The following is a 57,141-nucleotide window of genomic DNA, read 5'->3' as shown; positions in this document are numbered from 1 at the left end:
AGGAAGATGAGATGCTGCGCCAAGACTGGGAGGAGTTGATGGATATGATCGTACTGGGTCAGGTAGAACGCATCACCGCCCGTCACGGTGCCTGGCTGCAGATTCGCCCCAAAGCAGCAAACAGCAAAGCCTTAACGGAAGGGATCGGCGATCGCGGACAGCCCATCATGACGCTGCCACGCGGGTTTTATCTCAAGAAAAGTTTTACAGGCCCGCTTCTGGCACGCCATTTTCTGGTCTGACAGCCTTATTCTCGCGTCCCTGGCGGTATTTAAATGTGAGTTAGACAAATTTGGTGCGTATAATCTTTGTTTAATTTTCGTTTAGGATATGAGTGCAGGTATGTTCGAGTGGATTACCGATCCCAACGCCTGGCTGGCGCTGGGCACCCTGACCATTCTGGAAGTGGTTCTGGGCATTGATAACATTATCTTTCTGTCGTTAGTGGTGGCAAAACTCCCCAAACATCAGCAAGCCCGCGCACGCCGCATCGGTTTGATGGGCGCAATGCTGATGCGTCTGGGATTACTGGCCTCTATTGCCTGGGTCGCAAGACTGACTAACCCATTGTTTACCCTCATGGATCATGCTTTTTCAGCACGCGATCTCATTCTGTTGTTTGGTGGATTATTCTTGCTGTGGAAGTCCAGCATGGAGATTCATGAAACGATAGAAGGCGAAGAAGCCGAGCACAAAACCAACGTTCACTCGTTCATGGGTGCCATTGTTCAAATCATGTTGCTCGACATCATTTTTAGTCTCGACTCCGTTATTACGGCCGTGGGCCTCTCCGACCATTTGTTTATTATGATGGCGGCAGTGGTGATTGCGGTATTAATGATGATGGTCGCTGCCCGCAGTATTGGCGAGTTCGTTGATCGTCATCCATCGGTCAAAATGCTGGCTCTCTCGTTCCTGATTTTGGTGGGTTTTACCCTGATCCTGGAAAGTTTCGCGGTGCATGTACCAAAAGGTTACATTTATTTTGCCATGTTCTTCTCGATGGCCGTTGAGTGCCTTAACCTGATGCGCAGTAAGAAAAAAACGCACTAATGTTGTCAAGGGCGGCTCCGCGCCGCCCGGTTATTTTCAGATTGATACGATTAACCCAATCGGTAAAAGGATTTATTACTACACTTTTTGCAGTGGACGATTCGTGAGGATGAGCATAATGAAAGGGCTGAGTAAAATTGTATTATTGGCCGTTGCTGCGGTGACATTGGGTGGATGCAGTTCCAATTATGTTATGGCAACAAAAGATGGCCGGATGATTATGACCGAAGGGAAACCGAGCATTGATAAAGAAACGGGGCTGGTGCAATACACCGATCAGTCAGGCCATACGGTGCAGATCAACAGTGACGACGTTTCTACCATTATTGAACGTTAGATGCGAAAAGTATCGGCCTGTCGCCCCTCCCCCGCGTCGGCAGGCTATTTCTCTCTGTTATCCCCCTTTCTTAGCCGCTACGCCTCGCGCTATAGTCCCTGAAGTCATATTACTTATCCCTACAGAAAAGGAAGCCGGCAATGCACTATCACCGTATCCCCCATAGCTCGCTGGAAGTGAGCCAGCTTGGATTGGGCACCATGACGTTTGGTGAGCAAAACAGCGAAGCCGACGCCCACGCTCAACTGGATTTAGCCCTCAGTTCGGGCATCAACCTGATTGATACTGCCGAGATGTATCCTGTTCCCCCGCGGCCCGAAACTCAGGGGCTGACCGAAAAATATATTGGCAGCTGGTTAAAAAAGACCGGTAGCCGGGACAAAATCGTTCTTGCCAGTAAAGTTGCCGGCCCAACGCGCGGCAACGATGCGTCGATTCGCCCTAATATGGCGCTGGATCGCAAAAATATTCGCGAGGCGCTGGATGCCAGCCTGAAACGTTTAAACACCGACTACATCGATCTGTATCAGCTTCACTGGCCGCAGCGTCAAACCAACTTCTTTGGCAAGCTGGGCTATCAGTACAGTGAGAACAGCGTCCCTGTCACGCTGTTAGAAACGCTGGAGGCTCTGGCTGAGCAGGTGCGGGCAGGTAAGATCCGCTATATCGGCGTGTCGAATGAAACGCCGTGGGGCGTCATGCGTTATCTGCAGCTGGCAGAAAAGCATGAACTGCCGCGTATCGTCTCTATTCAAAACCCCTACAGCCTGCTAAATCGCAGTTTTGAAGTGGGCCTGGCGGAAATCAGCCAGCATGAAGGCGTGGAGCTGCTGGCCTATTCGTGCCTGGCGTTTGGTACGTTGAGCGGTAAATACCTGAATGGCGCGCAGCCCGCGGGTGCACGTAATACCCTGTTTAGCCGCTTTACCCGCTACAGCGGTGAGCAGTCTCAACTGGCGGTGGCGGAATATGTGGCGCTGGCCCAAAAACATCAGCTTGATCCTTCACAAATGGCACTGGCGTTTGTTCGTCAGCAACCTTTTGTGTCCAGCACCCTGCTGGGCGCAACCACGCTGGATCAGTTAAAGATCAATATCGACAGCGCCAACGTGACGCTCAGCAATGAGGTTCTGGAAGAACTCGAAGCGATCCATCGCCGTTACACCTATCCAGCCCCCTGACGGGCATGACCAGCCGTGCGGTGGCACGGCTGGCCTGTCCGTCATCGTCTTTCAACAGGCGCAGTAGCCTCATTCCAGCGCCAGCAGATCTTCAATGCGCTGCGCGCGGCGGATTTCTCTCGGCTCGCCGTTTTCAAACAGGATCTCAGGAATCAGTGGGCGGCTGTTGTAGTTTGAGGACATCGATGCGCCGTAAGCGCCGGTGTCGTGAAACACCAGATAATCCCCGACTTTCGCGGCCGGAATAGCCCGGGTTTCCACCTTGCCACCTTCAAGCTGGGTGAAAACATCGCCCGACTCGCACAGAGGGCCTGCAACCACGCTGTCGATCGTTGCCTGTTCATCGATCGCCCGGTTATCGCCCGCCATCACAGAGATATGATGGTAGCTGCCGTACATGGAGGGGCGCATCAGATCACTGAAGCCTGCATCCACCAGCACAAAGTGGCGGCTGCCCATCTCTTTTACTGCCCGAACCTGAGAGACCAGCACGCCTGACTCCGCGACCAGGAAACGGCCGGGTTCGATTTCCAGCTTCACGGCATGGCCCAGATGGTTCGCCACGCGCTGGCGTGCCGCGTCCCACAGGCCAAAATAGTGATCGGTATCGATCGCCTCTTCCCCGTAGTGATAGGGAATGGATAAACCGCCTCCGGCAGAGATAGCCTCAAGATCCTGGCCAAATTCCACGACCAAATCCACCATGGCATCGCAGACCTGCTGCAGGTGCGCATAGTCCACGCCTGAACCGATATGCATATGAATGCCGATCAGGCGCAGTCCATATTGTTCGATAGCCGCCTGAGCAGCGGGCAAATCGCTGGGCCAGATACCGTGCTTACTGTTTTCGCCACCGGTATTGGTTTTTTGGCTGTGCCCGTGACCAAAGCCCGGGTTAATGCGCAGCCAGACGGCATGTCCTGGCGAAACGGCACCCAGTTGATGCAGCATATCGACGGATCCGGCGTTAACCGGCACCTTAAGCTCTGCAATCCTGGCAAGCGTAGGGTTATCCAGGACATCGGCAGTGAATACGATTTCGTCACTGTCAGGCTGAAAGCCGGCCACCAGCGCACGCTCAATTTCGCCCAGGGAAACCGAATCAACCTTAACGCCCGCAGAATGCATCAGGCGCAGAATGTGGGTGTTAGAACAGGCTTTTTGCGCAAAGCGCACCACATCAAATGCGTGGAGTTGAGCAATACGCTGTTGGATAACCTGCGCATCATAAGCCCAGAACGGGCCGCTGTACTGACGTGCCAGCGGCAGTAAATTATCGACGTTCAGGGCGGTTTCGGTGGTATTAAGTGGACGAGGCATGGGTTTCTCCTGTGGCAATAAAACCATTAAGCCAGAATCGTGCCATGCCGAAAAATATCTGTTTTAATAGCATCTATGCAAAAATGATATGGAATGATGCATGGCAAAAATCAACTGGCGGCATATCGAGATTTTTCATGCTGTTATGACCAGCGGAAACCTTACGCAGGCTGCGACCCTGCTGCAGACGTCCCAGCCTACCGTCAGCCGCGAGCTGGCGCGACTGGAACGGCAGCTGAGTCTGACGCTGTTTGAGCGCGTGCGCGGCCGCTTACAGCCTACCGTACAGGGCTTACGGCTGTTCGAAGAGGTGCAACGCTCATGGTATGGGCTGGACCGCATCATTGATGCCGCAGAGGGATTACGCCAGTTTCGCCAGGGTGAGCTCTCTATCGCCTGCCTGCCGGTTTTTTCCCAGTCACTGCTGCCGCCCGTCTGCCAGACCTTTTTGCAGCGCTACCCTGATGTCAGTCTGAACATTATTCCGCAGGAATCCCCGTTACTGGAAGAGTGGTTGTCGGCTCAGCGTTACGATCTGGGCATTACGGAAACGCAGCACGCCCCCGCCGGGACCGATCGCCAGGCGCTGCTGACCTGCGATGAAGTGTGCGTGTTACCGCAGCACCATCGCCTGGCGCAGCGCGCCTTGCTGACGCCGCAGGACTTCGCCGGTGAGAACTATGTCAGCCTGTCGCGCACGGACAGCTACCGCCAGCTGCTCGACGCACTGTTTCATGAGCAAGGTGTGACACGCAGGATGGTGATGGAAACCCACAGCGCGGCGTCCGTGTGCGCGATGGTGCAGGCCGGAGTGGGGATCTCAGTGGTGAATCCGCTGACGGCGCTGGATTACGCCGACAGCGGTGTGGTGATGCGCCCTTTTAGCGTCGCTGTGCCTTTTACCGTTAGCCTCGTCAGGCCGCAGCATCGGCCGGCATCCGCGCTGGTAGAGGCGTTTGTGAACCATCTGCAGCAACAGGTGGCCCGTTTTCCTGAGCAAATTGCGGACAGACTCGCTTAGGCATGCACCCGGGCCGCAGCACCGCCGGATTTGCGGAAGGTGATCAAGCAAACCATCAGTCCAACCGCCGCCAGCGCGGCGGCGGCAACAGGAACCGCGGTCAGTCCATAGCCGCGCGCAATCACCGCGCCGCCCACCCACGCGCCAAGCGCATTGCCAACGTTAAAGGCAGAAATATTCAGGGTGGAAACCAGATTAGGTGCCGCTTTACCGTGACGCACCACATTGATCTGCAGGCCGGGAACCGTGGCAAAGGTTGCCATTGCCCACAGGAACAAGGTGATCTCCGCCAGCCAGAGCGCGTGGCTGGTCCAGCTAAACAGCAGTGAGAACAGCGTAATCAGCGAAAAACTGCCTATCAGGCTCAGGGAGACTTTGCGGTCGGCCATTTTGCCCCCCAGAATATTGCCCACGGTCAGGCCCGCGCCAATCAGAAACAACGTCCAGCTCACGCCACGATCGCTGATGCCGGTAACCTGCAGCAGCAGCGGTGCTATGTAGCTAAACAGGGCAAACATGGCGGCAGCAAAACAGACCGTCATCAGTAATGACAGCCACAGTTTGCCGTTGGCCAGCGCGCTGATTTCGCTCGCCAGATCGACCGGCTTCTCATTCTTATTTCCCGGCAGGCTGGTGATTAAGGCAATGAAGGCCAGTACGCCGATAGCCGAAACGCCCCAGAATGTCGCACGCCAGCCAAACAGCTGACCAAACCAGGTTCCCAACGGCACGCCTAATACATTGGCCAGCGTCAGACCGGTAAACATCAACGCCACGGCAGAAGCCTGACGATCGGCGGAAACCAGACTGGCCGCGACCACCGATCCAATCCCAAAGAAAGCTCCGTGACAGAGGGCGGTAATCACCCGTGCCAGCATCAGCAGGTTATAGCTGTAGGCCAGAGCACACAGCAGATTGCCGATGATAAAAATTACCATCAACAGAATCAGCGTTTTTTTACGGGGCAACTTCGCCGTTAACAGCGCCATGATCGGTGCACCGATTGCTACGCCTAATGCATAGCCGCTAATTAACCAACCTGCGGACGGAATGGACACGCGCAAATCGTTTGCGACCTCCGGCAACAGGCCCATGATCACAAACTCAGTGGTTCCGATAGCGAACGCACTCAGCGCCAGTGCAAGCAATGCAACAGGCATAACACTCTCCCAAAAATGATAATTACAACGAGACGGATGACGCATGCATCCTGATAAACGAGCTATAATTTATGATCTATATCACACTACGTATTACAGCATAGCTACCTGTCATCTGATACTCACATAACAACAACAATCTATTGCGTGTATGGCAATAATTGACACACACATCAACCAGGCTTATTAAACATACAGTTAGCGAGCATGCCGCCGCGTAACGCACCGGACGATGATAAAGGTTGCCAGCGAAGTAGCCGTTTTTTTGCTAATACCGATTTTATTTATCAATAAAGTATTAGCGTTGCCGATATAGCTCTTATGAATCGCCAGATGAAATGCAGTCCAACTGACGCGGAGAGAGAAAATGCAACGGCTTATCGTTTTGATGGTAATCAGTCTTACAGGCTGCTCAGTCGGCCACTATGAATACAGCAGGGAAGCAGAGAAGCGCGTGGATATGACCGTAACAGGCATTCCCACCGTGCTGGGGCTGGGCACGCTGGGCACGACTATTCCCCTTACCCCTGACTACAGCCTCACGGCCGCCCACGTCGCAAAATATTCGCTTTACCGCGTGAAAGCCTGGCATCCTGAGTGCGATCTCGCGGTCGTCTACCACAAGAACAGCGAAGCCAACCTGCCACCGTCCTTCCGTAACAGCCATATTGGCGACAAAGTGAATCTTTACGGCTACAGCTTCATCTCTGCAATGCCCGTGAGCTCTACCGGGAAAAACCTGGTGAACACCACGCTGGCAAATGACTGGAACAAAGCGAACTGCGTTGTCGTGGCCGCCAATGCGGGCGTGGTTAAGGGCATGTCAGGGGGCGCGGTTTATAATGCATCTGACGACACGCTGGCAGGCGTGATTGTGGGTTACAGCCAGCGCATCAACGACAACCAGAGCGGAAAAACGCTGTATAAAGATGTGGCGCTCTATGTGCCCTACTCACGCTTCCAGACCTGGCTGGATAATGCTGTGAAATCTTAAGGCTTTTCGTCCGGCAGTCCGGGATGTGTGCCCATCTGCTGTTGCGGTGGGTTAAGCCACTTGTCTTCGCGCGTGGCTTCGTAGTCGCGGTTTAGCGGATAGGTAATGCGGTTCTCCGCTTTGCTGACCTCGCCGATCACCAGAAAGCGCGCGTCGGCGTCGCTGTTATTGATAAAGGTGTGACAAATGCCGGTACCGGCCGGAAACGCCACGGCCTCTCCCGGTGACAGCGGATACAATTCGCCATTGATCCACGCGTGTGGATAACCTTCCAGCACGAAGATAAACTCCTCTTCCGCACTTTCCGCATGGGGATAAGACATGCGGCGTCCGGGCGGCAACCTTTCATGATGAATGCCCAGCCGGGTTAATCCAGACAGTTTCGCCAGTGGTGTACCAATGGACATCAGCTCATCGCTATCGGAATAATGTTCGTTGTCTTCGCCTTCCAGCGCTTGCCAGTGAAGAATACAGTCAGGACGTGGCTTCATAATGGTGGCTCCAGGTTGAGATGTTCAGCCTGGCAGAGGGGACGGGATTACTCAAGCGGACATGCCGTGGCGGGTTGCAGAGCAGAAATAAAAAAGGCCGGAATCATCCGGCCTTTACCTGCATCAGCGCGTTACTTTGCGCCTGGGCGCAACGCCGGGAACAGAATTACGTCGCGGATGGTGTGGCTGTTGGTAAACAGCATGACCATGCGGTCAATACCAATGCCTAAGCCTGCCGTTGGCGGTAAACCATGTTCCAGGGCGGTGACATAATCCTCGTCGTAGAACATCGCTTCATCATCGCCCGCATCTTTCGCATTCACCTGCTGCAGGAAACGCTCAGCCTGATCCTGCGCATCGTTAAGCTCAGAGAAACCGTTGCCGATTTCACGTCCGCCAATAAAGAACTCAAAGCGATCGGTGATCTCAGGATTTTCGTCGTTGCGACGGGCCAGCGGCGACACTTCAGCCGGATACTCGGTAATGAAGGTTGGCTGAATCAGATGTGCTTCAGCGGTTTCTTCAAAAATTTCGGTCACTACGCGCCCTAAGCCCCAGCTTTTCTCGACTTTGATGCCAATGGTCTGAGCAATCGCCACCGCTTTGTCGAAATCGTCAAGATCGGCCAGATCGGTTTCCGGACGGTACTTCTTGATCGCTTCACGCATGGTGAGTTTTTCAAACGGCTTACCAAAATCGAATTCCTGCTCACCGTAAGGCACAACCGTGCTGCCCAGGATATCCTGCGCCAGCGTACGGAACAGGCTTTCGGTCAGTTCAATCAGATCTTTGTAATCCGCATAAGCCATATAGAGTTCCATCATGGTGAACTCTGGGTTGTGACGAGGCGAAATCCCCTCGTTGCGGAAGTTACGGTTGATCTCGAACACGCGATCGAAACCGCCCACCACCAGGCGTTTCAGATACAGCTCTGGCGCAATACGCAGATACATATCGATATCCAGCGCGTTGTGATGCGTGATAAACGGACGCGCTGAAGCACCGCCCGGGATCACCTGCATCATTGGCGTTTCCACTTCCATAAAATCGCGTCCAACCATGAACTGACGAATGCCGGCCATGATCTGTGAACGGATTTTGAAGGTGTTGCGTGATTCATCGTTGGCGATCAGATCAAGATAGCGCTGACGATAGCGCGTTTCCTGATCGGCCAGACCGTGAAATTTGTCTGGCAGCGGGCGCAGGGCTTTCGTTAACAAGCGCAGCTCTGAGCAGTGAATCGACAATTCGCCGGTTTTGGTTTTGAACAGCTTACCGCGTGCGCCGAGGATATCGCCCAGGTCCCACTTTTTGAATTGCTCGTTGTAGATACCTTCAGCCAGATCGTCACGTGCCACGTACAGCTGAATGCGGCCGCCCACGTCCTGCAGGGTAATGAAAGACGCCTTGCCCATGATACGGCGCGTCATCATACGGCCAGCCACGCTGACCTCAATGCCTAAGTCTTCCAGCTCTTCGTTACTCTTCTCGTCATAGCTGGCATGCAGCCGATCGGAGGTGGTATCACGACGAAAATCGTTAGGAAACGCCACGCCGTTTTCACGCAGCACGCTCAGCTTCTCGCGACGCGTTTTCAGTTCGTTATTTAACTCAAGTGCGACGTCAGCGCTCTGCGGTTGTTGTTCAGACATGTCGGTTCCTTATAGCCCTGCTTTTAAACTTGCTTCAATGAAACGGTCCAGATCGCCATCCAGCACCGCCTGCGTGTTGCGCGTTTCCACGCCGGTACGCAGATCTTTAATACGTGAGTCGTCCAGAACATAAGAACGGATCTGGCTGCCCCAGCCAATGTCAGACTTGTTGTCTTCCAGCATCTGCTTCTCGGCATTTTTTTTCTGCATTTCAAGCTCGTACAGCTTCGCCTTCATCTGCTTCATCGCCTGATCTTTGTTTTTGTGCTGAGAGCGATCGTTTTGACACTGGGTGACCGTACCGGTTGGAACGTGGGTAATACGCACCGCCGATTCCGTACGGTTAACGTGCTGACCACCTGCACCAGAGGCGCGGTACACGTCAATACGCAGGTCAGCCGGGTTGATGTCGATATCAATATCGTCATCCACTTCCGGATAGATAAAGGCTGAACTGAAGGAGGTATGGCGGCGACCACCGGAGTCAAATGGACTCTTACGTACCAGACGATGTACACCGGTTTCGGTGCGGAGCCAGCCAAACGCGTAATCGCCAGACACGCGAATCGTCACCGACTTAATGCCCGCGACTTCACCTTCTGACTCTTCAATAATTTCTGTTTTGAACCCTTTGGCTTCTGCCCAACGCAGATACATGCGCATCAGCATGCTGGCCCAGTCCTGCGCTTCTGTTCCACCCGAACCGGCCTGCAGATCGATGTAACAGTCGGCGCTGTCGTACTCGCCAGAGAACATGCGGCGGAACTCTAGCTCGCCCAGCTTGCCTTCCAGCGCGTCCAGCTCGGCGACCGCTTCGTTGAAGGTTTCTTCGTCATCGGCTTCTACCGCCAGATCAAGCAGCCCCTGCACATCTTCCAGCCCCTGGCTCATCTGATCGAACGTATCCACGATGGCTTCCAGGGAGGAGCGTTCTTTACCCAGTGCCTGAGCGCGTTCAGGCTCGTTCCAGACGTCGGGCTGTTCCAGCTCGGCGTTTACTTCCTCAAGGCGTTCTTTCTTAGCATCGTAGTCAAAGATACCCCCGAAGAACGTCGCTGCGTTCGCTGAGGTCCTGAATACGGTATTTGACCGGGTTGATTTCAAACATGTGTTTAGCGTCTTTTTTACGTTCGATGGAATAAGAAATTTAACCTGCGAGTTTACCCGAAACCGACGGCGGTTTGTAGCGTTGAGAAAATGCGCAGAGGTTAATCTTTCGTTGAGCCAGCTGGACTGGCTCTGCCGACGCGGGCGTGGCAAGGTTAAACTGGCAACGGCGGGAATGTGAGGCCCCGCCGTCACCGCTGGCTAACTGAGCGGCCAGAGATGTTCAATGATCAGCTGGACGGAGCGATTGCCGCGATACTCATTGATATCAAGCCGATAGGCCAGTTCGACCTGGCGCACGCTGCTGTCAGGCCACAACGTGGTATCCACGTTGAACGCGATACCGTCGATCAGCGGTCCGCCTTCCAGAGGTTCAACCATGACCTTCAGGTGACGTTCACCAACGAGGCGCTGCTGCAGTAGCCTGAACCGGCCGTCGAAAGCGGGCTCAGGGAAAGACTGGCCCCATGGGCCGGCATCACGCAGCACTTCCGCCGTCTGAAGAGAAAATTCAGCGGGCTGCAGGGCACCATCCGACCAGATGACGCCCTGCAACGCTTCGCCGGCCAGCCATTCGCCCACCAGGTCCGCAAAACGCTGACGAAACTCGTCGTAGCGGGCCTCTTCCAGCGACAGTCCGGCGGCCATCGCGTGACCACCAAACTTCTGCATCAGGCCAGGATGCAACGTATCAAGACGCTCCAGCGCATCGCGCAGATGCAGACCGGCAATCGATCGTCCCGATCCCTTCAGCATGCCATCACCGGCCGGTGCGAAGGCAATAACCGGGCGATGAAAACGCTCTTTCAGGCGGGAAGCCAGAATCCCGACCACGCCCTGATGCCACTCAGGATGATAAAAGGCCAGCCCCAGCGGCAAATCGGTTTGCTCGTTCTCCAGCTTTTGGCATAACGCCAGTGCCTCGCTCTGCATCCCCTGCTCAATCTCTTTGCGCATCTGGTTAAGCGCATCCAGTTCGCTGGCTAACATGCGCGACTGGCTGAGATCGTCGGTCAGTAACAGCGCTACGCCGACAGACATATCGTCCAGCCGACCGGCAGCGTTAAGCCGGGGCCCCAAGGCAAAACCCAGGTCGCTGGCGGCCAGCTGTCGGGCATCGCGGTTGGCGATTTCCAGCAGGGCCTTGATGCCCGGACGGCACTTTCCGGCCCGAATACGACTCAGGCCCTGCCACACTAAAATGCGGTTGTTGGCATCCAGCGGCACCACATCTGCCACCGTGCCCAACGCCACCAGATCGAGCAGGTCGGCCAGATTGGGTTCCGACCGCGTGACGCCAAACCAGCCCTGAGTGCGCAAATGGGCGCGCAGGGCCATCATCAGATAGAAAGCGACGCCCACGCCCGCCAGCGAACGAGAGGGGAAATGACAGTCAGGCAGGTTGGGATTAACGATAGCATCGGCGTCAGGCAGCGTTTCGCCCGGTAAGTGGTGGTCGGTCACCAACACGGCAATGCCGTGCTGATGCGCAAGCGCCACACCCGCATGGGACGAAATGCCGTTATCGACGGTCAGAATCATCTCTGCACCGCGCGCGCGGGCCTGCTCAACCACTTCCGGACTCAGGCCGTAGCCATCTTCGAAACGATTGGGCACCAGGTACTGCACGTTGCTGCATCCCATGCTGCGCAGCGCCAGCACCGTCAGGGCGGTACTGGTGGCACCGTCAGCGTCGAAATCCCCGACGACCATAATGCAGCGGCCATCCAGCAGCGCCTGATGAAGCAGGTTAACGGCCTTGTCTATGCCGCTCAGTGCACTGAAAGGGAGCAGGTTTTTCGCGCCCCTTTCGAGCTCGGCGGCGTTGGTGACGCCACGTTGCAGATAAAGCCGACGCAGGAGCGGCGGTAAATCTGCCGGTAACCCCGGCAGATCGGCTACCGCTTCACGGCGACGTAACTCGACTTCGTGCTTTACCACGCCTTAACCACCACGCTTTTGATTATCCAGTACCTGCTTGAGCTCCTGTGGACTTTGATAGCCGGAGATCATCATGCCACTATCGGTCAGAATCGCCGGCGTGCCCTGGATACCAAACAGTACGCCAAGCTGGTACTGCTTGCCGATATCAATCGTGCAGGAGGCTGGCGCATCCATCTTCGGCACATCGCCTTTCATCGCCTCATCAAAGGCTTTGTTGCGATCGGCGCTGCACCACACGGCCTTCATGGCGCTGGCAACTTTGCCGTTCATGCCTTCACGTGGGAAAGCCAGATAGCGAACGGTGATGCCCAGCGCGTTGTAGTCAGCCATTTGTTCGTGCAGTTTGTGGCAGTAGCCACAGGTGATATCCGTAAACACTGTCACCACGTGCTGCTCTTTGGGCGCTTTATACACGATCATTTCCGGAACCAGCGCCTCAACTTTTTTATCCAGTAGCGCGTTCGTCACGTTGACCGGCTGAGCACCGCTGACATCGTAAAGCGGCCCCTGGATCATGTGTTTACCATCATCGGTAACGTACAGCACGCCGCTTTCGGTGAGCACGGTTTTAAAACCCGGCAGCGGTGCAGGTTGGATCTCAGCCTGGTGCAAACCCAGTTTCTTCAGGGAAAGCTGAATGGCGCTGTCATCAGCGTGGGTCAAACCGGAAAAAGCGCTGGCCAGCAGCGCCAGCATGGCAACATGTTTGTTCATTGTTTTCCTTACTTTCCGCCAGCTATGCGCGCGGATGATGCTGTTGATGTAACAGTCGCAGACGTTCCGTGGCGACATGCGTATAAATCTGCGTCGTCGAGAGGTCGCTGTGCCCCAGTAACATCTGTACGACACGTAGGTCAGCCCCATGGTTCAGCAAATGCGTGGCGAAAGCATGGCGTAACACGTGGGGAGAAAGCTTTTCGCTATCAATGCCCGCCAGCATGGCGTAATGCTTGATACGATGCCAGAAGGTTTGCCGCGTCATCTGCTGGGCACGGTTACTGGGGAAAAACACGTCCAGCGTCTGCCCATTGAGCAACCACGGCCGCCCGTGCTCCATATAGTATTCCAGCCAGTGAACCGCCTCTTCACCTAATGGCACCAGCCGCTCTTTATTGCCTTTACCGATCACGCGCACCACGCCCTGGCGCAGGCTGACGTCATTCAGGGTCAGTCCCACCAGTTCCGAAACCCGTAAGCCGGTGGCATATAACAATTCCAGCATGGCTTTATCGCGCAGTTCAAGCGGCACGTTAACATCGGGTGCCTGCAGCAGGCGATCCACCTGCGCCTCGCTCAGATCTTTTGGCAACCGCTGGGGCAGCTTGGGCGCGGCCAGCATCGCGCTGGGATCGTCAGTGCGCATCTTTTCGCGGTACAAATACTGAAACAGACGGCGCATGGCGCTGAGCAGGCGTGCAGAGCTGGAGGCTTTATAGCCGCCTTCCAGTCTCTCCGCGAGAAACTGTTGCAGATCGGGCGCGCTCAGGGTTGTCAGCGTTAAGCCGTGATGCGCCAGCCAGCCGGTGAGAGTTTGCAGATCCTGCCGATAGGAGGACAGGGTATTTTGCGCCAGATTGCGCTCGATCCACAGCGCATCAAGAAACTGTTCTGTCAGTTCACTATCTTGCACGTTTTCCCCACCGTTCAGTATGAAATCGTGCTCATTATGCCTGATTCAACCCTGCTTCTGATACAATTACGCCAAAGGCAGGATTAACAGAGCACTATCTGCATGAAAATAGGTCTTTTTTACGGTTCCAGTACCTGTTACACCGAAATCGTAGCGGAGAAAATTCGGGATTTTATTGGCGACGAGCTGGTGACGTTGCACAACGTGAAAGATGACGATCCGCGTCTGATGGAAGACTATGATCTGTTGATTTTGGGGATTCCCACCTGGGACTTTGGCGAGCTGCAGGAGGACTGGGAGGCTATCTGGCCCCAGTTGCCGACGCTCAATTTGCGCAACAAGATCGTGGCGCTGTACGGCATGGGCGACCAGATTGGCTACGGTGAGTGGTTTCTGGATGCTTTAGGCATGCTGCATGAACTGCTCCAGCCGATGGGGGTGCAGTTTGTGGGCTATTGGCCGCTGGACGGCTATGACTTTACCAGCCCCAAACCGCTGAGTGCCGACGGCAAGCAATTTGTCGGACTGGCGCTGGATGACGTCAATCAGTTTGAAGCCACGGATGAGCGCGTTGAGCAGTGGTGCGAGCAGATTCTGACAGAAACCGCCGAGCGTCTTTAAGCCGCGCGCTAAAACGCAATCCTGAAATCCTGGCAAAGGACGCGCCGTCGATACGCCTGTATTTGGAAAGCCTGACCTGGAAAAGCGTGTTCTGAAATCGGCACGCTTTCTCGTGATGCGCTGTTCCGGGCACGCTATTTAGCGCCTTGCGGTTTCGCTGAAACAGCATGACCGCAAGGCGCGCCACGCCTCTGGCTGCATGTTGTCCTGCATCAGCCAGAGCCGTAAGGTCTTGCCCTTGCGGTTTCGTGCGACCAGCAACACTGCGCCTGGCAACCAGTACAACGGCTGCTGCGTTTGCCAGTCTTCTCCCTGCCAGTGCCACTCACGATTGCTGTCGCGCCGTAACCGTCCATGCCGTTGACGCAAGCGGCAATCCTGTTTCCATCCTTCCCACAGCACCACCACGACCAGCCCGGGCTTTATCATCCACTCTGCCGCAGGCAGTTCCATAATGCCAACGCCTGCTATCGTTACTGACAGCGTCAGTGCGAGGATCAGGCGTGCGCGCAAAGAGGGATGAAGTTTACATTGCCACCGGACCGCGTTCACGATTACGCTGCTGAATCAGCTTCACCATGCGTTTCAGCTCGGGATCGGCAGGCTCACCGTGGTTCATCATCCAGTTGAAAAGATCGGGATCGTCACTTTTCAGCAGTGCGATAAACACCTGCTTATCGGTATCATTTAACGTGTCATATTCGTACTTAAAGAACGGCATAATAGCGACATCCAGTTCCAGCATGCCACGACGGCAGGCCCATTGAACGCGCGATTTATTATGAATATCCATGCATTCGTTTCCACATTTCACATCGTGGCAGCTAGTGTACCCTGGATTACTGCTGGCTGCAGGTTCACAAACCGACCCTGTGCAACGCGCCGCAGACTCAGGCTTTTTTTACACATCGGCACGCGTTTTGTGCGCCCTCTTTAGTAAACAGGTTGCATTGCCAGTGTGCTCTTTTACCATTGAAGACATTGTTTCGGATGAACCTTCAGACTCAGGATTTATCGATGCCAACATTTACGCTTCCCCCACGCCAACCTGCGGCCTCATCACGTCTGCCGCTCACGTTAATGTCTCTGGATGCCTGGGCACTGGTTGCCGTGGTCGGCCCTGACAGCACGTCCTATTTACAAGGCCAGTTGACCCTGGATGTGGCGGCACTGGATGCCTCTCATCACCTGCCTGCCGCCCACTGTGACGCCAAGGGCAAGATGTGGAGCAACCTGCGCCTGTTTCATCGCGCTGAGGGTTATGCCTATTTGGTGCGTCGTGAGTTGCGAGACACTCAGTTGCCGGAGTTAAAAAAATACGCCGTATTTTCTAAAGTTACCCTGACCGCGGATGATGATGTCGCACTGCTGGGCGTAGCGGGTTTCCAGGCCCGTGCGGCGCTGGCCAACGTTTTTGACACGCTGCCTGACAGCACCACCCCGGTGGTACAGCAGGGCGACACCACGCTGCTGTGGTTTGCCCATCCAGCAGAACGCTTTCTGCTGGTCACGTCGCCCGCCCAGGCCGATGCCCTGAAGCAGACGCTGGCAGACGATGCGCAGTTCAATGACAGCACCCAGTGGCTGGCCCTGGACATCGAAGCCGGAATTCCGGTTATTGACGCAGCCACCAGCGCGCAGTTTATTCCCCAGGCCGCAAACATGCAGGCGCTGGACGCGATTAGCTTTAAAAAGGGCTGCTATACCGGCCAGGAGATGGTGGCCAGAGCCAAATACCGGGGCGCGAATAAACGGGCGCTCTACTGGCTGTCAGGACAAGCCAGCCACCTGCCCGCCGCCAACGATTCCCTGGAGCTGCAGATGGGCGAGCGCTGGCGTCGCACGGGCACCGTTCTTGCTGCGGTGCAACTGGACGACGGCGTCATCTGGGTGCAGGTGGTCATGAACAACGATCTGGAGCCGGATAGCGTATTACGGGTTGAAGGCGATGAAGGCGGTAAGCTGATGATTCAGCCCTTGCCTTACTCGCTGGAAGAAAGCTGAGTTCAGGGGCGGGACCGCGTCCCGCCCTGTGACGTTACATAACGTAGAAGTAGATGGCGCAGAAATGGCAAACACAACCGCCTAAAACAAACGCGTGCCAGATAGCATGGTTAAACGGCACCCGACGCGCGACGTAAAAAATCACGCCCAGGGAATAGATAATGCCCCCCGACGCCAGCAGCCAGATGCCTCCCGCCGACAGTTTCATCGCCAGCTGATAGACCACAATCAGCGACAGCCATCCCATGCAGAGATAAGTCACCAGCGACAGTACCTTAAAGCGTTCGGCAATCGTCAGCTTAAAAATAATGCCCAACAGTGCCAGGCCCCATATTACCGCCATCAGCCCATAGGCGAGAGGCGACTGCAGACCAACCATCAGAAACGGCGTGTAGGTGCCAGCAATTAACAGGTAGATTGCGCAGTGATCCACTTTTTTCAGTACGCGCTTCGCACGTGGGTGGCTGACGGCGTGGTAAAGCGTTGAGGCCAGAAACAGCAGAATCATACTGCCGCCATAGAGGCTGGAGCTGACAATGGCGGTCAGCCCGGCATGCATGACCGATGCCTTATCGAGCAGCAGCATTAACCCTACAATGCCGAACAGACAACCCAGTCCATGACTAATACTGTTGGCAATTTCCTCTGCCAATGGATAACCCTGCGTCGGCAAACTTTTGTGACTCATAACATTCCTGCCTGAAAGTGATAACAACTGCAGATTTATCGTCCAACAGATTACCCAGAAAAACTTTCAGTGTACAAGTGTAAGCTTAAAATAATTATTGCGGTCACCTCCCCTTCGAATTCTGTTAAAATGCGGGCCAGTTAATTGCCGGGTGAGCTTTTCCATGTTCTCGCATCACGATCTTGCTACACTGAACGATCTTGAAATGCAGGTTTATCAGTACATTATCAAACATCGTGACAGCGTCAGTTACATGACCATTCGCGAGCTGGCTGAACAGGCTGCGGTATCGACCACAACGGTATTACGCTTCTGTCGCAAGATGCAGTGTGAAGGATGGTCAGAATTCCGTATCCGACTGCGTCTGGCCAGGGAACAAACCGCGCCTGCGCTGCCTGTCTCCGGTATCGCAGATATGCTGAGTTTTTTTAAAAGCATCAATAATGATGAGTTTGAGCAGGTCATCCATCGGGCTGTGGGGATGATTAATCAGGCTGAGCGGGTGTTTTTTATTGGTGTCGGCACATCGGGCAGCCTGGGGAAATACGGGGCACGTTTTTTTTCAAACGTGGGCAAATTCAGCCACGCGATCGACGATCCCTATTATCCGATCAGTCCGAGTTTATATGAAAATGCCCTGGCCATTATTCTTTCTGTCTCCGGCGAAACGGAAGAGGTGCTGCGCATTGCCAGTCAGTTCAACCTGAATCAGTGTAAAATCATCGCCATCACGAATAGTGAAACCTGCTCGCTGGCAAAAATGAGCGACTTTACGGTGTCCTATCATGTACCGGTGATACGTATGCCCGACCAGAGCGATATTACGACCCAAGTGCCTGTCATGTATATTATCGAGTCACTGGGTAGGCAACTGGGTAAATAAAACAAAGCGTTTTTTAGCTGTAACAAATCCCTTTTTCGCGGCGGTGTTATAGCGTGACATTATTAAGTGCTTTGCTACACTCACCCCAATTTAATCCTCAGGGGAGAGTGCATAATGAGCTTACCAAAAACGTTTCTGTGGGGCGGCGCGGTCGCGGCTCATCAGGTAGAGGGCGGCTGGGATCAGGGCGGTAAGGGCATCAGTATTGCTGATGTACTGACCGGCGGCGCTCATGGCGTGGACCGCGTCATCACCGACGGCGTCCAGCCAGGAAAATTCTATCCAAATCATCAGGCTGTTGAATTTTATTCTCATTACAAACAGGATATCGCGCTGTTTGCTGAGATGGGATTTAAATGCTTCCGTACCTCAATTGCCTGGACCCGTATTTTCCCTAACGGCGATGAACCGCAACCCAATGAAGCCGGCCTGCAATTCTATGACGATCTGTTTGATGAATTGCTTAAATACGGTATTGAGCCGGTTATTACCCTCTCCCATTTTGAAATGCCCTATCACCTGGTAAAAGAATACGGTGGCTGGCACAATCGTAAGGTTGTCGATTTCTTTGTGCGCTTTAGTGAAGTTGTGCTGAAGCGTTATAAGAATAAAGTGAAATACTGGATGACCTTTAACGAAATTAACAACCAGCGTAACTGGCAATATCCGCTGTTTGGTTACTGCTGCTCAGGCGTTATTTTCACGGAACATGAAAAACCTGAACAGGCGATGTATCAGGTCATGCATCATCAGTTTGTTGCCAGCGCCAAAGTCGTGAAGCTGGGCCACGAGATTAACCCGGAGTTTAAGATTGGCTGCATGATCGCCATGGTGCCGGTCTATCCCTTCTCCTGCCATCCGGATGACGTCATGCTCGCTCAGGAAGCGATGCATCAACGCTATGTCTTTAGCGACGTGCAGATGCGCGGTTACTACCCGGCTTACGCCCTGAAAGAGTGGGCGCGCAAAGGCTATCATATCGACATGGAGCCTGAAGACGCTGAAACCCTGCGCAATGGCTGTGCCGACTATGTGGGCTTCAGTTATTACATGAGTACAGCCGTTCAGACCCGCGCCAGTGGCGTTGATGATCCTATTACCGGCTTCGAAGGCACGGTGAAAAATCCGCACGTTAAAGCCTCAGACTGGGGCTGGCAGATCGATCCTGTTGGTCTGCGGTATGTTCTTAATGATGTGTATGAACGCTATCAGAAACCCCTGTTTATTGTTGAAAACGGTTTTGGCGCCATCGACAAACCGAATGCGCAGGGCGTGATAGAGGATGATTACCGCATTGATTATCTGGCCGCGCATATTGAAGAGATGAAAAAAGCCGTCATTCATGACGGGGTGGATCTCATGGGGTACACGCCCTGGGGCTGTATCGACTGCGTGTCTTTCACTACCGGTCAGTACAACAAGCGTTACGGTTTTATTCACGTGAATAAAAACGATGACGGCAGCGGAGACTTCTCGCGTTCCAGGAAAAAGAGTTTTGCCTGGTATCAACAGGTCATCGCCAGCAATGGTGAAAAGCTGTAAGTCGTTTGCCGCAGCGCCCTGCTGCGGCATCATTCTAGCGCCCGCCGGCAGCATCGATAATGCTGCCGGTAATGTAAGAGGCGGCATCGCTGGCTAACCAGACAACGGCTTCTGCGATTTCTTCGGCATAGCCGCCACGCCCCATTGGTATGCCGCTGGCCAGCCTGTCTACCCTGCCGGGTTCTCCGCCGTCAGCATGCATCTCGGTGTAAATCATCCCCGGACGTACGCCATTGACCCGAATTCCCTGCTGGGCCACTTCCAGCGACAGGCCTTTGGTCATCGTGTCTATTGCGCCTTTCGATGCCGCATAGTCGACATATTCGTTTGGCGACCCCGTACGGGCAGCTGCAGACGAGACATTGACGATGCTGCCGCCCTGACCGCCATGATGGGTGCCCATGCGCCGGACGGCTTCACGACAGCAAAGAAATGCGCCAAGCACATTCGTGGCAAAAACCTGCTGAATACGTGAGGCATCCAGCTGCTCAAGGCGACATTGTTGGAACAGAATGCCGGCGTTATTCACCAGCAGCGTGAGCGGCAGATCTTCCTGATCCAGCCGTTGAAACAGCGACATCACCTGTGTTTCATCGCTGATATCGGCCTGAACGCTAAAGGCCTCACCGCCGTTACGTACAATCTCATCTACAACCTGATGGGCTTCACTGGCACGTGAACGGAAATTGACCGCCACCCGGTAGCCTCGGGATGCCAGTAAGAGGGACGTCGCGCGACCAATGCCGCGACTGCCGCCGGTAACGAGTGCGAGCTGCATACAAACCTCCATAAAAAAAGGGCCGAAAATCGGCCCTCATAACTAAACGCGTTAAGCTGACTTACGCATAATCGCTCATCGGGACACACGAACAGAACAGGTTACGATCGCCAAAGACATCGTCCAGGCGCTTCACCGTTGGCCAGTATTTATTGTGGCTGCCAGCAGGGAACACGGCCAGTTCACGGCTGTAGGAATGAGACCATTCTCCGATGACTTCCATTTGTGTATGAGGCGCGTTAACCAGCGGGTTATCCTCAAGTGACCACTCACCCGTTTCCACCCGGCCGATTTCCATGCGAATCGCCAGCATGGCATCAATAAAGCGGTCCAGTTCAATTTTGCCTTCTGATTCTGTCGGTTCGACCATGAGTGTTCCGGCGACCGGGAACGACATGGTGGGCGCATGGAAACCGTAGTCGATGAGGCGTTTCGCGATATCCAGTTCACTGATACCGGTTTGCTCTTTTAACGGACGAATATCAAGAATACATTCGTGCGCTACGCGGCCGTCGCGCCCTGCATACAGGATGGGATAGGCCGATTTTAGCCGGCTGGCAATATAGTTAGCGTTAAGGATCGCGACCGAACTGGCCTGCTTCAGCCCTTCTGCCCCCATCATACGGATATACATCCAGCTGATAGGCAAAATAGACGCGCTGCCAAATGGCGCAGCGGAAACTGCGCCCTGCTGCGTCAGCATGCCGTCAATTTGAACAACGCTGTGGCCCGGCACAAACGGCGCCAGATGGGCTTTCACGCCGATCGGTCCCATTCCCGGCCCACCTCCGCCGTGCGGGATGCAGAAGGTTTTATGCAGGTTAAGGTGCGAAACGTCTGCGCCGATGTAGCCCGGGGTGGTAATGCCTACCTGCGCGTTCATGTTGGCGCCATCAAGATAAACCTGACCGCCGAACTGATGCACAATCTGGCACACCTCGCGAATAGTTTCCTCGTAAACGCCGTGGGTGGACGGATAGGTCACCATAATGCATGACAGCTTATCGCCAGCCTGAGCCGCTTTTTCACGCAGGTCGCCCAGATCGATGTTGCCCTGCTTGTCACAGGAGACCACCACGACATCCATGCCCGCCATCTGAGCCGAAGCCGGATTAGTACCGTGCGCCGAGCTGGGGATCAGGCAGAGATGCCGTTCACCCTCACCGCGGCTTTCGTGATAACGACGAATCGCTAACAGACCGGCATATTCACCCTGCGCACCCGAGTTAGGCTGCATGCAGAGTGCATCGTAACCAGTCAGTTGAACCAGCCACTGTGAAAGCTGCCCAATCATTTGCAGGTAGCCGCCAGCCTGTTCAGCCGGGCAGAACGGGTGCAGTTCGGCAAATTCAGGCCAGGTGATGGGGATCATCTCGGCGGCGGCATTGAGTTTCATGGTGCAGGAACCCAACGGAATCATGGCCTGATTCAGCGCCAGATCTTTTTTCTCCAGGCTGTGCATATAGCGCATCATCTCAGTTTCGCTGTGATGACGGTTAAACACCGGATGCGTCAGAATCTCGCTTTCACGCTGCTGCGCGGCCGGAATGGACGGGTTGTCGGCCGTAACCAGGCTGTCGAGCCGATCGATATCCTGACCGTGCTCATCCCCCAGCAAAATAGCGAACAGCGTAGTGATGTCTTCACGGCGCGTGGTTTCATCCAGCGTGATACCGACGGCATTGAGAATGTCGCTACGCAGGTTCACACCGAAGCTCAGCGCACGGTTGAGTACGCCCGCTTTATCCGCAACCTCCACCGTCAGTGTGTCAAACCAATGGCTATGACGCAGTTTAAGCCCGCCACGCTGCAGTCCGGCAGCCAGAATATCGGTAAAGCGGTGGATACGCGACGCAATACGTTTCAGCCCGACCGGCCCGTGGAACACGGCATACAGCCCGGCGATATTGGCCAGTAGCACCTGAGAAGTACAGATATTGGAGTTCGCTTTTTCGCGACGGATATGCTGCTCACGGGTTTGCATCGCCATGCGCAAGGCGGTGTTGCCTGCGGCATCGCGGGAAACGCCGATAATACGGCCAGGCATTGAACGCTTATGTTCGTCGCGGCTGGCGAAGAAGGCAGCATGCGGGCCACCATAACCCATTGGCACACCAAAGCGTTGGGCCGAACCGAACACGATATCCGCGCCTTGTTTGCCCGGAGATGTCAGCAGCACCAGCGCCATAAAGTCGGCAGCGACGCTGACAACCACCTTGCGCGCTTTCAGCTCGCTAATCAGGTGCGTGTAGTCGTGTACTTCTCCCGTGGTGCCCACCTGCTGTAGCAGCACACCAAACAGGTTTTCGTGATCCAGTGCTTTGGCCGGGTTGTCGATAATCAGTTCAAAGCCAAAGGTTTCGGCACGGGTACGCACGACGTCCAGCGTTTGCGGATGAATATCGTCAGCGATAAAGAACCGGGTCGCGTTTTTCAGTTTGCTGATGCGTTTTGACATCGCCATTGCTTCTGCGGCGGCGGTCGCTTCATCCAGCAGAGAAGCGGAGGCAATGTCCATGCCGGTCAAATCGATCGTAACCTGCTGGAAGTTAAGCAGGGCTTCAAGCCGTCCCTGCGACACTTCTGGCTGATACGGCGTATACGCCGTGTACCAGCCGGGGTTCTCCAGCATATTTCGCAAAATCACCGGCGGCGTAATCACCGCGCTGTATCCCATGCCGATCCAGGATTTATAAAGCAGGTTTTGCCCGGCAATGGCCTTCAACTCAGCCAGCGCCTGTTGTTCAGTTGCGGCATCGCCCACCGCTGGCGGGCCTGGCAACTGAATATCGGCGGGAACGATAGAACCAATCAACGACGCCAGAGAGCTGGCACCGATCGCCTCCAGCATGACGGCCTGTTGTTCTGGCGACGGACCAATATGGCGCTCAATGAAGGCACCGTTGTGTTCAAGCTGGCTGAGAGTCTGAGTCATGAGCTGTAAATCCTGAATCGGGCTGGGGAACAGAGAATGCAAGTCAGATATCTGCGGCCTCAGTTTGAGGCCGCACGACGATTACTCGTCAATGGAGGCTTTATAAGCATCCGCATCCAGCAGCGAGTCGATTTCTGACTCATCGCTGGCCTTAATCTGGAATAACCAGCCGCCGTCATAAGGCTCGCTGTTAACCTGTTCAGGGGAATCGTTAAGGGCGTCGTTGACGGCAACGATTTCACCGCTGATGGGCGCGTAAATGTCTGAAGCGGCTTTGACCGATTCCGCAACCGCGCACTCTTCTCCGGCAGAGAAAGTGGCACCGACCTCAGGCAGGTCAACAAACACCATATCGCCCAGCAACTCCTGCGCATGTTCGGTGATACCAACGGTATAGGTACCGTCCGCGTTTTTGCGCAGCCATTCGTGACTGTCGCGGTACTTCAACTCCACTGGCACATTGCTCATCGCCCTTTCTCCTGTAATTATGTTTTACTGCGCAACCGGTTTTCCGGCGCGAACGAAAATTGGTTTAGTGACTTTCACAGGCATTTCACGGTTACGGATCTCAACAATCGCGTTTTCCCCAATCCCTGCCGGCACGCGGGCCAGTGCAATGCTGTAACCCAACGTCGGTGAGAAGGAACCGCTGGTGATCACCCCCTGCTGCAACTGACCCTGCTGATCGGTAAAACGCACCGGCAACCCGTTACGCAGAACGCCTTTTTCCGTGAGGATCAGCCCAACCAGTTTTTCAGTGCCCTTTTCTCGCTGGCTTTCCAGCGCTTCACGTCCGATAAAGTGGCGGTCGCCAGGTTCCCAGCTAATGGTCCAGCCCATATTGGCCGCCAGCGGCGATACGCTCTCGTCCATTTCCTGACCGTAAAGATTCATACCCGCTTCCAGACGCAAGGTGTCGCGCGCGCCCAGCCCGGCGGGTTTGACGCCCGCACTCAACAAACGCTGCCAGAATCCGACGGCATCGGCGGCAGGCAGCGCAATTTCATAGCCCGCTTCGCCGGTATAACCGGTTGTGGCAATGAACAGTTCACCGACCTGCACGCCGAAGAACGGCTTCATGCCCTGTACAGCCTGGCGCTGTGCGTCACTGAATAAGGTTTGGGCTTTTTGCTGTGCCTGCGGGCCCTGTACAGCAATGAGTGCGAGATCGTCACGTTCTGTTAACGCGACGCCGTAACCCTGTGCATGCTCGCCGATCCAGGCCAGATCTTTTTCACGCGTCGCGGAGTTGACCACCAGACGAAAAAACGTCTCGTCCATAAAATAAACAATTAAATCGTCAATTACGCCAGCGGAAGCATTCAGCATGCCGGTATACAGGGCTTTGCCCGGCTGAGTCAGTTTGGCGACGTCGTTTGCCAGCAGGAAGCGCAAAAACTCGCGCGTGCGCTCACCTTTTAAATCCACAATGGTCATGTGCGAAACATCGAACATGCCCGCGTCGCTGCGCACGGCATGATGCTCATCCATCTGAGAGCCATAGTGCAACGGCATCATCCAACCGTGGAAATCCACCATCCGCGCGCCATTTGCCTGGTGCTGTTCAAACAAAGGTGTGTGCTGAGTCATAACTATCCTGTGCAGAAACGAGTGAGTTTGAAACCACGCGCCATGTAGCCGACGCAAACGTTCTCTTTGCCTTGACGTTACCACCGAATCAGGCGATTAACCATAAGCAAAGCGAGGTCGAAAGACGTGGCACAGCCTAACCAGGCCCCGGGTTAATCAGGATAAAAAACTATAATTTTGTGATTAACCACGCAATAAATACGCCATAGTGATTTATTCACAGCAAATTTATGCGCACAGTCCAGCAGGATGTTAAAAAAATAGCGGGTCGAAAACAGTCATGGATAAAAAAAAGTAATGCGAAACTTCACGCAAAATTAGAATAAATCAAACGATGCGCAGTCAGAGTGCAGCCCTGCATTTTTACGGTGCAGCGGAGGGTGAGCATAAAAAAGCCAGCAATTATGCTGGCTTTTTGCGGGTGAGCGGCGTTACCGCAGCCATGCTGGCATATCGTTCAGGCCCATGGCCTGACGCAGCATTACCGGCTTCACGCCCGGCAGGTTATCAGCCAGTTTCAGGCCCAGATCGCGAAACAGCTTTTTGGCTGGATGATTGCCTGCAAACAGTTCACGAAAACCCTGCATTCCGGCAAGCATCATGGCAGCGCTGTGTTTGCGACTGCGCTCGTAGCGGCGCAGATAAAGGTGCTCGCCGATATCTTTGCCCTGCTGGTGCAGGCGGCGGATTTCGCCAATCAGCTCAGCAGCATCCATGAAACCCAGGTTGACGCCCTGTCCTGCCAGCGGATGAATGGTATGTGCCGCATCGCCCACCAGCGCCAGCCGGTGAGCGGCAAAGTTACGTGCATAGCGTGCCGTAAGCGGGAAACACTTGCGCTCGCCTTCCAGCTGGCACAGCCCCAGGCGCATATCGAACGCGACCGACAGTTGTTGATTAAACAGCGCCTCCGGCATGGTTTCGAGACGGCTGGCTTCCTGAGGAGAAAGAGACCAGACGATAGAACAAAGATGGGGATCCTGCATCGGCAGGAAAGCCAGAATGCCATCGCCGTGAAAAACCTGGCGCGCTACGCCGTCGTGTGGCAGCGCCGTGCGAATATTCCCGACCAGCGCATGATGATCGTAATCCCAGAACGTCAGGGGAATATCGGCTTTGTTACGCAACCAGGAGTTGGCCCCGTCCGCCGCCACCATTAGCCGTGCACTCATCATGCTGCCATCCTGCAGCGTAATAAAGGCTTCATTATCGCCAAAGGCCACCTGCTGCAGTTGGGAAGCAGGCAGCAGCGTAACATCACTGCACTGGCTGGCGCGCTGCCATAAGGCGCTGTGGATCACAGGGTTTTCGATGATGTGCCCAAGATGCGTCAGGCCCTGCTGCTCACCGTCAAATGCGATCGTACCGAAGCTGTCGCGATCCCAGACCTCCATTGCCTGATAAGGGCTGGCACGGAGCGACAGAATCGTTGACCAGACGTCCAGCTTCTGCAAAAGACGTTCACTGGCCGCGTTAATTGCGGATACGCGTACGGATGGCGATGCGCCTGCATCAAATTGCGGCCCGGCAGACTGCTCCAGCACGGCAATGCGTAATCCGCTCCCTTGCAGACCGCAGGCTACTGCCAGACCCACCATACCGCCACCGGCGACCACTACATCGTAAGTTTGCATCAGTGCCTCTCAGTTAACGCTTAACCCAGCCGAGCGTACGCTCGGCCAGAAGATTTCTCAGCCATGGCAGGTGATCCATTGCCAGCAGGCCAAGGTTGCGCCCGACGACCAGCGGCGCATGGCGGTTGGCAAACATACGCACCAGGCCGTCAGTGATGCCCACGGTAATGGCCCGATCCTGCTGGCGACGTTGGCGGTAATGTTGCAGGACCGCATAGCTGCCAGGGTCCTGCTGCTGTCGGTGCGCGGTTGCCAGGGTTTCTGCAAGCGACATCACGTCACGCAGGCCAAGATTGAACCCCTGACCGGCAATAGGATGCAGCGTCTGTGCCGCGTTACCAACCGTAACGACGCGATGGGAAACCACCGAATAGGCCTGCTGCAGCGCTAACGGATAAACGTCACGCTTACCGGTATGGATAAATTTGCCCAGTCGCCAGCCAAACGCGCGCTGAAGCTGGCTGAGAAACGCCTCGTCACTCCAGCTTTCGACCTGCGGGCGCTGATCCAGCGGATGGCACCACACCAGCGAGAGGCGATTATCTGACATTGGCAACAGCGCCAACGGGCCAAACTCGGTAAAGCGTTCAAAAGCCCGGCCCTGATGGGGAAGTTCACTGGTGACGTTGGCAATAAGCGCTAACTGCTGATAAGGCTCGGTGTGCCACTGCATGCCGCAGGCGGCCGCAACGGCTGAACGGGTGCCATCAGCGGCTACCAGCACATCGCCTTCCAGTTGTTCATCATTATCAAGCGTGACCCGCACGCTTTCCTGGGATCGGGCCACCTGAGTGACGCGCGCGGGACAGCGCAGTGTGACGCCAGGTGCCTGTTTTAACTGTGTGAACAGGCTTTGCCCTACGTCGAATAATTCAACCACCTGCCCCAGCGCGGGAATCGCATAATCGCTGGCGGCGAGTGACACGAAACCGGCATGGCCGCGATCGGATACGTGAATAGTGGTAATCGGTGTGGCACGGGGGGAAATCCGCTGCCAGAGATTGATATCAGCAAGCTGCTGGCAGGTTCCGGCAGACAGCGCAATCGCCCGGCCGTCATAGCCCGGATGCGCACGGCTGCCAGGCTCGCTGCTTTCAATCAGCGTCACGGGCAGTTTACCCTGTGTCAGGTGCGCGATGGCCAGCGCCAGGGTGGCGCCGGTCATTCCTCCACCGGCGATAAGAATGGTCATAACGCGCGTGCCGCCGCCATCAGCGCTTCGATTGCATCAGGATCTTTCACGACGCTGTCGGTGAGGTTCTCAATACCGGTTTCGGTAATCACAATGTCATCCTCGATGCGGATGCCGATACCGCGGTATTCCACAGGGACGTCAGCATCGGGCGCGATATACAACCCCGGTTCGACGGTGATAACCATGCCCGGCTCCAGGATACGATCGCGGCTTGGTGTGCCGTAGTGCCCCACATCGTGGACATCCAGACCCAACCAGTGGCCCAGACCATGCATAAAGAATTTACGATGGGCATCTTCAGCGATCAGCGTATCGACCTCGCCCTGCATTACCCCCAACTCAACCAGTCCAGTGACCATAATGCGCACGATGTCATCATTAACCTCGCGGATGCTAACGCCAGGGCGGAATCGGGACAGTGCCGTTTCCAGTGATTTGAGTACGATGTTGTAAACCGCCCGCTGCGGCTGAGTGAATTTACCGTTAACCGGGAACGTCCGGGTAATGTCACCCGCATAGCCCTGCCATTCACATCCGGCATCGATAAGCACCAGATCACCGTCCTGCATCTCACACTCGTTTTCGGTGTAGTGCAGAATGCAGCCGTTTTCGCCGGAACCCACAATCGTGTTGTAAGACGGGAATCGCGCACCGTGGCGGTTAAATTCGTGATGAATTTCCCCTTCCAGATGATATTCGTACAGGCCCGGACGACAGGCCTGCATTGCGCGCGTATGCGCCAGCACACTGATCTCACCCGCACGGCGCAGAATGGCAATCTCTTCCGGACTTTTGAACAGGCGCATCTCATGCACCCAGGGACGCCAGTCTGTCAGGCTGGCAGGCGCGCTCAGATTCTGGCGAAAACCCTGCCGCAGTTTATCCAGCGCACCGAACACCAGTTTATCGGCTTCAGCATATTGGCCCTGCGCGTGGTAAACCTCATCCAGGCCGTTCAGCAGCAGGTGGAGTTGTTCACCAATATCGTTCCAGGGAAGGGCACGATCCACGCCGAGCTTAGCGGGCGCCGCATCCTGTCCCAGACGGCGGCCAAACCAGATTTCTGCAGTCAGGTCGCGAACACGATTAAACAGCACACTGTGATTGTGGTTCTCATCACTTTTGATCAGCACCAGTAACGCCTGAGGCTCATTGAACCCCGTGAAGTACCAGAAGTCGCTGTTCTGACGAAACGGATATTCGCTATCATTACTGCGCGTTACTTCAGGCGCGGCAAAAATTAACGCTGCGCTGCCCGGAACCATTTTCGCCAGCAGCGCCTGACGGCGCTGCTGAAAATTTTCCAGTGAAATCATGTCTGCACTCCCTGTTAAACTCAGATAGCTGGCTTAGTGTAGCGTTGGCTTTTGTACTTCTGGCGCAGTCGGTTGCGGACGAGTGAAAGTGTCGTGGCAAAGTAGTGCTGCAACACGAACGTACTCAATCACCTCTTCCAGCGACTGCTCTAATTCTTCCTGATCTTCGTCTTCGTCGTAGCCCAACTGAGCAATCGTGCGCAGATCGTCAATGGCCTCGCCCGTTTCACCGGTGATCTTATCCAGTTTAGGCTGAGTTACGCCCAGACCAAGTAAAAAATGGTTTACCCAGCCCGCCAGTGCATCAGCGCGATCAAACACCGTAATGTCATCATCGGCGGGCAGCATCAGTTGAAAAAGGAAGCCATCGTCCTCTAGCGCAGTCGCAATGCTTTCATGCAAAGACTGCAGTGGCAGGGACAGCGTCTGCGAAAAAGCCATGCCTTCGTTCGCAAGATCGTGGACCAGCGTTTTCCAGCTGTTATCCGCGTTACCGCCACATAAGATGCCGCTGAGTAAGCCGTGCATTTCCGCAGGCGTCATGCCCACGCCATGCTGTGAGAGCGCCGCCGCCAGCGCGTTGTAATCGGGGGTTGCGTTCTGTGAAGACATCATTTTTCATCGTCGTTGGCTGTAAGAGTTCGTGGTATGCTACCACTAGCTGCCTCAAGGTTTCCAGAAAAGGGGTTGTATCTTATTTCTCAGGTCTATATAGTTGCCCGCCTCCCAGGCCATTGAAGGCTAAGGGGAATGGCGAGCCAGGTAATCAGTCAGGAAGGTGGCATGTCTGCACAACCGGTAGATTTACAAATTTTTGGTCGTTCTTTGAGAGTGAATTGTCCGCCTGAACAGCAAGATGCGCTGAACGCGGCAGCAGAAGATCTCAATCAACGGTTGCAAGATTTAAAAGTTCGCACTAGAGTCACAAATACAGAGCAACTGGTGTTCATTGCCGCGTTAAACATTTGCCATGAACTGGCACAAGAGAAAGGTAAGACGCGTGACTATGCTGCTAACATGGAACAACGAATCCGTATGTTACAGCAGACCATTGAACAGGCTTTAGTTGAGCAAGGTCGCATAACCGACCGCCAGGATGCGAAGTTCGAATAACACTTCATGGTCAGTGTGCTACACTAACGGTGAAGTCAATTTTCTCTGAGATGTTTGCAAGTGGGCCAGTCCCCTGAGCCGATATTTCATACCAACAGAATGTGACGCTCCGCAACCTGTGAGCATGCTCGGTCCGTCCGAGAAGCCTGATGGTTGCGACGGCATGTTCACCTTGAACCAAGGGTTCAAGGGTTACAGCCTACGGCGGCATCTCGGAGATCTCCTTTCTGGTCGTACTGCATTACCTCCCACCAGGCATGATATAATGCGTCGCTTAAGCGACTTTGTCTGGGGGACACCATGTCAGCACCCTCTTTAGTACTGCGTCAGGACATCCGTCAGCACGTTCGCCACCTACGTCGCGCTCTGAGCGCTGAGCAGCAACATGCGGCAGCCGAACAACTCGCCCAACATGCGATCAACTTTGCACCACTGGCCGATGCCAACAACGTGGCACTGTTTTTGTCTGTTGATGGCGAAATCAATACACGACCGCTTATCGCCAGGCTGTGGCAGCAAAACAAACGGGTTTACCTGCCGGTTCTGCACCCCTTCGCAGCGGGCCATCTGCTTTTTCTGCGCTATACGCCAGAAACACAGTTAATTCAAAATAAACTGCGCATTCCCGAACCCCCGCTGGATATCCGCCATCTGATCACGCTGGATGAACTGGACGTAATGATGGTACCGCTGGTGGCGTTTGATCGCGCCGGACAGCGTTTAGGAATGGGGGGCGGCTTCTACGATCGCACCTTACAGAACTGGAAACAGCATGGGTTTTTACCGGTGGGCATCGCTCATGACTGTCAGCGGGTTGACGCGCTGCCTACAGCGGCGTGGGACATTCCTTTGCCGGCCGTGCTGACGCCATCAAAACTGTGGCTATGGGATGAATAAACCCGGGCATGCTTGTGTGCCCGGGTAGGTGACAGCGTGGGATCAGTAAAGCAGGCGGGCGCGAATCGTTCCCGGAATCGCCTTCATCAGCTGCAGAGCTTTCTCTGCCAGTTCGTGCTCAGCATCAATGTCGATGACCACATAACCCATCATCGGAGAGGTTTGCAGGTACTGAGCGGCAATGTTGATGCCTTGTTCAGCGAAAATCTGGTTGATCGCGGTGAGTACGCCCGGACGGTTTTCGTGAATATGCAGCAGACGACTGGCGCTAATGCCGTGCATCGGCAATGACACTTCCGGGAAATTGACGGCGGACAGCGTTGAACCGTTATCCGAATATTTCGCCAGCTTGCCCGCGACTTCAATCCCGATATTCTCCTGCGCTTCTTCCGTCGATCCCCCGATGTGCGGCGTCAGGATAACGTTGTCGAATTCGCTCAGTGGGGAAACAAACGGATCGCTGTTGGTCGCCGGCTCTACAGGGAACACATCAATCGCAGCGCCACCAACCTGCTTGCTGGCCAGCGCTTCGCACAGTGCAGGAATATCTACCACGGTGCCGCGTGAGGCGTTTATCAGCAGGCCGCCAGGCTTCATCTGCGCCAGCTCATTGGCAGAAATCATATTTTGCGTAGAGGCGGTTTCCGGGACATGCAGGCTGACAACGTCACTCATATTTAGCAACTGCGTCAGGCTACGAACCTGTGATGCGTTGCCCAACGGCAGCTTGTTTTCGATGTCATAGAAGTAAACGTGCATGCCCAGACTTTCTGCCAGCACGCCCAGTTGCATACCGATATGGCCATAGCCAATGATACCCAGCTTTTTACCGCGCGCTTCAAAAGAGCCTTTGGCGATTTTATTCCAGATACCACGGTGCGCTTTGGCATTCGCTTCCGGAACACCGCGCAGCATCAGCAGCATCTCGCCAATAACCAGCTCGGCCACAGAACGCGTATTTGAGAAAGGTGCGTTAAAAACCGGGATACCGCGTTTCGCTGCGGCATTTAAATCAACCTGATTCGTTCCGATACAGAAACAGCCCACCGCTACCAGTTTTTCTGCAGCGGCAAAAATCTCTTCGGTCAGTTGGGAACGGGAACGGATACCGATAAAATGCGCATCGCGAGCGGAAGCTTTTAACGCCTCGGCATCCAGTGCGCCTTTGTGGAATTCAATATTGGTGTAACCTGCAGCACGAAGATTTTCCAGCGCGCTCTGATGGACACCTTCCACCAGCAGGAACTTAATTTTGTCTTTTTCCAGTGATACCTTTGCCATTTCCCAACCCTATTCAGAATTCAACGAGGACTGAACGCAGTCAGCCGTCTGTCAAAATATCAAAAAAATCGCCTGCGGCAATACAAACGATTGCCTGACCGCCAGCATGGCAGGGCTCAGAGGACGTACTTTGCCAGACAAAATCGTGGGTTGGCCGCATCGAGAAGAACGAACCCGCTGCCGATGACGGTTATGTGACATAAGTCACCAAATTTCAGCCTGGTGAGAAAAGTTTTTTTAAATCAAAAAAAGCGGGCGCCCTGTTGTGCGCCCGGTGCTTTATTTTTTGAGGGTTTTGACACCGTCAGGTCCGCCAATCAATGCGACATCTGCGCCACGCGTGGCGAAAAGCCCCACGGTGACGACGCCAGGCAGGGCATTAATCGTTTTTTCCAGCTCGATGGGATCGAGAATACGCAGGTTGTGCACATCAAGAATGATATTACCGTTGTCGGTCACCACATTCTGACGATATTCCGGCAAACCGCCCAGCTTCACCAGTTCACGCGCGACATAGCTTCGCGCCATCGGGATAACTTCAACCGGCAACGGGAAGCGTCCAAGCACGTCCACTTCTTTGGATGCGTCGGCGATACAGATAAACTTTTTGGCGACCGCCGCGACGATTTTCTCGCGAGTTAAGGCAGCACCGCCCCCTTTGATCATCTGCATTTGTGGGTTAATTTCATCGGCACCGTCGACATAGATGGCCAGATCATCAATCTCGTTCAAATCAAACACCTGAATGCCCAGGCTTTTTAGCTTTTGCGTCGACGCTTCGGAACTGGATACGGCCCCCTCAATCTGATGTTTAATGCTGCCGAGCGCATCAATAAAGTGAGCGGCCGTAGAACCCGTACCGACGCCGACGACAGTACCGGGCTGCACATAATCCAGTGCGGCCCAACCAACAGCTTTTTTCAGTTCATCCTGGGTCATGATATGTTTAGAACCTGTGCGATAAGGAAATGCGCGTAGTATAAAGCAAGGCTTGCTGAAAATGCTCGGATGCATTGGGCGGATTTAATGCTTTGGAAGCCAGCCCACAAAAATATCGCTGACATTTCCGTTGGAATATTTGTGGCATAGTAACGTCCATCCTGAAGGAGAGAGAAAAATAATGAAACGCCCGGACTACAGAACGCTTCAGGCGCTGGACGCAGTGATACGTGAACGCGGATTTGAACGTGCCGCACAAAAACTTTGCATTACGCAGTCTGCCGTCTCGCAACGCATTAAACAGTTGGAAAATCTGTTTGGTCAGCCGTTATTAGTTCGTACGGTACCGCCTCGTCCCACTGAACAGGGGCAAAAGCTGCTCGCACTTCTGCACCAGGTTGAGTTACTGGAGGAAGAGTGGCTGGGCGATGAGAACAGCGGCACGACGCCGCTACTGCTGTCGCTGGCGGTCAACGCCGACAGTCTGGCAACGTGGCTGTTACCGGCATTAAAAGACGTACTGGCCGATTCGCCTGTGCGCCTGAACCTTCAGGTTGAGGATGAAACCCGCACTCAAGAGCGTCTGAGACGAGGCGAAGTGGTTGGCGCAGTCAGTATTCAACCGCAGCCGCTACCCAGCTGTCTGGTGGATCAACTGGGTGCGCTGGATTATTTGTTTGTGGCGTCAAAGGATTTTGCAGAGCGCTTTTTCCCCAATGGTGTAACGCGTTCCGCCCTGCTTAAAGCGCCAGCCGTGGCATTTGATCACCTGGATGATATGCATCAGGCCTTTTTGCAGCAGAATTTTGATTTATCACCGGGTAGCGTTCCCTGCCACATCGTCAACTCGTCCGAAGCGTTTGTGCAAATGGCCCGGCAGGGCTCGACCTGCTGTATGATCCCTCATCTGCAGATTGAACGCGAACTGGCGAGTGGCGAGCTAATCGACCTCACGCCGGGGCTGTATCAACGTCGGATGCTGTACTGGCACCGCTTTGCGCCTGAAAGCCGCCTGATGCGTCGGGTAACGGATGCGCTGATTGCGCATGGCCATCGGGTGCTACGTCAGGATACGGCGGAATAATCGCCCTTTCCCGCAGCAAAATTTGGGCGTTGCGGTGAGAAGGTGCACTTGTGAAAGCGGCACGGCGTTAATGGCCGTCAGGGGCATTTTTTAGAAGGCAATACGCAGCGCCGAGCAGAGGGAATCAACCAGGATTTACCCGCAAGGATGCGGGTAAAAGGCGCAGCCGGCACAGGGATGTGCCGGCTGCGCCGGTCCGTCAGGTTGATGAGCGATGTGAAGGAACCGCGTCAGCGGCGCGAGGACCGCCTGGCAAAAATTGCCCCTGATGGCTTAACCACAATACCAATAAAGGTTTACTGTGCCGTATTTGGTTTCATCTCAAAAACCACATCCACCTGGTCATCAAAGTTGATGCTTTGCTGATCGTAGGTTTCCTGTGCAGAAGTATCTGCCACAGCCGCGGCTTTAAACATGCGGTTCATTGGCATTGGCTGATAGTTTGCCACCTGATAACGAATGCTGTAGATCGGGCCCAGTTTGGCATTAAAACCTTCAGCCAGTTCAGCCGCCTGTTGGGTCGCATTTTTGATTGCGGCCTGACGTGCCTGCTGCTTGTAGCTTTCAGGATTAGCGACGCCCAGTTCAACGCTACGCACTTCATTCAGACCTGACTTCAGCGCACCATCAAGCAGATCGTTAAGTTTGTCCAGCTGACGTACGGTGACCTGAACCTGACGCACCGCACGGTAGCCTTTGAGCTGTGACTTACCGTCTTTGGTGTAATCATATTCTGGCTGCGTCGTCAGGTTCGCGGCTTCGATATCCTTTTTCTCAATACCGTTTTTTTGCAGGAAATCAAAATATTGCGCTACGCGGCTATCGACCTGCTTTTTTGCCTCTGCGGCATCTTTCGATGAGACATTCACCACAATTGACAGCGTCGCGATATCCGGGCGGGCATCTACAGTTGCCTTACCTGACGTAACAACATGGGGTCCGTTCGGCAGTTCGTCAGCCTGTACGCTCAAAGGCAATGCCCCTGCACTCATCATCGCGGCAAGCGCCAATGCTTTCAGTTTCATGAAAGTCCTCCTTGAAAAGGTCAGTTCGATGGCTCCCAGTACATGAAGCCCACAAGCGCATCATATTACGCGTTGTTTGGAGTGAAGATTATGGCAAAAGTTCGGCAGACTGGCCTCAATAACCCGTTTTCGTATAGCTTTTACTCAAAATCCCGTGATGACCTGCCGGGCAAGCTGAAACGCAATAAACCACATGACCGCACCGACCAGCAGGTTAATTATGCGTTGAGCGCGCGCCGTTTGCAGTAGAGGCGCAAGCCAGGCCGCCAGCAGCGCCAGACCGAAAAACCACAGCACCGAGGCGCTGATGGTCCCCAGCGCAAACCACTGTCGCGCAACCGTTCCGGTTAACTGCCCGCCCAGGCTTCCCAGCACAACAAAGGTATCAAGATAAACATGCGGATTCAGCCAGGTCACCGCCAACATCGTCGCGATAATTCGTTTTCTGCTCTGCGTTGCGTGGCTACCCGATGCCAGTTCAATGTTACGGCTAAATGCCGTGCGTAAGGCGCCCCAACCGAACCAGAGCAAAAAGGCAACCCCGGCACAAGTAATCAGCATCAGCAGTAAGGGAGACTGATTCAGGAGCGCACTGCCGCCAAAAATGCCCGCACAGATCAATGCGATATCGCTTAACGCACAAAGCGCCGCAGTCATCAAATGATACTGGCGCTTTACCCCCTGGTTCAGCACGAAGGCGTTTTGTGGGCCTAACGGCAGGATAAGCGCCGCCCCAAGAGCAAGCCCTTGAAAGTAAATGGTTAACACTGGATGACATTCCTTACATCGGTGAGATGCAGGGATTATAAAGAGCGAGTCAGATTAGCGGAAATTGAAAAAATTAATCTGCTATTAACAAAATTAATGGGCGACCGCTGCCGCCCATTAACATTACTGCGTTGCGGTCGTCTCGCTTTCAGGTTGTTGAACCTGGTGCAGGTGCACATCCATTTGTGGATAAGGGATGCCAATACCTTTGCTGTCCAGCGCACGTTTAAAGTTTTTCAGTAAGTCCCAGTAAACGTCCTGCAGATCGCTGCTGTTACTCCAGCAACGCACCACGAAGTTAAGCGATGACGCCCCTAATTCATTCAGGCCAATCTGGATGCCACGTTCTTTAAGTACGCGCTGATCGGCCTCAACGACGCCGCGCAACAGGGCAATCACCTCATCCACATCGGCTTCGTAGGCAACGCCGATAATGAATTCATTCCGGCGCACTGGCTCGCGCGAGAAGTTGATGATATTGCCACTGATGATTTTACCATTTGGCACCACAACGATTTTGCCATCGGCAGATTTCAGGGTGGTCGAGAAAATTTGCACATTGAGCACGGTGCCCATTACGCCGCCCAAATCGACAAACTCACCGGTGCGGAAAGGACGGAAGGTGACCAGGAGGACGCCAGCCGCCAGATTGGAGAGCGAGCCTTGCAGGGCTAAACCTACTGCCAGACCGGCGGCACCCAGCACGGCGATAACCGATGCCGTCTGCACGCCGACACGACCCAGCGCAGCAATGACCGTGAAGGCGATAACGCCATAGCGCACCAGGGCGGAAAGGAAATCGGCTACGGTGGCGTCAATATGGCGCGCGAGCAGCAGGCGATTAACCGTGTTAGAAATCACCCTGGCGATGATCATGCCGACAATGATAATGGCAATTGCCGCGACGATATTGACGGCATAACTCAGAATCAGCGCCTGGTTGTGTACCAGCCAGCCACCGGCACTGTTAATGCCATTAACAACATTCAAGTCTTCCATTTGTAAGCCCTGTCGATAGTTCCCCTGTGGGGAAAGACAAAAAACTGCCAGATGTAATCCGACACCCAATGGTTAAGGGTAATCAATTATTTAGCCAGACGCCAAACTGAGTGATACGGGAAGGCGGTTTTGCACACTTACGCATCAGCACGCCGGCCTCCGCGCACGATGTTTGTTCAGGGCACATGGCTGAGTATATTAATCAGCCTGCCAAACGGATCACGGACATAAAAACGACGCACGCCCCACGCTTCTTCTGTAAGCGCATAGTCGACCGGCAGCCTCGCAGCGACAACGCGTTGATACACCTCATCAAGATTATCAACCTCAATGGATAAATCCGGAACAGCTGTGCCGGCGCCGCCTTCCCGCGCAATACTGACCTGCGGCACCATCGTGTTATCCGCGGCCCAGGTCATGATCCATCCGTGATCCATCGCCAGTTTCAGATCGAGAATGTCACCGTAGAAGCGTTCTGCTTCTTCCATATTTCCGGCCCGAATATTCGCCACAATGCGTTTGACGGCCATACGATTGCCCTCACCTGTTAAGCCACACACAGGATACAGCGCGCGCTGCAGTGAGGTTGTGACAGCACGTCAGAATGTGTCGCCCGACAAAAAGAAATGAAACTGAGCGTGAGCAGAAAGGATAAAAAAAAGTCCCGATCGGACGATCGGGACTGAGTCGTTCGTCTGCCGTTCTCTCGAACTCAGACGCCAGCAGCGTGATGCTTACAGAACGTCAACGGCGTTGAGTTCTTTGAACGCCTGCTCCAGACGCACCACCATGGATGCCTGGGCAGAGCGCAGCCATACACGTGGGTCATAGTATTTCTTGTTAGGCTTGTCTGCGCCTTCTGGGTTACCCAGCTGCGCCTGAAGATAGCCTTCGTTCTTTTTGTAGTACTGCAGGATGCCGTCCCAGGTTGCCCATTGAGTATCGGTATCGATATTCATCTTGATCACGCCGTAGCTGATAGACTCTTCGATTTCTGCAGCAGATGAACCTGAACCACCGTGGAATACGAAATCCAGCGCGTTGTGCGGCAGACCGTGTTTTTCACAGACATATTTCTGTGAATCACGCAGAATGGTTGGGGTCAGTTTAACGTTGCCTGGCTTGTAAACGCCGTGCACGTTACCGAAAGAGGCCGCAATGGTGAAGCGCGGGCTGATCGCATTCAGTTTTTCGTACGCGTAGTTTACGTCTTCTGGCTGAGTGTAAAGCGCTGAAGCATCCATATGGCTGTTATCTACGCCATCTTCTTCACCACCGGTGCAGCCCAGCTCAATTTCCAGGGTCATGTCGATTTTCGCCATGCGCGCCAGGTATTTGCTGCTGATTTCGATGTTTTCTTCCAGTGACTCTTCGGACAGGTCGATCATGTGAGAAGAGAACAGCGGCTTACCGGTTTTCTTGAAGTGCTCTTCGCCCGCGTCCAGCAGACCGTCGATCCACGGCAGCAGTTTCTTGGCGCAGTGGTCGGTATGCAGGATAACCGGCACGCCGTACTGCTCAGCCATCAGATGCACGTGGTGTGCGCCAGAGATGGCACCGAAAATCGCTGCGCCCTGTGGCTTGTCTGTTTTAAAACCTTTACCGGCGATGAATGCAGCACCACCGTTGGAGAACTGTACGATAACCGGCGCTTTTACTTTCGCCGCGGCTTCCAGTACAGCGTTAATGGAGTCGGTGCCGACACAGTTGACCGCAGGCAGAGCGAATTTGTTCTCTTTCGCTACTTTGAAGATCTTCTGAACGTCATCACCAGTGACAACGCCGGGTTTTACGAAATCAAAAATTTTAGACATGATTGTGTCCTGTTTCGTGACCGGTTATCCCCGATACGGGGACAGCGATTTAAACGCCCGGTTTCGGGCGAGTTTTCAGGCGATGCCGTAGGGCACCGCCCCCAAAGGATTACTGCTTCGCACGCTCTTCCAGCATGGCTACGGCAGGCAGTTTTTTGCCTTCCACGAACTCCAGGAAGGCACCGCCGCCGGTAGAGATGTAGGAGATTTTGTCTTCGATACCGAACAGGTCGATAGCCGCCAGCGTATCACCGCCGCCCGCCACTGAGAATGCTTCGCTGTCTGCAATGGCGTTAGCCACAATCTCGGTGCCTTTGCGGAAGTTCGGGAATTCAAACACGCCCACCGGGCCGTTCCACAGAATGGTTTTGGCATTCTTCAGGATGATCGCCATGGCCTGAGCGGTTTCATCACCGAAGTCCATAATCTCTTCGTTATCTGCGACTTCCGAAACCTTTTTCACGGTTGCCGGGGCAGTTTCAGAGAATTCCGTGCCAACACGTGAATCGGTTGGAACAGGAATGCCGTACTGATCGCGCAGGCCTTTGGCCGCGTCAACGAAGTCTGGCTCATACAGCGATTTGCCCACGTTGTTGTCGATAGCGACAAAGGTGTTGGCGATGCCGCCGCCGACAATCACGGTATCGGCAATCTTCACCAGCGACTGCAGCACGTCAAATTTGGTTGAAACCTTAGAACCACCGACCACAGCCACCAGCGGGCGCTCAGGGTTCTTCATCACTTTACCCAGCGCTTCCAGCTCAGCTGACAGCAGCGGGCCAGCACAGGCGACAGGGGCAAATTTGCCAACGCCATGCGTGGATGCCTGGGCGCGGTGCGCGGTACCAAAAGCATCCATAACAAAGACGTCGCACAGCGCAGCGTATTTCTTAGACAGCGCTTCGTCGTCTTTCTTTTCGCCTTTATTGAAGCGAACGTTTTCCAGTACGACCAGTTCGCCCGCGCCGATATCGACGCCGTCGAGGTAGTCTTTCGCCAGGGTAACCTGAGTACCGTTCAGTTTCTCTTTCAGGTAGTTCACTACTGGCAGCAGTGAGAATTCTTCGTTGTATTCACCTTCGGTCGGACGACCCAGGTGAGAGGTAACCATCACTTTGGCGCCCTGTTTCAACGCCGCTTCGATAGTTGGCAGTGAAGCACGAATACGTGCATCTGACGTCACTTTCCCTTCTTTCACTGGTACGTTGAGATCGGCGCGAATTAAAACGCGTTTGCCAGCAAGATCCAGATCGGTCATCTTAATTACGGACATGGTGAACCCTCTCGTTGATTCTCATAAGTTTTGCCAGACGCAAACCGCGTCTTACCTGAAACCGCTTGCGGCCATCGCTAACGTTGTGTCGAGCATTCGGTTAGCAAAGCCCCATTCGTTGTCACACCAGACCAGGGTTTTGATCAGATGCTGACCGCTGACCCGCGTTTGTGTACCGTCCACAATGGCACTGTGCGGATCATGGTTGAAATCTACTGAGACTAACGGCAATTCTGTATAGTCAACTATACCACGAAATGCCCCTTCTGCCGCGCTTTGCAACAAGGCGTTAACCTCACAGGCCCGAACGGGCTGGCGCACGGAAACGCTGAGATCAATGGCCGTCACGTTGATCGTCGGTACGCGAACCGCGATGGCTTCGAAGCGATCGTTAAATTTCGGAAAAATACGCGCAATGCCTGCCGCCAACCGGGTATCCACCGGGATGATAGACTGACTGGCCGCACGCGTACGGCGCAGATCGCTGTGGTAGGCGTCAATCACCTGCTGATCGTGCATCGCCGAATGGATAGTCGTTACTGTACCCGACTCGATACCAAAAGCGTCATCCAGTAGCTTGATCACCGGAATAATGCAGTTAGTGGTACAGGATGCATTAGAGACAATACAGTCCGTTTGTTTCAGTTCCTGCTCGTTAACGCCATACACCACGGTTGCATCAAGATCGTTCCCCCCTGGATGGGAAAACAGCACTTTCTTCGCTCCTGCACGCAGATGGGCTTCGCCGTCATCACGGGAACCGTAAACGCCTGTGCAGTCCAGCACCACGTCAACGTTAAGCTCGCCCCAGGGCAGTTCGTCCAGTCCGGCACGATGCAGGATACGGATAATATCGTCTCCGACCCACAGCTGATCCCGCTCCTGACGCACATCCAGCGCGAAACGCCCATGACTGGTATCGTACTTTAGCAGGTGCGCCATGCCCGCAGCCTCAGCCAGTTCGTTAACTGCCACCACTGTGATCTCCGCGCGGCGCCCCGTTTCATACAGTGCACGCAACACGTTGCGCCCAATGCGACCAAAGCCGTTTATCGCTACCCGAATGGTCATCTTTCTCCTGCCAAACCAGACTGAAAAAAAGGTGCAGATAGCCTGAGCGTTTCACTGCATTTTGTACAGGAGATTCTTAGCCCGACCGCAGGCAAAGCAGCCTAAACTGAAACGGTTCAGCTAGGATAATAGAAGGAAGGAATAACGGGAATGATTGCGATCAAGCGGGCTGCGTATTTTTGGATCTACATCACAAAATTACGCAAAAAATCGCTATTACTACAGGAATAATTTTGTCGATAAGGGGGCAAACTGCGCCCCCTTTCATCTGGGCATAGGCGAGCCTTCACTCGCCTGTGCCCTTCTGTCAGGCCAGCAACGCTTTTGCTTTCGCTACCACGTTGTCTACCGTGAAGCCGAATACTTCAAACAGCTTCTCAGCAGGCGCTGACTCACCAAAGGTGGTCATGCCGACGATAGCGCCGTTCAGGCCGGTATATTTGAACCAATAGTCTGCAATACCCGCTTCAATGGCAACGCGAGCGGCAACGGCCTTCGGCAGGACAGATTCACGATATTCAGCAGACTGCTTGTCGAACGCATCCGTTGATGGCATGGAAACCACGCGAACCTTACGGCCTTCATCGGTCAGTTTCTGATACGCAGCCACAGCCAGTTCAACTTCTGAACCGGTGGCGATCAGAATCAGCTCTGGCGTGCCCGCGCTGTCTTTCAGCACATAACCGCCACGGGCCACGTTTGCCAGCTGCTCTGCGGTACGATCCTGCTGCGCCAGATTCTGACGAGAGAAGATCAGTGCGCTTGGACCATCTTTACGCTCAATCGCATATTTCCACGCCACTGCTGATTCCACCTGATCACACGGACGCCACAGGCTCATGTTTGGTGTGGTACGCAGGCTCGCCATCTGCTCTACCGGCTGGTGCGTCGGGCCATCTTCGCCCAGGCCAATAGAGTCGTGGGTATAAACCATAATTTGACGGATTTTCATCAGCGCGGCCATACGGGCGGCGTTACGTGCATACTCAACAAACATCAGGAAGGTCGCGGTATAAGGCAGGAAGCCGCCATGCAGCGCCAGACCGTTGGCAATCGCGGTCATACCGAATTCACGCACGCCGTAGTGAATATAGTTGCCGGCAGCGTCTTCATTGATGGGCTTAGAGCCAGACCAGATGGTGAGGTTACTGGGTGCCAGATCAGCCGAACCGCCCAGATATTCTGGCAGGATTTTACCAAAGGCTTCGATCGCATTTTGTGAGGCTTTACGGCTGGCGATTTTCGCCGGGTTAGCCTGTAACTGCTCGATAAACTTCTGCGATTCCTGCTGCCAGTTAGCCGGCAGTTCGTTGCTCATGCGGCGCGTAAATTCTGCAGCCAGCTCTGGGAAGGCACTGGCATAGGCCGCGAATTTCGTGTTCCACGCATCCTCTTTCGCCTTGCCTACTTCCTTAGCATCCCACTCAGCATAAATGTCTGAAGGAATAACGAAAGGCGGATAGTCCCAGCCTAACTGTTTGCGGGTGAGCGCTATCTCGTCATCGCCCAGCGGTGCGCCGTGTGAGTCGTGGGTCCCCGCTTTATTCGGTGAACCAAAACCGATCACAGTTTTGCACATCAGCAGTGACGGCTTGTCGCTCACCGCTTTCGCTTCTTCAATGGCTTTCGCGATGGCGTCGGCATCGTGACCGTCAACGCCGCGCACCACATGCCAGCCGTACGCTTCGAAGCGCTTCGCGGTGTCATCGGTGAACCAGCCGTCAACATGACCATCGATGGAGATACCATTGTCATCATAGAATGCCACCAGCTTGCCCAGCTTCAGCGTACCCGCCAGCGAGCACACTTCGTGTGAGATGCCTTCCATCATGCAGCCGTCGCCCATAAAGACCCAGGTATTATGATCTACGATCTCATGGCCCGGACGGTTGAACTGTGCTGCCAGCGTGCGCTCCGCAATGGCAAAACCTACGGCGTTAGCGATGCCCTGCCCCAGCGGACCGGTAGTGGTTTCCACGCCCACGGTATAGCCATATTCAGGGTGCCCCGGCGTTTTAGAATGCAACTGACGGAAGTTTTCCAGCTCGCTAATCGGTAAATCGTAGCCGGTAAGGTGCAGCAGGCTGTAAATCAGCATCGAACCGTGACCATTGGACAGAACAAAACGGTCGCGATCGGCCCAGTGTGGGTTGGTTGGGTTATGATTGAGATAGCCGCGCCACAAGACTTCGGCGATATCCGCCATGCCCATCGGGGCACCCGGATGTCCCGATTTAGCTTTTTGCACTGCGTCCATACTTAACGCGCGAATGGCGTTGGCAAGATCTTTACGAGAGGGCATCTTCTACTCCAGTTCGGATTAATGATTTGCGCCTTAACCTGTTGTAATTAATCAGCTATCGGGCAAAGCACGGGGAAAAGTTTCACCACAATGTACATGAAAAACGGGGCAAAAGTAATGTCGTAAAACGCTAAATGTTCCCGCTTCGTCTGGCTTTTCCAGTCATGTCTGCTAGCAAAAGGGTTTATCACGAACTATAACCTGTTGGTTAAACCACCTTGTACGGATTCAGGTGTTTGTTTTTTATCTTGTTACTTATGGGACGACAGAATGAAAATTCATAAAATGGCACTGGCTCTGGGCCTGGTTGCGCTGCTTAGCGGCTGTGAGGGTGTAAATAGTAATGGTCTGCTGCAATCCGGCGCACAGGCATTTCAGGCTTACACGTTGAGCGATGCTCAGGTTAAGCAGCTTAGCGATCAGTCCTGCGCCCAAATGGACAAAGAAAATCAGGTCGCGCCAGCTGACAGCGAGTACCAGCAACGGCTGAATAAAATCGCTGCGGCACTGGGCGACAACATCAATGGTATTCCGGCTAACTACAAGGTTTACCAGACCAAAGACGTTAACGCCTGGGCAATGGCCAATGGCTGCATCCGCGTTTACAGCGGACTGATGGATATGATGACCGACAATGAAGTCGAGGCGGTACTGGGCCATGAAATGGGCCACGTTGCGCTGGGTCATACGCGCAAAGCGATGCAGGTCGCCTTCACCACAACGGCAGCACGCACCGCGGCGGCATCGGCTGGCGGTATTATTGGTTCGCTGTCACAGTCGCAGTTGGGTGATATGGGTGAAAAATTAGTAAATGCCCAGTTCTCGCAGACGCAGGAGACTCAGGCTGATGACTACTCATACAACCTGCTGAAAAAGCGCGGTATTGATCCGGTCGGGCTGGCAACCAGCTTTGAAAAACTGGCAAAACTGGAACAGGGCCGTCAAAGCTCAATGTTTGACTCCCACCCGGACTCCGAAGCGCGTGCGCAGCATATTCGCGATCGCATCGCCGCAGACGGCAAGTAAGTCAGAATCAGAGGGATAACCCTGAGGTTATCCCTCTGTCGCATCAGCCTTTATTCGCTGCCTGTACGTGCAACATGTCCAACGCCAGCGTAGCGGCGGCAAGTGCCGTCAGATCGGCGTGATCGTAACCCGGCGCGACTTCCACCAGATCCATCCCCACGATATTCATGCCCTGTAAACCACGAATCAGTTTAGTGGCTTTATCTGTGGTTAAACCGCCAATGACCGGCGTACCGGTGCCCGGCGCATGCGCAGGATCCAGACAGTCGATATCAAATGTCAGATAAACCGGAAGGTCGCCGACGGTACGCTTAATTTCCGCCAGAAGATCGTCCACGCTGCGGTCGTTAACCTGAGCAGCATCCAGCACGTTAAAGCCCAGGCTTTTGTCGAATTCGGTACGAATACCGATTTGCACCGAGTGCTGAGGATCGATGAGCCCCTCTTTCGGTGCGGTAAAGAACATGGTGCCATGGTCAAACGTTGGACCATTGGAGTAGGTATCGGTATGGGCGTCAAAGTGCACCAGCGCCATTTTACCAAAGTGCTTCGCATGCGCGCGCAGCAGGGGAAGCGTGACGTAGTGATCGCCACCAAAGGTCATCATGCGTTTGCCGTTCGCCAGCAGTTTCTCTGCATGGGCCTGCAGCTTGTCAGACAGATCCTGTGAATCACCAAAGGCGTAAACCAGATCGCCGCAGTCCACCACGTTCAGGCGCTGACGCAGGTCAAACTCCCACGGCCAGCGGCAGCCTTCCCAGGCGAGATTGGTCGAAATCTGGCGGATAGCGCCTGGGCCAAGACGGCTGCCCGGACGGCCTGAGGTCGCGGCGTCAAAGGGCACCCCAGTGATCACCCACTCTGCGTCGCTGTCGTAAGGCTGGAAATTAACCGGAAAACGCATAAAACCAAAGGCGTTAGAAACCAGTGAATTGTCGTACTGATTGCCGAGGGTATTGTACATAAGTCGTCCTCTGTCTGTGCATGAGGCGGGCCTGGAGCGCGCACCATGAAGGTTGAGATAAAAAAAATCCCCTCCGCGTCGTTAGGCCCGACGAGGAAGGGATGGGTTGCTGCCGATTATCAACAATGTCCCGACCCGCTGCAAGCGCTTCGCGGGGCTTTATTCGTCTTCTAAATAGGTGTAGCCATACAGACCACTTTCGAACTCCTGCAGGAACTGCTCACGCAGTTCGTCATCCAGTTCAGAGGTCTGAATCTGCTTACGGAACAGCGTCATCAGTTCGTTCGGATCGAGCTGAACATACTGCAGCATGTCGGCCACGGTATCGCCCTCATCCGACAGCTGAACCTCCACCTCGCCATTCTGGAAGGCAAACACGTCAACCGCTTCGGTGTCACCAAACAGGTTATGCATGTTACCCAGGATTTCCTGATAGGCGCCGACCATAAAGAAGCCGAGCATCGGTGGGTTGTCCACGTCGTACTCCGGCATCGGCATGGTTGTGGCAATACCGTCACCATCAACATAGTGATCGATGGTACCGTCAGAGTCACAGGTGATGTCCAGCAGCACGGCACGACGTTCCGGCTTTTTATTCAGGCCTTCCAGCGGCAGCACAGGGAACAGCTGATCGATACCCCATGCATCCGGCATGGACTGGAACAGCGAGAAGTTAACGTAGATCTTGTCCGCCATGCGCTCCTGCAACTCGTCGATGATCGGACGGTGCGCGCGGTTGCTGGGATCAAGATGCTGCTGAATGTAGTGACAGATGCTCAGATAAAGCTGTTCTGCCCAGGCGCGCTGCTTCAGGCTGTAGGTACCGGATGAGTAGCCTGTATGGATATCAAACAGGTCCATCTGGCTGTCGTGCAGCCATTCACGCAGCGAACGACGCGTGTCCGGCTCGTGCATCTCCTGCCAGGTTTCCCACATGCTCAGGATAGGACGCGGGGCATCCTCAATCTCTGGCGCTTCTGGCTTACTGAATTCGTTACGCTCAACGCCGATGATGTTAGATACCAGCACCGTGTGGTGAGCTGTGACTGCGCGGCCGGATTCGGTAATCACCGTTGGGTGCTCAAGTCCATGCTCGTCACAGGCTGCGCCTATTCCCCAGATCACGTTATTGGCATATTCATTCAGTCCGTAATTGACCGAACAGTCGGACTGCGAACGGGTACCTTCATAGTCAACGCCCAGGCCGCCGCCGACGTCAAAGCACTTAATGTTGACGCCGAGTTTTGCCAGTTCCACATAGAAGCGCGCAGACTCACGCACCCCGGTCGCGATATCGCGAATGTTAGACATCTGCGATCCCAAATGGAAATGCAGCAGTTGCAGGCTGTCGATCCGGCCCGCTTCACGCATGATTTCAACCAGCTTGAGTACCTGCGTTGCTGACAGGCCAAATTTAGATTTTTCGCCGCCGCTCGACTGCCACTTACCAGAACCCTGTGAAGCGAGACGTGCACGAATGCCCAGACGCGGCACCACGTTCAGGCGCTCGGCTTCTTCCAGCACCATGCGCACTTCGGTCATCTTCTCCAGAACCAGATAAACCTTGTGCCCTATCTTCTCGCCAATCAGCGCCAGACGAATATATTCACGATCTTTGTAACCATTACATACAATAACCGAACGGGTCTGACCGGCATGGGCCAGTACCGCCATCAGTTCGGCTTTTGAACCGGCTTCCAGACCCAGCGGTTCGCCAGAATTGACCAGGGATTCGATGACGCGCTTATGCTGGTTCACCTTGATGGGATACACCAGGAAGTAATCACCGGTGTAACCATAAGACTCACGTGCGCGTTTAAAAGCAGCGTTTATTGAGCGCAGGCGATGCTGAAGAATCTGAGGGAAACAGAACAGCGCGGGCAGGCGTTGGCCCTGGGCCTCGCGTTCCTTAACCAGCTTAGCCAGATCGACACGCACATCCGGACGATCCGGATCGGGGCAGACGCTAATATGACCCAGTTCATTGACGTCATAATAGTTATTGCCCCACCAGGCAATGTTGTAGGTCCGCAGCATCAGGCTGGCGTCCTGATCGTTCATCGCCACCTCCTGCATTGAGCGGAGTGCACCTTGTTCGCCAGCTGACGAACCCTTGATATTCTTCATGCCGTCAGACATCGCGAACCTCAATTTTCCGTTGAAAGATAATAATGTAAACCGACTTGAAGGTCGGGAGTCTGGAAATTCGTTGCCACATATTACGTCATGCTCTGTCTGCGTTGCGAACCTGCACGATGCATCACTGTAGTGTTAAGTGTAAAACACTCAGCCGCGTCAGGTACAAAAGGGCCGCGAATAATTCACGACGCTCACCGCCTGGACGATATAAACCGCTATCGCGTCAGAGGTTAACCAGCGCTTGTGTCGGGATAATTACCGAAACCAATAAAATGTCGGCAGAAGAGAAATAAGGACGGGAAACAGGATAACGCCAGCGCCGTGCCAGCACGCGAAAAGGCCGGGAGAGAGAAGATAAGGCTCATTACTCGTATCACCTCCGCACATGTCCTGGACATGTGGAAAACCACCTGGGTGAAAGCCAGACAGCTGTCTGACGGGCGCGACGCGGTAAGCGCGTCATCCTTTTTGCTGCTGAGAACGCAGCGGCGTTTTATACATTTTGCGCCTAAAAAAAGCAAAGAGATTATTTGCTTAATGCACGCGCTGTCAGCAGGATTTTCCACTGCTGCGCGTAAAGTTAACAGTGCAACATCAAAAAGGGCTGGTAATTCGCTCACCGCGTAACCTAAAATAGACGTCCAGATGGTTTTCCATCTAAACAGGTTAATATCCAGGCGGAGTTGGCCTGCGTGCTGACACTACCTGACTGCTCACGGCTTTGCCTTAAGGGGCGTTAAGTCAGCTAATACTCACTTGCGCTATGCAGTCGAATTCAAACCATTGGTAAGGTAAAGAACATAATGGCTAAACATCTTTTTACATCCGAGTCCGTATCCGAAGGACATCCTGATAAAATCGCCGACCAGATTTCTGATGCTGTGCTTGATGCGATCCTGGAACAGGATCCCAAAGCGCGCGTGGCCTGCGAAACGTACGTTAAAACCGGTATGGTTCTGGTTGGCGGTGAGATCACCACCAGCGCCTGGGTTGATATTGAAGAAATCACTCGTAATACCGTACGTGAAATCGGCTATGTTCATTCCGATATGGGCTTTGATGCCAACTCCTGCGCAGTATTAAGCGCAATTGGCAAACAGTCTCAGGATATCAACCAGGGCGTTGACCGCAGCGATCCGCTGGAACAGGGTGCGGGCGATCAGGGTTTGATGTTTGGCTATGCGACAAACGAAACCGATGTTCTGATGCCAGCCCCGGTGACCTATGCGCACCGTCTGGTTCAGCGCCAGGCCGAAGTGCGTAAGAACGGCACGCTGCCATGGCTGCGTCCGGATGCCAAAAGCCAGGTGACCTTCCAGTACGACGACGGCAAAATCGTCGGTATTGATGCGGTCGTTCTGTCAACTCAGCACAGCGAAGCGATCTCACAAAAAGATCTGCAGGAAGCGGTGATGGAAGAAATCATCAAGCCCGTCCTGCCTGCCGAGTGGCTGAGCGCATCCACCAAATATCACATCAACCCAACGGGCCGTTTTGTTATTGGTGGCCCAATGGGTGACTGTGGCCTGACCGGTCGCAAAATCATTGTTGATACCTACGGCGGTATGGCACGTCACGGCGGTGGCGCCTTCTCAGGCAAAGACCCGTCAAAAGTTGACCGTTCAGCCGCCTATGCCGCCCGCTATGTTGCAAAAAACATCGTGGCAGCGGGTCTGGCCGATCGTTGTGAGATCCAGGTTTCCTACGCCATCGGTGTTGCCGAGCCGACCTCCATCATGGTCGAGACCTTTGGCACTGAGAAAGTGTCTACTGAACAGCTGACCTTACTGGTGCGCGAGTTTTTCGATCTGCGTCCTTACGGCCTGATTCAGATGCTGGATCTGCTGCATCCGATCTATAAAGAAACCGCTGCCTATGGCCACTTTGGTCGCGAACATTTCCCTTGGGAAAAAACTGACAAAGCAGAACAGTTGCGTGAGGCTGCGGGCCTGTAAGCCTGTAAGCCTGTAAGCCTGTAAGCCTGAAAACGTCTCAAAAAGCCCTGCCTCGCGGCGGGGCTTTTTTTTTCTTTTTATTCCTCTCGGGCCTTCAGTTTCCCCCACCTGCACATTTTTTTAACTCAGCTACACTTTCTCTCAGCCTGTGCTCAGCTAATGTGTTAACGCTTACAATTTGAAACGCTTTAGATATCGGCTATTTAGGAATTTATCGCCGTAGTTATTCTTCCTAAAATGCGTTATTTTCAGCGTCATCTGATAGGCGTTAAACAGGGCATTGTCAGAAACTTCGAGGGTGCTATACCTCACTGGTTACTTGACCTTTCTGGGTTATAAATGCTGGATTTCAGGGTTTCAGCAAGTGTAAGCGATTACATCAATGTGATCGGGCTCACTTTTTGCCCAGATAAGGTTTTTTAACATCGATAACAACAATGATGGATAATTTTGGAGGCAACCATGCCTGGCAATTCACATAAAAGCAGAACCTCAAATAAGGCAATGACCTTATTTGTCTGCTTTCTGGCAGCCCTTGCAGGCCTGCTGTTTGGGTTGGATATCGGCGTTATCGCCGGTGCACTGCCCTTTATCGCGAAGGACTTTAACGTTACGGCACACCAACAGGAGTGGATTGTCAGCTCAATGATGTTCGGGGCGGCCATCGGTGCTATCGGCAGCGGCTGGATGTCATCGCGTCTGGGGCGTAAAAAAAGCCTGATGGCTGGTGCGATCCTGTTTGTTATTGGCTCACTGTGGTCAGCCATGGCACCTAACCCAGAAATGCTGATCAGCGCACGCGTGCTGTTAGGCCTGGCGGTCGGTATCGCCTCTTACACTGCGCCGCTCTATCTTTCTGAGATTGCGCCTGAAAAAATCCGCGGCAGTATGATCTCGCTTTATCAGTTGATGATTACCATCGGTATTCTGGGTGCGTACCTTTCCGATACCGCGTTCAGCTTCACAGGTAACTGGCGCTGGATGCTGGGCGTGATCACCATCCCTGCCCTGCTGCTGCTGATCGGCGTGTTCTTCCTGCCAAACAGCCCACGCTGGCTGGCGGCGAAAGGCAACTTCCGTGATGCGCAACGCGTACTGGATCGCCTGCGTGATACCAGTGAGCAGGCGAAGCGCGAGCTGGATGAGATCCGTGAAAGCCTGAAGATCAAACAGTCAGGCTGGGGATTATTTACCAGCAGCAGCCACTTCCGTCGTGCGGTGTACCTGGGCATTCTGCTGCAGGTGATGCAACAGTTTACCGGCATGAACGTCATCATGTATTACGCACCGAAAATTTTTGAGATTGCGGGTTTCGCGAATACCACCCAGCAGATGTGGGGAACGGTGATTGTCGGCTTGGTTAACGTACTGGCAACCTTTATTGCTATCGGTCTGGTGGATCGCTGGGGCCGTAAGCCTACCTTGATTCTGGGCTTCCTGGTGATGGCAGCCGGTATGGGCGTTCTTGGCACCATGCTGCACATGGGCATTCATTCGCAAGGTGCGCAGTACTTCGCGATTGGCATGCTGCTGATGTTTATCGTGGGCTTTGCCATGTCAGCCGGTCCGCTGATCTGGGTTCTGTGTTCTGAAATTCAGCCTCTGAAAGGACGCGATTTCGGTATCACTGTTTCAACCACCACGAACTGGATCGCCAACATGATTGTCGGCGCAACCTTCCTGACCATGCTGAATACGCTGGGCAATGCGCCGACCTTCTGGGTCTACGGCCTGCTCAACGTCTTCTTCATCGTCCTGACGGTGATGTTGATTCCCGAAACCAAAAACGTTTCGCTGGAGCACATTGAACGTAACCTGATGGCAGGTAAAAAGCTGCGCGATATCGGTCAGTAAGTCCTCCTCAGTATGTCCCCTAGAGCCAGTCAAGGTAAGCTGACTGGCTTTTTTCTTGCCGCTTTCCCCACAACTGACAACGAAAAATATCCTACCGTTTCAACGCCCAGACCTTGCCGTTACTGGCTTACACCTCCCCGCTTCGCTTTTCTTTCATTAAAGTCGAAAAAATATACGCCGATAAATTACCTGACGTTTTCATTATAAAAAGCTTTTTTCAGACTTCGCGTTGACCAGGAAATAGCATGAACAATACCAGCCCTAAAAAGACGATGAGCACCCGTGCTCAGATGCTGCTGGCAGGCGGAATGACGATCGTCGTGGGGTTTACTGCGACCATCGGATTACTCAGTTGGCAGTCCTCGAAAGAACAAAAATCTCTTGCCGCTAACTACCTGCAGCAAATTGCTGCTAGTCACGCCGGGCAAATCCAGCAGGAACTGACGCATGCATTGGATGCCGCTCAAAACCTGGGGCAAAGCCTTGCTGCCCTGCCTGCAGCAGGGATAAATGATCGTAAAGTTGCCGACAAGCTGATGGAATATGCATTGAATAAAAACCCTGACTTTGTGTCGATGACCGTAGTGTTTGAACCCGATGCCTTTGATGGCCGTGACAGTGCCTTTGTCGGGCCGCAGGGAACGCCACCGGGTGGTCGCTATGCCTGGTATGTTGACCGGGACAAAGACGGGCGCTACAAAATGAATCCGGCAATGGACTTTCTGCAGCCGGGGGCCGGTAATTACTATTTACTGCCGAAAGAAACGCAAAAGGACACCCTGATTGAGCCTTACAGCTTCGCTTATGATGGCGCAAAACCAGAGTGGTTAACCTCGGTGGCTACCCCTGTTATGGTCAATGACAAACTGAAGCTGGTTGTCAGTTCCGATATCCTGCTTTCCGCCATCCAGAAAAAAGTAAACCAGATCAAACCCTGGCACGAAACCGGCTACGCGCTGCTGCTTTCGAACAGCGGCAACGTGATTTCCTCCCCCAATGCAGGTGAAGCCGGCAAAAAATGGCAGGGAAACAGCAACAGCTACCGTACGGCAGTGACAGAACAGTACGATCCCGTACTGAAAGAAAATGCCATGTACACCTGGTACCCGATAAGCGTGGGCAACAACACGAAACCCTGGTATGTAGGGATTGTGGCACCCGTCAGCCAGGTAATGGCGGCGGCTGACAAGCAGCTTTACTGGGCTATTGCGCTGATGATTGTCAGTATCCTTTCCGTGGGGGCCGTGCTGGGTCTGTTATTCAACCGTAAAGTGATGCGTCATCTTGGCGGTGAACCCGAAGAGGCGGCGCGCATTGCGCTGGCCGTTGCTGAAGGTCAGTTAAACAATGGCATTCAGGTTGCGCCAGGCGACAGCAGCAGCCTGTTTTATGCCCTCAACACCATGCAGACACAGTTGCAGAGCATTGTGGGACAAATCAAAGACGCCAGCACCTCGGTCCAGCAGGGAGCGGGCGAAATTGCCGGTGCAAACCTCAACCTCGCCTCACGCACCGAGGAACAGGCTGCGGCACTGGAAGAAACTGCCGCGAGCATGGAGCAGATTAGTGCAGCTATCCGCATGAACGCGGATAATGCACAGCAGGCAACGAGCCTGACTGAAAATGCCACGCGCATCGCCAGCCGGGGGGAAACCCTGGTCGATCAGGTGGTCACTACCATGGCGCAGATTGATGAAAGTTCAAAGAAAATCGGTGATATCACCACGCTGATTAACAGCATCGCGTTTCAGACCAACATTCTGGCACTTAATGCTGCTGTTGAAGCTGCACGCGCAGGCGAACAGGGGCGCGGCTTTGCGGTCGTAGCCGCCGAAGTCCGGAATCTTGCGCAGCGGACAACCAGCGCCGTGAAAGATATTTCCGCCCTGATTGAGGAATCAGTTGTTCGGGTTGAAAATGGCGTTGTGCTGGTCAACGATGCAGGCAAAACCATGCATGAGATGACAAATGCCGTTTCATCAGTGCAGCGCATCATTGGTGAAATCGTTGCTGCATCCGATGAGCAAGCCCGCGGTATTGCGCAGGTGACCATCGCGGTCAATGAAATGGACGGCACGACCCAGCAAAACGCTGCGCTGGTTCAGCAGATGTCAGCGGCGTCCAGTTCACTTGAGGATCAGGCGCAGCAACTGGCTCAGACAATAAGGCAGTTTCATTAAAATAATGTCATGTCTGCCCGTCGGGTTCGGCGGGTACGACTTTTTTGCAGGACCGATATTGCTGTTGAGTTGAGTTCCACGCCGCTGCCGCTTATGCTGAGCGCCATGAAAACATCCCGTCTTCCCATTGCCCTACAACAAGCCGTTATGCGCGCCCTGCGTAGTGGGCTCGAACGGGCAAATGAAAAGCTCGAACAACATTATCCCGAACCCAGGCTGGTTTATCAGCAGCGCGGCACGGCTGCCGGAACGGCCTGGCTGGAAAAATGGGAAATCCGCCTGAATCCTGTCCTGCTGATGGAAAATCAGCAGGCCTTTATTGATGAGGTCGTTCCCCATGAGCTGGCCCATTTGCTGGTGTGGAAAACCTTCGGCCGCGTTGCACCGCATGGCAAAGAGTGGAAATGGATGATGGAGACTGTGCTGGGCGTGCCGGCGCGGCGCACCCATCAGTTTGAGGTCGAGTCGGTGCGCAGCCGCACCTTTGCTTATCGCTGCCAGTGTCAACAGCACCAGCTTACCGTGAGGCGCCATAATCGTGTCGTTCGCGGCGAAAGCGAGTACCGCTGCGTTCACTGCGGTAGCCTATTGAAAGCCGAGGTTTTTCCCCTTTCCTGAGCGGATTCTCATTCCGCCTGAGCAGGCATTCTGTTACCCTGCCGCCCTTTTAAGGACCAGGGGTAAAACTGGAACATGTCTCGCAAATTTCTCATCACGACTGCACTGTTACTCGCGTCTTTTAACAGCCAGGCCCTAAACCTCAACAACTATCATCAAAATAATTTTCAACAGGCAAAAGCCTACGCCGCAGAGATTAATGACGATGCGCCCGGCAGCTTTTACTGTGGCTGTAAAATTACCTGGCACGGCAAAAAGGGGGAGCCTGATCTGAACAGCTGTGGCTACCAGCCGCGCAAAAATGCCCACCGCGCCGCACGTATCGAGTGGGAACACGTGATGCCCGCCTGGGAGTTCGGCCATCAACGTCAGTGCTGGCAGAACGGCGGCCGCAAAAATTGCAGCAAAGATGCCGACTATCGCCGTATCGAAACCGACCTGCATAATCTGCAGCCGGCAATCGGTGAAGTGAATGGCGATCGCGGTAACTATGCCTACAGTCAGTGGAACGGTACGGATAAACAGTACGGTCAGTGCAGCATGCAGATTGATTTTAAAAACAAGCAGGCGCAGCCGCCCGAACGGGCCCGTGGCGCGATCGCCCGGACTTACTTCTATATGCGCGACCAGTATCATCTGCGTCTGTCACGTCAGCAAACGCAGTTATTTACAGCCTGGAACAAGCTCTATCCGGTCAGCAAATGGGAATGCGAGCGCGACCAGCGCATCGCTCGCGTACAGGGGAATCATAATCCTTATGTGCTTGAGGCTTGCACGCGTTAAAATCCCTGCCCTAAACTAACTGTTTCACAGCCCCGCCGCGTCAACCTCGCGGCGTTTAGCTCTCAGGGACATTATGCGCATACCTCGCATTTATCACTCACAGCCTGTTCATGTTGGCAGTGAAATCACGCTTGATGAAGACGCGTCCGGTCATGTTGGTCGCGTGCTGCGTATGACCAGCGGACAGCATGTAGAACTCTTTGATGGCAGTAATCTGACTTTCGCTGCAGAAATCACGCATGTTGATAAAAAACGTGTAAAAGTATCCATCACGGCAAGTCAGGAAGACGATCGCGAGTCGCCCCTCCATCTGCATCTCGGTCAGGTCATGTCTCGCGGCGAAAAAATGGAATTTACCATCCAGAAATCAATCGAACTGGGCGTTAATGTTATTACGCCGCTGTTTTCTGAACGCTGTGGTGTCAAACTGGATGCAGAACGCCTGGCAAAAAAAATTCAGCAGTGGCAAAAGATTGCTGTTGCCGCCTGCGAGCAGTGTGGTCGTAACCGTGTACCCGAAATCCGTCCGGCCATGGCACTCGAAGCCTGGTGCAGTGAAGCGGAAAGTGGGTTAAAACTGAACCTGCACCCGCGCGCCAGCCACAGCATCAACACTTTGCCTCAGCCGGTTGAGCGCGTTCGCCTGCTGATTGGTCCGGAAGGCGGGCTTTCAGCTGACGAAATTGCCATGACGGCGCAGCACGGTTTTACCGATATTCTGCTTGGCCCACGGGTTTTACGTACCGAAACAACGGCCCTGACTGCCATTACGGCACTTCAGGTGAGGTTTGGTGACCTGGGTTAAGCGATACTTTTAGCTCCACTGGGACGCCTGTAATCAACATCGCGTTCTGACTGCTCAGCCCCTTTTTGCCCGAACGAAACGAGACGGTAACCGCCGCCTCCTTCAGGAGATAATAATGATCAAGCTTGGCATCGTGATGGACCCAATCTCATCCATCAACATTAAAAAAGACTCCAGCTTTGCAATGCTGCTGGAAGCACAGCGCCGGGGTTACGAAATCCACTACATGGAGATGAACGATCTCTCCCTGCGCGGTGGTGTGGCTTACGCCCGCACTCGCCTGCTTAGCGTGGAACAGAATGCCGAAAGTTGGTATCAGTTTGGCAGTGAGCAGCAGATTAAACTGGCCGATCTCAACGTCGTATTGATGCGTAAAGACCCGCCGTTTGACACCGAGTTTATCTACTGTACCTACATCCTGGAACGGGCTGAAGAGCAGGGCACGCTGATCGTCAACAAGCCGCAAAGCCTGCGCGACTGTAACGAAAAACTGTATACCGCCTGGTTTGCTGAATTCACACCGGACACCCTGGTCACGCGTTCTAAGCAACAGCTGCGGGCGTTCTGGCAAGAGCATGGCGACGTCATCATGAAACCGCTGGACGGCATGGGCGGCGCCTCTATTTTCCGTGTGAAGCAGGACGATCCGAATTTCGGCGTTATCGCTGAAACCCTGACTGAACATGAAAGCCGTTACTGCATGGCGCAAAACTACCTGCCGGCTATCAAAGACGGTGATAAGCGCGTGCTGGTAGTGGATGGCGAACCGGTTCCTTATTGTCTGGCGCGTATTCCCCAAGGGGGAGAAACCCGTGGAAACCTGGCGGCTGGCGGACGCGGTGAAGCGCGCCCGCTGAGCGAAAGTGACTGGGAAATCGCCCGCCGCGTCGGTCCAACACTGAAGGCCAAAGGCCTGATTTTTGTGGGCCTCGACATTATTGGTGATAGACTGACTGAAGTTAACGTGACCAGCCCAACATGCATTCGTGAAATTGAGGCCGCCTTCCCTGTCTCCATCACCGGTATGCTGATGGACGCCATTGAGAAGCGCCTGAGCTGAGCATAACGCTGGGGCCATGCTCCGTGATCAACCCAACACCGGTGCAGCAATCACGCACCGGTTATCTTTGGTAAAGCATGTGAGAATGAATTTACAGCATCACTTTTTAATTGCC

General features: G+C 54.1%; 53 protein-coding genes and 1 other RNA gene (2 of these 54 running past the window's edge). 23 read left to right on the top strand and 31 right to left on the bottom strand.

Annotation, left to right across the window (positions count from 1 at the left end):
* The 4 genes from mutH to ACPXSQ_RS13715 all read left to right on the top strand — a co-directional run.
* Positions 1 to 242 carry the final stretch of a DNA mismatch repair endonuclease MutH gene (mutH, locus tag ACPXSQ_RS13730; RefSeq protein WP_426144073.1) on the top strand. Its footprint begins 436 nt before the window's first position, so only the last 242 of its 678 coding nucleotides appear in the window; its start codon lies off the left edge, out of view; the stop codon is at positions 240 to 242.
* Between the two features lie 100 nt (positions 243 to 342).
* Positions 343 to 1,053: a TerC family protein gene (locus ACPXSQ_RS13725; RefSeq protein ID WP_014605139.1), complete on the top strand. Its 711-nt coding sequence runs from the start codon at positions 343 to 345 to the stop codon at positions 1,051 to 1,053.
* Between the two features lie 118 nt (positions 1,054 to 1,171).
* The gene (locus ACPXSQ_RS13720) at positions 1,172 to 1,390 is read left to right on the top strand and encodes a YgdI/YgdR family lipoprotein (protein ID WP_014594481.1); all 219 of its coding nucleotides are present in this window, start codon (positions 1,172 to 1,174) and stop codon (positions 1,388 to 1,390) included.
* A 140-nt stretch (positions 1,391 to 1,530) separates the two neighbouring features.
* Entirely contained in the window at positions 1,531 to 2,571 is a 1,041-nt protein-coding gene (locus ACPXSQ_RS13715) for an NADP(H)-dependent aldo-keto reductase (protein ID WP_013026992.1), read from the top strand.
* Positions 2,572 to 2,640: 69 nt separating this feature from the next.
* Here ACPXSQ_RS13715 and lysA read toward each other — a convergent pair whose 3' ends face one another.
* On the bottom strand, positions 2,641 to 3,891 hold the full coding sequence (gene lysA / locus ACPXSQ_RS13710; protein ID WP_029569108.1) for a diaminopimelate decarboxylase: 1,251 nt from the start codon (positions 3,889 to 3,891) through the stop codon (positions 2,641 to 2,643).
* 100 nt (positions 3,892 to 3,991) lie between these two features.
* Here lysA and ACPXSQ_RS13705 point away from each other — a divergent pair, with 100 nt between their 5' ends.
* Positions 3,992 to 4,912 (top strand): LysR family transcriptional regulator, encoded by a 921-nt coding sequence (locus tag ACPXSQ_RS13705; protein ID WP_013026994.1) that lies wholly within the window; start codon positions 3,992 to 3,994, stop codon positions 4,910 to 4,912.
* Here the strand turns inward: ACPXSQ_RS13705 and ACPXSQ_RS13700 are convergent.
* The gene (locus ACPXSQ_RS13700; RefSeq protein ID WP_028715749.1) at positions 4,909 to 6,072 is read right to left on the bottom strand and encodes an MFS transporter; all 1,164 of its coding nucleotides are present in this window, start codon (positions 6,070 to 6,072) and stop codon (positions 4,909 to 4,911) included. The two genes, ACPXSQ_RS13705 and ACPXSQ_RS13700, sit on opposite strands and share 4 nt — an antisense overlap.
* 367 nt (positions 6,073 to 6,439) lie before the next feature.
* Between ACPXSQ_RS13700 and ACPXSQ_RS13695 the strand changes: the two genes are divergently transcribed.
* Positions 6,440 to 7,066 (top strand): hypothetical protein, encoded by a 627-nt coding sequence (locus tag ACPXSQ_RS13695; protein WP_028715750.1) that lies wholly within the window; start codon positions 6,440 to 6,442, stop codon positions 7,064 to 7,066.
* Here ACPXSQ_RS13695 and ACPXSQ_RS13690 read toward each other — a convergent pair.
* The 6 genes from ACPXSQ_RS13690 to xerD form a co-directional block, all read right to left on the bottom strand.
* Positions 7,063 to 7,557 carry a cupin domain-containing protein gene (locus ACPXSQ_RS13690; RefSeq protein ID WP_014594486.1) on the bottom strand — a complete coding sequence of 165 codons (495 nt, stop codon included), beginning with the start codon at positions 7,555 to 7,557 and terminating at the stop codon, positions 7,063 to 7,065. The two genes, ACPXSQ_RS13695 and ACPXSQ_RS13690, sit on opposite strands and share 4 nt — an antisense overlap.
* 131 nt (positions 7,558 to 7,688) lie before the next feature.
* Positions 7,689 to 9,209 (bottom strand): lysine--tRNA ligase, encoded by a 1,521-nt coding sequence (gene lysS, locus ACPXSQ_RS13685; protein ID WP_029570621.1) that lies wholly within the window; start codon positions 9,207 to 9,209, stop codon positions 7,689 to 7,691.
* A 9-nt stretch (positions 9,210 to 9,218) separates the two neighbouring features.
* Positions 9,219 to 10,317, bottom strand: a protein-coding gene (gene prfB, locus ACPXSQ_RS13680) for a peptide chain release factor 2 (protein ID WP_104933680.1) whose coding sequence is annotated in 2 segments (ribosomal slippage) — positions 9,219 to 10,241 and positions 10,243 to 10,317 — 1,098 coding nt in all. Because the reading frame shifts where the segments join, the coding sequence is not laid out codon by codon here.
* A 200-nt stretch (positions 10,318 to 10,517) separates the two neighbouring features.
* Positions 10,518 to 12,257: a single-stranded-DNA-specific exonuclease RecJ gene (gene recJ / locus ACPXSQ_RS13675; protein WP_013027000.1), complete on the bottom strand. Its 1,740-nt coding sequence runs from the start codon at positions 12,255 to 12,257 to the stop codon at positions 10,518 to 10,520.
* Between the two features lie 3 nt (positions 12,258 to 12,260).
* Positions 12,261 to 12,974 carry a bifunctional protein-disulfide isomerase/oxidoreductase DsbC gene (gene dsbC, locus ACPXSQ_RS13670; RefSeq protein ID WP_426144067.1) on the bottom strand — a complete coding sequence of 238 codons (714 nt, stop codon included), beginning with the start codon at positions 12,972 to 12,974 and terminating at the stop codon, positions 12,261 to 12,263.
* A gap of 22 nt (positions 12,975 to 12,996) precedes the next feature.
* Positions 12,997 to 13,890, bottom strand: a complete 894-nt coding sequence (gene xerD / locus ACPXSQ_RS13665; RefSeq protein WP_013027002.1) for a site-specific tyrosine recombinase XerD — start codon at positions 13,888 to 13,890, stop codon at positions 12,997 to 12,999.
* 102 nt (positions 13,891 to 13,992) lie between these two features.
* Here xerD and fldB point away from each other — a divergent pair, with 102 nt between their 5' ends.
* Positions 13,993 to 14,511, top strand: coding sequence for a flavodoxin FldB (fldB, locus tag ACPXSQ_RS13660; protein ID WP_013027050.1), 519 nt, complete (start codon positions 13,993 to 13,995; stop codon positions 14,509 to 14,511).
* 138 nt (positions 14,512 to 14,649) lie between these two features.
* Here the strand turns inward: fldB and ACPXSQ_RS13655 are convergent, their stop codons facing one another.
* Positions 14,650 to 15,063 (bottom strand): protein YgfX, encoded by a 414-nt coding sequence (locus ACPXSQ_RS13655; RefSeq protein WP_426144064.1) that lies wholly within the window; start codon positions 15,061 to 15,063, stop codon positions 14,650 to 14,652.
* On the bottom strand, positions 15,038 to 15,304 hold the full coding sequence (gene sdhE / locus ACPXSQ_RS13650) for an FAD assembly factor SdhE (RefSeq protein ID WP_014605131.1): 267 nt from the start codon (positions 15,302 to 15,304) through the stop codon (positions 15,038 to 15,040). Before sdhE ends, ACPXSQ_RS13655 begins: the two co-directional genes overlap by 26 nt.
* Before the next feature lie 224 nt (positions 15,305 to 15,528).
* On the opposite strand from sdhE, the gene ygfZ reads away from it, so the two are divergent.
* Entirely contained in the window at positions 15,529 to 16,515 is a 987-nt protein-coding gene (gene ygfZ, locus ACPXSQ_RS13645) for a tRNA-modifying protein YgfZ (protein WP_015699598.1), read from the top strand.
* Positions 16,516 to 16,549: 34 nt separating this feature from the next.
* On the opposite strand, the gene trhA is transcribed toward ygfZ, so the two are convergent.
* Positions 16,550 to 17,203 carry a PAQR family membrane homeostasis protein TrhA gene (trhA, locus tag ACPXSQ_RS13640; protein WP_014594494.1) on the bottom strand — a complete coding sequence of 218 codons (654 nt, stop codon included), beginning with the start codon at positions 17,201 to 17,203 and terminating at the stop codon, positions 16,550 to 16,552.
* 163 nt (positions 17,204 to 17,366) lie between these two features.
* Here trhA and ACPXSQ_RS13635 point away from each other — a divergent pair, with 163 nt between their 5' ends.
* Together ACPXSQ_RS13635 and ACPXSQ_RS13630 are read left to right on the top strand one after the other, a co-directional pair.
* On the top strand, positions 17,367 to 18,086 hold the full coding sequence (locus tag ACPXSQ_RS13635; RefSeq protein WP_014594495.1) for a MurR/RpiR family transcriptional regulator: 720 nt from the start codon (positions 17,367 to 17,369) through the stop codon (positions 18,084 to 18,086).
* 114 nt (positions 18,087 to 18,200) lie between these two features.
* Positions 18,201 to 19,628, top strand: a complete 1,428-nt coding sequence (locus ACPXSQ_RS13630; protein WP_014594496.1) for a 6-phospho-beta-glucosidase — start codon at positions 18,201 to 18,203, stop codon at positions 19,626 to 19,628.
* 34 nt (positions 19,629 to 19,662) lie between these two features.
* On the opposite strand, the gene ACPXSQ_RS13625 is transcribed toward ACPXSQ_RS13630, so the two are convergent.
* The 8 genes from ACPXSQ_RS13625 to ACPXSQ_RS13590 all read right to left on the bottom strand — a co-directional run bounded on the left by ACPXSQ_RS13625 (position 19,663) and on the right by ACPXSQ_RS13590 (position 29,688).
* Positions 19,663 to 20,406, bottom strand: a complete 744-nt coding sequence (locus ACPXSQ_RS13625) for an SDR family oxidoreductase (protein WP_426144060.1) — start codon at positions 20,404 to 20,406, stop codon at positions 19,663 to 19,665.
* Between the two features lie 61 nt (positions 20,407 to 20,467).
* Positions 20,468 to 23,341 (bottom strand): aminomethyl-transferring glycine dehydrogenase, encoded by a 2,874-nt coding sequence (gene gcvP, locus ACPXSQ_RS13620; RefSeq protein WP_072137156.1) that lies wholly within the window; start codon positions 23,339 to 23,341, stop codon positions 20,468 to 20,470.
* A gap of 81 nt (positions 23,342 to 23,422) precedes the next feature.
* Positions 23,423 to 23,809 (bottom strand): glycine cleavage system protein GcvH, encoded by a 387-nt coding sequence (gcvH, locus tag ACPXSQ_RS13615; RefSeq protein WP_014594498.1) that lies wholly within the window; start codon positions 23,807 to 23,809, stop codon positions 23,423 to 23,425.
* A gap of 24 nt (positions 23,810 to 23,833) precedes the next feature.
* Positions 23,834 to 24,931: a glycine cleavage system aminomethyltransferase GcvT gene (gene gcvT / locus ACPXSQ_RS13610; protein ID WP_210476217.1), complete on the bottom strand. Its 1,098-nt coding sequence runs from the start codon at positions 24,929 to 24,931 to the stop codon at positions 23,834 to 23,836.
* 431 nt (positions 24,932 to 25,362) lie between these two features.
* Entirely contained in the window at positions 25,363 to 26,565 is a 1,203-nt protein-coding gene (gene ubiI / locus ACPXSQ_RS13605) for an FAD-dependent 2-octaprenylphenol hydroxylase (protein ID WP_014594500.1), read from the bottom strand.
* Positions 26,566 to 26,578: 13 nt separating this feature from the next.
* Positions 26,579 to 27,757 (bottom strand): 2-octaprenyl-6-methoxyphenyl hydroxylase, encoded by a 1,179-nt coding sequence (gene ubiH / locus ACPXSQ_RS13600; protein ID WP_426144057.1) that lies wholly within the window; start codon positions 27,755 to 27,757, stop codon positions 26,579 to 26,581.
* Positions 27,754 to 29,076 carry a Xaa-Pro aminopeptidase gene (gene pepP, locus ACPXSQ_RS13595; RefSeq protein WP_426144055.1) on the bottom strand — a complete coding sequence of 441 codons (1,323 nt, stop codon included), beginning with the start codon at positions 29,074 to 29,076 and terminating at the stop codon, positions 27,754 to 27,756. Before pepP ends, ubiH begins: the two co-directional genes overlap by 4 nt.
* A 33-nt stretch (positions 29,077 to 29,109) precedes the next feature.
* Complete coding sequence (locus ACPXSQ_RS13590; protein WP_026020902.1) at positions 29,110 to 29,688, bottom strand: YecA family protein; 579 nt, start codon at positions 29,686 to 29,688, stop codon at positions 29,110 to 29,112.
* Positions 29,689 to 29,859: 171 nt separating this feature from the next.
* Between ACPXSQ_RS13590 and zapA the strand changes: the two genes are divergently transcribed.
* From zapA to ACPXSQ_RS13575, 3 genes are all read left to right on the top strand, one after another.
* Positions 29,860 to 30,189, top strand: a complete 330-nt coding sequence (gene zapA / locus ACPXSQ_RS13585; protein ID WP_015699590.1) for a cell division protein ZapA — start codon at positions 29,860 to 29,862, stop codon at positions 30,187 to 30,189.
* A 39-nt stretch (positions 30,190 to 30,228) separates the two neighbouring features.
* A non-coding RNA gene (gene ssrS / locus ACPXSQ_RS13580) (6S RNA) lies at positions 30,229 to 30,412 on the top strand.
* 77 nt (positions 30,413 to 30,489) lie between these two features.
* Entirely contained in the window at positions 30,490 to 31,086 is a 597-nt protein-coding gene (locus ACPXSQ_RS13575) for a 5-formyltetrahydrofolate cyclo-ligase (RefSeq protein WP_013027066.1), read from the top strand.
* A gap of 42 nt (positions 31,087 to 31,128) precedes the next feature.
* Here the strand turns inward: ACPXSQ_RS13575 and serA are convergent, their stop codons facing one another.
* Positions 31,129 to 32,367: a phosphoglycerate dehydrogenase gene (serA, locus tag ACPXSQ_RS13570; RefSeq protein ID WP_013027067.1), complete on the bottom strand. Its 1,239-nt coding sequence runs from the start codon at positions 32,365 to 32,367 to the stop codon at positions 31,129 to 31,131.
* 279 nt (positions 32,368 to 32,646) lie between these two features.
* Positions 32,647 to 33,306, bottom strand: coding sequence for a ribose-5-phosphate isomerase RpiA (gene rpiA / locus ACPXSQ_RS13565; RefSeq protein WP_014605122.1), 660 nt, complete (start codon positions 33,304 to 33,306; stop codon positions 32,647 to 32,649).
* Between the two features lie 181 nt (positions 33,307 to 33,487).
* Between rpiA and ACPXSQ_RS13560 the strand changes: the two genes are divergently transcribed.
* Entirely contained in the window at positions 33,488 to 34,390 is a 903-nt protein-coding gene (locus tag ACPXSQ_RS13560; RefSeq protein WP_014594503.1) for a LysR family transcriptional regulator ArgP, read from the top strand.
* Positions 34,391 to 34,686: 296 nt separating this feature from the next.
* Here the strand turns inward: ACPXSQ_RS13560 and ACPXSQ_RS13555 are convergent, their stop codons facing one another.
* From ACPXSQ_RS13555 to tkt, 8 genes are all read right to left on the bottom strand, one after another.
* On the bottom strand, positions 34,687 to 35,415 hold the full coding sequence (locus tag ACPXSQ_RS13555) for an oxidative stress defense protein (protein ID WP_013027070.1): 729 nt from the start codon (positions 35,413 to 35,415) through the stop codon (positions 34,687 to 34,689).
* Positions 35,416 to 35,559: 144 nt separating this feature from the next.
* The gene (gene argO, locus ACPXSQ_RS13550) at positions 35,560 to 36,183 is read right to left on the bottom strand and encodes an arginine exporter ArgO (protein WP_064374250.1); all 624 of its coding nucleotides are present in this window, start codon (positions 36,181 to 36,183) and stop codon (positions 35,560 to 35,562) included.
* Between the two features lie 123 nt (positions 36,184 to 36,306).
* A complete protein-coding gene (gene mscS, locus ACPXSQ_RS13545; protein WP_014594505.1) occupies positions 36,307 to 37,182 on the bottom strand; it encodes a small-conductance mechanosensitive channel MscS in 876 nt (291 codons plus the stop codon).
* Between the two features lie 176 nt (positions 37,183 to 37,358).
* Entirely contained in the window at positions 37,359 to 37,712 is a 354-nt protein-coding gene (locus tag ACPXSQ_RS13540; RefSeq protein ID WP_015699585.1) for a VOC family protein, read from the bottom strand.
* Between the two features lie 204 nt (positions 37,713 to 37,916).
* Positions 37,917 to 38,996, bottom strand: coding sequence for a class II fructose-bisphosphate aldolase (fbaA, locus tag ACPXSQ_RS13535; RefSeq protein WP_013027074.1), 1,080 nt, complete (start codon positions 38,994 to 38,996; stop codon positions 37,917 to 37,919).
* 109 nt (positions 38,997 to 39,105) lie between these two features.
* Complete coding sequence (gene pgk, locus ACPXSQ_RS13530) at positions 39,106 to 40,269, bottom strand: phosphoglycerate kinase (RefSeq protein ID WP_426144049.1); 1,164 nt, start codon at positions 40,267 to 40,269, stop codon at positions 39,106 to 39,108.
* 51 nt (positions 40,270 to 40,320) lie between these two features.
* Positions 40,321 to 41,340: an erythrose-4-phosphate dehydrogenase gene (epd, locus tag ACPXSQ_RS13525; RefSeq protein ID WP_013027076.1), complete on the bottom strand. Its 1,020-nt coding sequence runs from the start codon at positions 41,338 to 41,340 to the stop codon at positions 40,321 to 40,323.
* 307 nt (positions 41,341 to 41,647) lie between these two features.
* Positions 41,648 to 43,642, bottom strand: a complete 1,995-nt coding sequence (gene tkt, locus ACPXSQ_RS13520; protein ID WP_013027077.1) for a transketolase — start codon at positions 43,640 to 43,642, stop codon at positions 41,648 to 41,650.
* Positions 43,643 to 43,912: 270 nt separating this feature from the next.
* Between tkt and ACPXSQ_RS13515 the strand changes: the two genes are divergently transcribed.
* On the top strand, positions 43,913 to 44,668 hold the full coding sequence (locus ACPXSQ_RS13515; RefSeq protein WP_015699583.1) for a M48 family metallopeptidase: 756 nt from the start codon (positions 43,913 to 43,915) through the stop codon (positions 44,666 to 44,668).
* 43 nt (positions 44,669 to 44,711) lie between these two features.
* Here ACPXSQ_RS13515 and speB read toward each other — a convergent pair whose 3' ends face one another.
* Both speB and speA read right to left on the bottom strand, forming a co-directional pair.
* Positions 44,712 to 45,632, bottom strand: coding sequence for an agmatinase (gene speB, locus ACPXSQ_RS13510; protein WP_013027079.1), 921 nt, complete (start codon positions 45,630 to 45,632; stop codon positions 44,712 to 44,714).
* 159 nt (positions 45,633 to 45,791) lie between these two features.
* On the bottom strand, positions 45,792 to 47,771 hold the full coding sequence (gene speA / locus ACPXSQ_RS13505) for a biosynthetic arginine decarboxylase (RefSeq protein WP_014594507.1): 1,980 nt from the start codon (positions 47,769 to 47,771) through the stop codon (positions 45,792 to 45,794).
* An 803-nt stretch (positions 47,772 to 48,574) separates the two neighbouring features.
* On the opposite strand from speA, the gene metK reads away from it, so the two are divergent.
* The 8 genes from metK to ACPXSQ_RS13465 all read left to right on the top strand — a co-directional run.
* The gene (gene metK / locus ACPXSQ_RS13500) at positions 48,575 to 49,726 is read left to right on the top strand and encodes a methionine adenosyltransferase (protein ID WP_013027081.1); all 1,152 of its coding nucleotides are present in this window, start codon (positions 48,575 to 48,577) and stop codon (positions 49,724 to 49,726) included.
* A 462-nt stretch (positions 49,727 to 50,188) separates the two neighbouring features.
* Positions 50,189 to 51,580 carry a sugar porter family MFS transporter gene (locus tag ACPXSQ_RS13495; protein ID WP_014594508.1) on the top strand — a complete coding sequence of 464 codons (1,392 nt, stop codon included), beginning with the start codon at positions 50,189 to 50,191 and terminating at the stop codon, positions 51,578 to 51,580.
* 245 nt (positions 51,581 to 51,825) lie between these two features.
* A complete protein-coding gene (locus ACPXSQ_RS13490; RefSeq protein ID WP_014594509.1) occupies positions 51,826 to 53,760 on the top strand; it encodes a methyl-accepting chemotaxis protein in 1,935 nt (644 codons plus the stop codon).
* 105 nt (positions 53,761 to 53,865) lie between these two features.
* On the top strand, positions 53,866 to 54,378 hold the full coding sequence (locus ACPXSQ_RS13485; protein ID WP_042677525.1) for a SprT family zinc-dependent metalloprotease: 513 nt from the start codon (positions 53,866 to 53,868) through the stop codon (positions 54,376 to 54,378).
* Positions 54,379 to 54,453: 75 nt separating this feature from the next.
* Positions 54,454 to 55,161, top strand: coding sequence for a deoxyribonuclease I (endA, locus tag ACPXSQ_RS13480; protein WP_014594511.1), 708 nt, complete (start codon positions 54,454 to 54,456; stop codon positions 55,159 to 55,161).
* Positions 55,162 to 55,234: 73 nt separating this feature from the next.
* Entirely contained in the window at positions 55,235 to 55,966 is a 732-nt protein-coding gene (rsmE, locus tag ACPXSQ_RS13475; protein ID WP_014594512.1) for a 16S rRNA (uracil(1498)-N(3))-methyltransferase, read from the top strand.
* 115 nt (positions 55,967 to 56,081) lie between these two features.
* On the top strand, positions 56,082 to 57,026 hold the full coding sequence (gshB, locus tag ACPXSQ_RS13470; RefSeq protein ID WP_013027087.1) for a glutathione synthase: 945 nt from the start codon (positions 56,082 to 56,084) through the stop codon (positions 57,024 to 57,026).
* An 85-nt stretch (positions 57,027 to 57,111) separates the two neighbouring features.
* A protein-coding gene (locus ACPXSQ_RS13465) for a YqgE/AlgH family protein (protein WP_019104764.1) crosses the window boundary here: on the top strand, positions 57,112 to 57,141 show its start. 534 nt of this gene lie beyond the right edge of the window; the window shows 30 of its 564 coding nt (coding positions 1-30); it begins with the start codon at positions 57,112 to 57,114; its stop codon lies beyond the right edge, outside the window.

The sequence above is a fragment of the Pantoea sp. EEL5 genome, assembly GCF_049892805.1.
GTDB classification, from domain to species: Bacteria; Pseudomonadota; Gammaproteobacteria; order Enterobacterales; family Enterobacteriaceae; genus Pantoea; species Pantoea ananatis.
This window is presented reverse-complemented; position numbering and strand designations above follow the sequence as displayed.

Excerpts from the sequence above, each read along its gene's own strand:
- ACPXSQ_RS13725 (WP_014605139.1), top strand. The coding sequence starts at position 343 with ATGTTCGAGTGGATTACCGATCCCAACGCCTGGCTGGCGCTGGGCACC.
- ACPXSQ_RS13720 (WP_014594481.1), top strand. The coding sequence starts at position 1,172 with ATGAAAGGGCTGAGTAAAATTGTATTATTGGCCGTTGCTGCGGTGACA.
- ACPXSQ_RS13715 (WP_013026992.1), top strand. The coding sequence starts at position 1,531 with ATGCACTATCACCGTATCCCCCATAGCTCGCTGGAAGTGAGCCAGCTT.
- lysA (WP_029569108.1), bottom strand. The coding sequence starts at position 3,891 with ATGCCTCGTCCACTTAATACCACCGAAACCGCCCTGAACGTCGATAAT.
- ACPXSQ_RS13705 (WP_013026994.1), top strand. The coding sequence starts at position 3,992 with ATGGCAAAAATCAACTGGCGGCATATCGAGATTTTTCATGCTGTTATG.
- ACPXSQ_RS13700 (WP_028715749.1), bottom strand. The coding sequence starts at position 6,072 with ATGCCTGTTGCATTGCTTGCACTGGCGCTGAGTGCGTTCGCTATCGGA.
- ACPXSQ_RS13695 (WP_028715750.1), top strand. The coding sequence starts at position 6,440 with ATGCAACGGCTTATCGTTTTGATGGTAATCAGTCTTACAGGCTGCTCA.
- ACPXSQ_RS13690 (WP_014594486.1), bottom strand. The coding sequence starts at position 7,557 with ATGAAGCCACGTCCTGACTGTATTCTTCACTGGCAAGCGCTGGAAGGC.
- lysS (WP_029570621.1), bottom strand. The coding sequence starts at position 9,209 with ATGTCTGAACAACAACCGCAGAGCGCTGACGTCGCACTTGAGTTAAAT.
- dsbC (WP_426144067.1), bottom strand. The coding sequence starts at position 12,974 with ATGAACAAACATGTTGCCATGCTGGCGCTGCTGGCCAGCGCTTTTTCC.
- fldB (WP_013027050.1), top strand. The coding sequence starts at position 13,993 with ATGAAAATAGGTCTTTTTTACGGTTCCAGTACCTGTTACACCGAAATC.
- sdhE (WP_014605131.1), bottom strand. The coding sequence starts at position 15,304 with ATGGATATTCATAATAAATCGCGCGTTCAATGGGCCTGCCGTCGTGGC.
- ygfZ (WP_015699598.1), top strand. The coding sequence starts at position 15,529 with ATGCCAACATTTACGCTTCCCCCACGCCAACCTGCGGCCTCATCACGT.
- trhA (WP_014594494.1), bottom strand. The coding sequence starts at position 17,203 with ATGAGTCACAAAAGTTTGCCGACGCAGGGTTATCCATTGGCAGAGGAA.
- ACPXSQ_RS13635 (WP_014594495.1), top strand. The coding sequence starts at position 17,367 with ATGTTCTCGCATCACGATCTTGCTACACTGAACGATCTTGAAATGCAG.
- ACPXSQ_RS13630 (WP_014594496.1), top strand. The coding sequence starts at position 18,201 with ATGAGCTTACCAAAAACGTTTCTGTGGGGCGGCGCGGTCGCGGCTCAT.
- ACPXSQ_RS13625 (WP_426144060.1), bottom strand. The coding sequence starts at position 20,406 with ATGCAGCTCGCACTCGTTACCGGCGGCAGTCGCGGCATTGGTCGCGCG.
- gcvP (WP_072137156.1), bottom strand. The coding sequence starts at position 23,341 with ATGACTCAGACTCTCAGCCAGCTTGAACACAACGGTGCCTTCATTGAG.
- gcvH (WP_014594498.1), bottom strand. The coding sequence starts at position 23,809 with ATGAGCAATGTGCCAGTGGAGTTGAAGTACCGCGACAGTCACGAATGG.
- gcvT (WP_210476217.1), bottom strand. The coding sequence starts at position 24,931 with ATGACTCAGCACACACCTTTGTTTGAACAGCACCAGGCAAATGGCGCG.
- ubiI (WP_014594500.1), bottom strand. The coding sequence starts at position 26,565 with ATGCAAACTTACGATGTAGTGGTCGCCGGTGGCGGTATGGTGGGTCTG.
- ubiH (WP_426144057.1), bottom strand. The coding sequence starts at position 27,757 with ATGACCATTCTTATCGCCGGTGGAGGAATGACCGGCGCCACCCTGGCG.
- pepP (WP_426144055.1), bottom strand. The coding sequence starts at position 29,076 with ATGATTTCACTGGAAAATTTTCAGCAGCGCCGTCAGGCGCTGCTGGCG.
- ACPXSQ_RS13590 (WP_026020902.1), bottom strand. The coding sequence starts at position 29,688 with ATGTCTTCACAGAACGCAACCCCCGATTACAACGCGCTGGCGGCGGCG.
- zapA (WP_015699590.1), top strand. The coding sequence starts at position 29,860 with ATGTCTGCACAACCGGTAGATTTACAAATTTTTGGTCGTTCTTTGAGA.
- ACPXSQ_RS13575 (WP_013027066.1), top strand. The coding sequence starts at position 30,490 with ATGTCAGCACCCTCTTTAGTACTGCGTCAGGACATCCGTCAGCACGTT.
- serA (WP_013027067.1), bottom strand. The coding sequence starts at position 32,367 with ATGGCAAAGGTATCACTGGAAAAAGACAAAATTAAGTTCCTGCTGGTG.
- rpiA (WP_014605122.1), bottom strand. The coding sequence starts at position 33,306 with ATGACCCAGGATGAACTGAAAAAAGCTGTTGGTTGGGCCGCACTGGAT.
- ACPXSQ_RS13560 (WP_014594503.1), top strand. The coding sequence starts at position 33,488 with ATGAAACGCCCGGACTACAGAACGCTTCAGGCGCTGGACGCAGTGATA.
- ACPXSQ_RS13555 (WP_013027070.1), bottom strand. The coding sequence starts at position 35,415 with ATGAAACTGAAAGCATTGGCGCTTGCCGCGATGATGAGTGCAGGGGCA.
- mscS (WP_014594505.1), bottom strand. The coding sequence starts at position 37,182 with ATGGAAGACTTGAATGTTGTTAATGGCATTAACAGTGCCGGTGGCTGG.
- ACPXSQ_RS13540 (WP_015699585.1), bottom strand. The coding sequence starts at position 37,712 with ATGGCCGTCAAACGCATTGTGGCGAATATTCGGGCCGGAAATATGGAA.
- fbaA (WP_013027074.1), bottom strand. The coding sequence starts at position 38,996 with ATGTCTAAAATTTTTGATTTCGTAAAACCCGGCGTTGTCACTGGTGAT.
- pgk (WP_426144049.1), bottom strand. The coding sequence starts at position 40,269 with ATGTCCGTAATTAAGATGACCGATCTGGATCTTGCTGGCAAACGCGTT.
- epd (WP_013027076.1), bottom strand. The coding sequence starts at position 41,340 with ATGACCATTCGGGTAGCGATAAACGGCTTTGGTCGCATTGGGCGCAAC.
- tkt (WP_013027077.1), bottom strand. The coding sequence starts at position 43,642 with ATGCCCTCTCGTAAAGATCTTGCCAACGCCATTCGCGCGTTAAGTATG.
- ACPXSQ_RS13515 (WP_015699583.1), top strand. The coding sequence starts at position 43,913 with ATGAAAATTCATAAAATGGCACTGGCTCTGGGCCTGGTTGCGCTGCTT.
- speB (WP_013027079.1), bottom strand. The coding sequence starts at position 45,632 with ATGTACAATACCCTCGGCAATCAGTACGACAATTCACTGGTTTCTAAC.
- speA (WP_014594507.1), bottom strand. The coding sequence starts at position 47,771 with ATGTCTGACGGCATGAAGAATATCAAGGGTTCGTCAGCTGGCGAACAA.
- metK (WP_013027081.1), top strand. The coding sequence starts at position 48,575 with ATGGCTAAACATCTTTTTACATCCGAGTCCGTATCCGAAGGACATCCT.
- ACPXSQ_RS13495 (WP_014594508.1), top strand. The coding sequence starts at position 50,189 with ATGCCTGGCAATTCACATAAAAGCAGAACCTCAAATAAGGCAATGACC.
- ACPXSQ_RS13490 (WP_014594509.1), top strand. The coding sequence starts at position 51,826 with ATGAACAATACCAGCCCTAAAAAGACGATGAGCACCCGTGCTCAGATG.
- ACPXSQ_RS13485 (WP_042677525.1), top strand. The coding sequence starts at position 53,866 with ATGAAAACATCCCGTCTTCCCATTGCCCTACAACAAGCCGTTATGCGC.
- endA (WP_014594511.1), top strand. The coding sequence starts at position 54,454 with ATGTCTCGCAAATTTCTCATCACGACTGCACTGTTACTCGCGTCTTTT.
- rsmE (WP_014594512.1), top strand. The coding sequence starts at position 55,235 with ATGCGCATACCTCGCATTTATCACTCACAGCCTGTTCATGTTGGCAGT.
- gshB (WP_013027087.1), top strand. The coding sequence starts at position 56,082 with ATGATCAAGCTTGGCATCGTGATGGACCCAATCTCATCCATCAACATT.